Source organism: Longitalea arenae (assembly GCF_016924755.1).
GTDB classification, from domain to species: Bacteria; Bacteroidota; Bacteroidia; order Chitinophagales; family Chitinophagaceae; genus Niastella; species Niastella arenae.
In genome coordinates this window covers 173,015-230,685 of the sequence record NZ_JAFFJX010000008.1, presented here as the reverse complement: position 1 = coordinate 230,685, position 57,671 = coordinate 173,015, and the positions used below count along the sequence as shown (strand labels likewise).

The 57,671-nt window shown below is 46.0% G+C and carries 44 protein-coding genes and 1 tRNA gene (1 of these 45 cut by a window edge); 20 read left to right on the top strand and 25 right to left on the bottom strand.

Features of this window, described 5'->3' with window-relative positions; genetic code table 11:
- The 3 genes from JT717_RS17355 to JT717_RS17345 all read left to right on the top strand — a co-directional run.
- Window positions 1–1,519, top strand: the 3' portion of a protein-coding gene (locus JT717_RS17355; RefSeq protein WP_240348183.1) for a SusC/RagA family TonB-linked outer membrane protein. The gene continues 1,793 nt to the left of window position 1, outside the view; only the last 1,519 of its 3,312 coding nucleotides appear in the window; its start codon lies off the left edge, out of view; its stop codon occupies window positions 1,517–1,519.
- Window positions 1,520–1,531: 12 nt separating this feature from the next.
- Entirely contained in the window at window positions 1,532–3,460 is a 1,929-nt protein-coding gene (locus tag JT717_RS17350; protein WP_205511804.1) for a RagB/SusD family nutrient uptake outer membrane protein, read from the top strand.
- A gap of 286 nt (window positions 3,461–3,746) precedes the next feature.
- Entirely contained in the window at window positions 3,747–6,563 is a 2,817-nt protein-coding gene (locus JT717_RS17345) for a hypothetical protein (RefSeq protein WP_205511802.1), read from the top strand.
- Between the two features lie 63 nt (window positions 6,564–6,626).
- On the opposite strand, the gene JT717_RS17340 is transcribed toward JT717_RS17345, so the two are convergent.
- Together JT717_RS17340 and JT717_RS17335 are read right to left on the bottom strand one after the other, a co-directional pair.
- The gene (locus tag JT717_RS17340) at window positions 6,627–8,924 is read right to left on the bottom strand and encodes a zinc metalloprotease (protein ID WP_205511800.1); all 2,298 of its coding nucleotides are present in this window, start codon (window positions 8,922–8,924) and stop codon (window positions 6,627–6,629) included.
- Between the two features lie 63 nt (window positions 8,925–8,987).
- Entirely contained in the window at window positions 8,988–9,314 is a 327-nt protein-coding gene (locus JT717_RS17335) for a hypothetical protein (RefSeq protein WP_205511799.1), read from the bottom strand.
- A 75-nt stretch (window positions 9,315–9,389) separates the two neighbouring features.
- Here JT717_RS17335 and JT717_RS17330 point away from each other — a divergent pair, with 75 nt between their 5' ends.
- The gene (locus tag JT717_RS17330) at window positions 9,390–10,634 is read left to right on the top strand and encodes an NAD(P)/FAD-dependent oxidoreductase (protein ID WP_205511797.1); all 1,245 of its coding nucleotides are present in this window, start codon (window positions 9,390–9,392) and stop codon (window positions 10,632–10,634) included.
- Between the two features lie 19 nt (window positions 10,635–10,653).
- On the opposite strand, the gene JT717_RS17325 is transcribed toward JT717_RS17330, so the two are convergent.
- Window positions 10,654–10,947 carry a hypothetical protein gene (locus JT717_RS17325; protein ID WP_205511795.1) on the bottom strand — a complete coding sequence of 98 codons (294 nt, stop codon included), beginning with the start codon at window positions 10,945–10,947 and terminating at the stop codon, window positions 10,654–10,656.
- A gap of 245 nt (window positions 10,948–11,192) precedes the next feature.
- Between JT717_RS17325 and JT717_RS17320 the strand changes: the two genes are divergently transcribed.
- On the top strand, window positions 11,193–11,474 hold the full coding sequence (locus JT717_RS17320; RefSeq protein ID WP_205511793.1) for a co-chaperone GroES: 282 nt from the start codon (window positions 11,193–11,195) through the stop codon (window positions 11,472–11,474).
- Window positions 11,475–11,540: 66 nt separating this feature from the next.
- Entirely contained in the window at window positions 11,541–13,169 is a 1,629-nt protein-coding gene (gene groL / locus JT717_RS17315) for a chaperonin GroEL (protein WP_205511791.1), read from the top strand.
- Between the two features lie 129 nt (window positions 13,170–13,298).
- On the opposite strand, the gene JT717_RS17310 is transcribed toward groL, so the two are convergent.
- The 6 genes from JT717_RS17310 to JT717_RS17285 form a co-directional block, all read right to left on the bottom strand.
- Window positions 13,299–14,342 carry an ABC transporter permease gene (locus JT717_RS17310; RefSeq protein ID WP_205511789.1) on the bottom strand — a complete coding sequence of 348 codons (1,044 nt, stop codon included), beginning with the start codon at window positions 14,340–14,342 and terminating at the stop codon, window positions 13,299–13,301.
- Entirely contained in the window at window positions 14,284–15,303 is a 1,020-nt protein-coding gene (locus JT717_RS17305) for an ABC transporter ATP-binding protein (protein ID WP_205511787.1), read from the bottom strand. Before JT717_RS17305 ends, JT717_RS17310 begins: the two co-directional genes overlap by 59 nt.
- A gap of 12 nt (window positions 15,304–15,315) precedes the next feature.
- Window positions 15,316–16,182: a COG1470 family protein gene (locus JT717_RS17300; protein ID WP_205511785.1), complete on the bottom strand. Its 867-nt coding sequence runs from the start codon at window positions 16,180–16,182 to the stop codon at window positions 15,316–15,318.
- Window positions 16,183–16,292: 110 nt separating this feature from the next.
- Entirely contained in the window at window positions 16,293–16,544 is a 252-nt protein-coding gene (locus tag JT717_RS17295; RefSeq protein ID WP_205511784.1) for a hypothetical protein, read from the bottom strand.
- An 8-nt stretch (window positions 16,545–16,552) separates the two neighbouring features.
- A complete protein-coding gene (locus JT717_RS17290; RefSeq protein WP_255553000.1) occupies window positions 16,553–18,169 on the bottom strand; it encodes a sensor histidine kinase in 1,617 nt (538 codons plus the stop codon).
- A 115-nt stretch (window positions 18,170–18,284) separates the two neighbouring features.
- Window positions 18,285–18,734 (bottom strand): response regulator, encoded by a 450-nt coding sequence (locus tag JT717_RS17285; RefSeq protein WP_205511780.1) that lies wholly within the window; start codon window positions 18,732–18,734, stop codon window positions 18,285–18,287.
- 197 nt (window positions 18,735–18,931) lie between these two features.
- Here JT717_RS17285 and JT717_RS17280 point away from each other — a divergent pair, with 197 nt between their 5' ends.
- Complete coding sequence (locus tag JT717_RS17280; protein ID WP_205511778.1) at window positions 18,932–19,360, top strand: response regulator; 429 nt, start codon at window positions 18,932–18,934, stop codon at window positions 19,358–19,360.
- Between the two features lie 412 nt (window positions 19,361–19,772).
- On the opposite strand, the gene JT717_RS17275 is transcribed toward JT717_RS17280, so the two are convergent.
- Genes JT717_RS17275 through JT717_RS17255 form a run of 5 tightly spaced genes read right to left on the bottom strand, consistent with a single transcriptional unit; the run spans window position 19,773 to window position 22,228 of the window.
- Window positions 19,773–20,339, bottom strand: coding sequence for a DUF4256 domain-containing protein (locus tag JT717_RS17275; protein WP_205511776.1), 567 nt, complete (start codon window positions 20,337–20,339; stop codon window positions 19,773–19,775).
- A 47-nt stretch (window positions 20,340–20,386) separates the two neighbouring features.
- Window positions 20,387–20,809 carry a DoxX family protein gene (locus tag JT717_RS17270; protein ID WP_205511774.1) on the bottom strand — a complete coding sequence of 141 codons (423 nt, stop codon included), beginning with the start codon at window positions 20,807–20,809 and terminating at the stop codon, window positions 20,387–20,389.
- 18 nt (window positions 20,810–20,827) lie between these two features.
- Entirely contained in the window at window positions 20,828–21,421 is a 594-nt protein-coding gene (locus tag JT717_RS17265) for a YdeI/OmpD-associated family protein (protein ID WP_205511772.1), read from the bottom strand.
- A gap of 6 nt (window positions 21,422–21,427) precedes the next feature.
- Window positions 21,428–21,904, bottom strand: coding sequence for an SRPBCC domain-containing protein (locus JT717_RS17260; protein ID WP_205511770.1), 477 nt, complete (start codon window positions 21,902–21,904; stop codon window positions 21,428–21,430).
- Window positions 21,905–21,910: 6 nt separating this feature from the next.
- Complete coding sequence (locus JT717_RS17255) at window positions 21,911–22,228, bottom strand: ArsR/SmtB family transcription factor (protein WP_205511768.1); 318 nt, start codon at window positions 22,226–22,228, stop codon at window positions 21,911–21,913.
- Between the two features lie 200 nt (window positions 22,229–22,428).
- Between JT717_RS17255 and JT717_RS17250 the strand changes: the two genes are divergently transcribed.
- Entirely contained in the window at window positions 22,429–22,644 is a 216-nt protein-coding gene (locus tag JT717_RS17250) for a GntR family transcriptional regulator (RefSeq protein ID WP_205511766.1), read from the top strand.
- 57 nt (window positions 22,645–22,701) lie between these two features.
- Here the strand turns inward: JT717_RS17250 and JT717_RS17245 are convergent, their stop codons facing one another.
- The gene (locus JT717_RS17245) at window positions 22,702–23,544 is read right to left on the bottom strand and encodes an MBL fold metallo-hydrolase (protein ID WP_205511764.1); all 843 of its coding nucleotides are present in this window, start codon (window positions 23,542–23,544) and stop codon (window positions 22,702–22,704) included.
- Window positions 23,545–23,914: 370 nt separating this feature from the next.
- Between JT717_RS17245 and cphA the strand changes: the two genes are divergently transcribed.
- A complete protein-coding gene (gene cphA / locus JT717_RS17240; protein WP_205511762.1) occupies window positions 23,915–26,539 on the top strand; it encodes a cyanophycin synthetase in 2,625 nt (874 codons plus the stop codon).
- 83 nt (window positions 26,540–26,622) lie between these two features.
- On the opposite strand, the gene JT717_RS17235 is transcribed toward cphA, so the two are convergent.
- Window positions 26,623–28,473 carry a thiamine pyrophosphate-binding protein gene (locus JT717_RS17235; protein ID WP_205511761.1) on the bottom strand — a complete coding sequence of 617 codons (1,851 nt, stop codon included), beginning with the start codon at window positions 28,471–28,473 and terminating at the stop codon, window positions 26,623–26,625.
- Between the two features lie 277 nt (window positions 28,474–28,750).
- On the opposite strand from JT717_RS17235, the gene JT717_RS17230 reads away from it, so the two are divergent.
- The 7 genes from JT717_RS17230 to purH all read left to right on the top strand — a co-directional run bounded on the left by JT717_RS17230 (window position 28,751) and on the right by purH (window position 41,931).
- Window positions 28,751–29,653 carry a magnesium transporter CorA family protein gene (locus tag JT717_RS17230; protein WP_205511760.1) on the top strand — a complete coding sequence of 301 codons (903 nt, stop codon included), beginning with the start codon at window positions 28,751–28,753 and terminating at the stop codon, window positions 29,651–29,653.
- A 277-nt stretch (window positions 29,654–29,930) separates the two neighbouring features.
- Window positions 29,931–30,000: transfer RNA gene (locus tag JT717_RS17225), tRNA-Cys, on the top strand.
- A 756-nt stretch (window positions 30,001–30,756) separates the two neighbouring features.
- Window positions 30,757–34,971: a two-component regulator propeller domain-containing protein gene (locus JT717_RS17220; protein WP_205511758.1), complete on the top strand. Its 4,215-nt coding sequence runs from the start codon at window positions 30,757–30,759 to the stop codon at window positions 34,969–34,971.
- 396 nt (window positions 34,972–35,367) lie between these two features.
- Window positions 35,368–38,244 carry a SusC/RagA family TonB-linked outer membrane protein gene (locus JT717_RS17215; RefSeq protein ID WP_205511756.1) on the top strand — a complete coding sequence of 959 codons (2,877 nt, stop codon included), beginning with the start codon at window positions 35,368–35,370 and terminating at the stop codon, window positions 38,242–38,244.
- A gap of 116 nt (window positions 38,245–38,360) precedes the next feature.
- Window positions 38,361–40,142 carry a RagB/SusD family nutrient uptake outer membrane protein gene (locus tag JT717_RS17210; RefSeq protein WP_205511754.1) on the top strand — a complete coding sequence of 594 codons (1,782 nt, stop codon included), beginning with the start codon at window positions 38,361–38,363 and terminating at the stop codon, window positions 40,140–40,142.
- Window positions 40,143–40,175: 33 nt separating this feature from the next.
- Window positions 40,176–40,352, top strand: coding sequence for a hypothetical protein (locus JT717_RS17205; protein WP_205511753.1), 177 nt, complete (start codon window positions 40,176–40,178; stop codon window positions 40,350–40,352).
- Window positions 40,353–40,407: 55 nt separating this feature from the next.
- Complete coding sequence (gene purH, locus JT717_RS17200) at window positions 40,408–41,931, top strand: bifunctional phosphoribosylaminoimidazolecarboxamide formyltransferase/IMP cyclohydrolase (protein WP_205511751.1); 1,524 nt, start codon at window positions 40,408–40,410, stop codon at window positions 41,929–41,931.
- Between the two features lie 80 nt (window positions 41,932–42,011).
- Here the strand turns inward: purH and JT717_RS17195 are convergent, their stop codons facing one another.
- The 8 genes from JT717_RS17195 to mutY form a co-directional block, all read right to left on the bottom strand.
- Window positions 42,012–42,719: a hypothetical protein gene (locus JT717_RS17195; protein WP_205511748.1), complete on the bottom strand. Its 708-nt coding sequence runs from the start codon at window positions 42,717–42,719 to the stop codon at window positions 42,012–42,014.
- Window positions 42,720–42,857: 138 nt separating this feature from the next.
- Window positions 42,858–44,186 carry a polysaccharide deacetylase family protein gene (locus tag JT717_RS17190; protein WP_205511746.1) on the bottom strand — a complete coding sequence of 443 codons (1,329 nt, stop codon included), beginning with the start codon at window positions 44,184–44,186 and terminating at the stop codon, window positions 42,858–42,860.
- Between the two features lie 64 nt (window positions 44,187–44,250).
- Complete coding sequence (locus JT717_RS17185) at window positions 44,251–45,627, bottom strand: LutB/LldF family L-lactate oxidation iron-sulfur protein (protein ID WP_205511744.1); 1,377 nt, start codon at window positions 45,625–45,627, stop codon at window positions 44,251–44,253.
- A 191-nt stretch (window positions 45,628–45,818) separates the two neighbouring features.
- Complete coding sequence (locus JT717_RS17180) at window positions 45,819–46,415, bottom strand: DUF3109 family protein (RefSeq protein ID WP_205511742.1); 597 nt, start codon at window positions 46,413–46,415, stop codon at window positions 45,819–45,821.
- 94 nt (window positions 46,416–46,509) lie between these two features.
- A complete protein-coding gene (gldD, locus tag JT717_RS17175; RefSeq protein ID WP_205511740.1) occupies window positions 46,510–47,094 on the bottom strand; it encodes a gliding motility lipoprotein GldD in 585 nt (194 codons plus the stop codon).
- A gap of 102 nt (window positions 47,095–47,196) precedes the next feature.
- Window positions 47,197–48,495 carry a gliding motility-associated protein GldE gene (gene gldE / locus JT717_RS17170; protein ID WP_240348181.1) on the bottom strand — a complete coding sequence of 433 codons (1,299 nt, stop codon included), beginning with the start codon at window positions 48,493–48,495 and terminating at the stop codon, window positions 47,197–47,199.
- 221 nt (window positions 48,496–48,716) lie between these two features.
- Window positions 48,717–49,166, bottom strand: a complete 450-nt coding sequence (locus tag JT717_RS17165) for a single-stranded DNA-binding protein (RefSeq protein ID WP_205511736.1) — start codon at window positions 49,164–49,166, stop codon at window positions 48,717–48,719.
- Window positions 49,167–49,381: 215 nt separating this feature from the next.
- Window positions 49,382–50,452 carry an A/G-specific adenine glycosylase gene (gene mutY, locus JT717_RS17160; protein ID WP_205511734.1) on the bottom strand — a complete coding sequence of 357 codons (1,071 nt, stop codon included), beginning with the start codon at window positions 50,450–50,452 and terminating at the stop codon, window positions 49,382–49,384.
- 339 nt (window positions 50,453–50,791) lie between these two features.
- Here mutY and JT717_RS17155 point away from each other — a divergent pair, with 339 nt between their 5' ends.
- From JT717_RS17155 to JT717_RS17145, 3 genes are all read left to right on the top strand, one after another.
- Window positions 50,792–51,112 (top strand): HU family DNA-binding protein, encoded by a 321-nt coding sequence (locus JT717_RS17155; RefSeq protein WP_081145882.1) that lies wholly within the window; start codon window positions 50,792–50,794, stop codon window positions 51,110–51,112.
- Window positions 51,113–51,136: 24 nt separating this feature from the next.
- Window positions 51,137–51,982 (top strand): tetratricopeptide repeat protein, encoded by an 846-nt coding sequence (locus JT717_RS17150; RefSeq protein ID WP_205511732.1) that lies wholly within the window; start codon window positions 51,137–51,139, stop codon window positions 51,980–51,982.
- A gap of 344 nt (window positions 51,983–52,326) precedes the next feature.
- Entirely contained in the window at window positions 52,327–53,880 is a 1,554-nt protein-coding gene (locus JT717_RS17145) for an Rne/Rng family ribonuclease (RefSeq protein WP_205511730.1), read from the top strand.
- A 1,073-nt stretch (window positions 53,881–54,953) separates the two neighbouring features.
- Here the strand turns inward: JT717_RS17145 and JT717_RS17140 are convergent.
- The gene (locus JT717_RS17140; RefSeq protein WP_205511729.1) at window positions 54,954–55,643 is read right to left on the bottom strand and encodes a zinc metallopeptidase; all 690 of its coding nucleotides are present in this window, start codon (window positions 55,641–55,643) and stop codon (window positions 54,954–54,956) included.
- 608 nt (window positions 55,644–56,251) lie between these two features.
- Between JT717_RS17140 and radA the strand changes: the two genes are divergently transcribed.
- A complete protein-coding gene (radA, locus tag JT717_RS17135) occupies window positions 56,252–57,625 on the top strand; it encodes a DNA repair protein RadA (protein ID WP_205511728.1) in 1,374 nt (457 codons plus the stop codon).
- Window positions 57,626–57,671 lie beyond the last annotated feature (46 nt).

Genomic DNA, 57,671 nt, shown 5'->3' with positions numbered 1-57,671 from the left:
TATTCTGCCCAGCGACGCCCTTGGTTTTCACGAAACGACTTTTGGTGACAAGAACAGGAGCAATTACGACGCAGAAGACGTTAAAGAAACGGCCGATGGGTTACTGGCCCGCATGATCTATTCTTATAACGACCGCTATATGTTCACCGCTTCATTTCGCCGCGACGGTTATTCCGCATTTGGCATCTCCAATCCGCGCGCAAACTTTTTCTCAGCCGCGGTAGCCTGGACCTTCACCAATGAGAACTTCTTTAAATGGGAACCCATGAGCCTGGGTAAATTAAGGATCTCCTGGGGACAGAACGGAAACCGCTCGCTGAATGATCCTTATCTGGCATTGGCCAACCTGGCCGCCGGCTCCGGATCGGCATCGATGGGGTATGTAGATAATAGCGGGAATCTTATTCAGTACCGCTACCTGCGGATAGACCGTCTGGCAAATCCAAACCTGCATTGGGAAAAGACCGAGTCGTTCAATACCGGCATCGATTTCGGCTTCCTGAATAACCGCTTTACAGGTACCCTGGATTATTACATAACCCCAACGGTAGATATGATCATGGAAAGAGGCCTGCCCAACTTTACCGGCTTCACTAACATCACTACCAACCTGGGCAAAGTAGTGAACACCGGTTTTGAGATCACCCTGAGCTCGCAGAATGTCCGCACCAAAAATTTCAGCTGGAGCACCACCTTGAATTTCTCAAAATACAAGAATACCATCAAACATCTTTATTACGTGTACGACGATGTGCTCGACGATCAGGGTAATGTGATCGGTAGCAGGGAACGAGATGATATCACGAACTCCTGGTTCATTGGCCAGCCGGTAAGTACGATCTGGAACTATAATGTAACCGGCATTTGGCAGGCCGATGAAGCGGCAGAAGCAGCCATCTATGGCCAGCGTCCGGGCGATCCCAAAGTGGCCAATAACTATACAGGTGATGATGTGAAGAATGCCAACGGCACTGTTACCCCCAGGTATAACGACAGGGATAAAGAATTCCTGGGCCAGACAAGCGCGCCCATCATGTGGTCGCTGCGCAACGACTTTAGCTGGAAAAATTTTAATTTCTCCTTCAATATGTATTCTTACTGGGGACACAAAAGTGTTATCGGATTGTATTTAAACCAGGATAACAACACATCCCTGATCACCAACCTGGCGAATACCTGGAAGAAAGAATACTGGACACTCGAAAATCCCAATAGCGATTTTGGCCGCCTCGATGCCAAAGGCCCGGCAGGTGTTAATGCACCCGGCAAATTATTCGATAAAACCTTTATTCGCCTCGATAATATAACAGTGGGGTACAATATTCCTCAAAAGTTAAGCTCCAAAGCAGGTATCGAAAGAGTGAAGGTGTTCGCCAGCATTCGTAATGCAGCCTTGTGGACCAAAGACAAGAACTGGGCTTACGGCGATGTTGAAACCTACACAACGGTTAACGACCAGCAATACCGCGCAGGTATCGCTCCCAGGATCTATTCATTCGGATTAAATGTAAATTTCTAAAGGAAGAACGCAATGAAAAAGAATCATAATAAACAGATCACTATAAAGTCACTGGTTCTGCTGGCAGCGTTGATAAGCGCTCTGTCAGCCTGTAAGAAGTCCTACCTCGATACCGATCCGCTGTCTTTGTATGAACCGGGAAAAACATTCACCACCAAAGGCGGCCTGGATGCGGCCCTGGCCATGTGCGATAAACATCTTCGTTCCTACTGGACCTATTTCGAATATGTGGATCTGGGCCTTCCCATAAGCACCGATTACATGTTCACCGATGTTGCCGTTGCCAGTAAAACAGATGATGGAAATATTTTTGTAGACATAGCTACCCGGCTTACCCCCACAGACATGCCTGAACGTACCGGCTATTTTTGGGCGGAAACCTATAATGGTATAAAATATGCCAATTCAATTCTCACCTACATAGATAATGTACCGGGATTATCGGATGCTGTAAAAAATGAATACAAGGGCCGGGCTTTTTTCCACCGCTCCTTCCATTACATGGGCCTTGTTTTCAAATTTAAGGATGTACCATTTGTAACGCGGATCCTGGAGTCGCCCAAGGTGAATTTTCAAAGCACTAAACGCGAAGCTATTTTACAAAAGCTTACAGAAGATATGGAACTGGCTGTGCAGTTCGTGCCCAACCAGGCGCAAATGCCGCTGACCGGGCAAATAAACAAAGGCGCCTGCCGCCAGCTCCTGATAAAATGTTACCTGGCTACCGGCCAGTGGGATAAAGCCATTGCACAGGCCGATACGCTTATTAACCAATCGGGCTACGCTTTGATGACAAACAATTTCGGCACATTTGTTAGTCCGTATGCCAATGTATGGCCGGTAACCCGGAATGTCATATGGGACCTGCACCGGCCGGAGAACAAAGCCATTCCCGCCAATCGCGAGAACATCCTGGTGATGATCAACCGGAATAATACAGATATGGCGGTAAAGATGAACAGCATGCGCAACTGGTTGCCTTTCCACGACAATATAGCGGCCACGGCCCCGGACGGAAAACAGGCCTTGCGTTTTTATGCGCCTACCAATAGCGCCTACCGGGCGCAGTTCGATTATAAAAGCGCCATTGGCCGCGGCATTGCCCATATCAGGCCTACTTTTTTTGCCCAACATGCCATGTGGTACGTAAATGGCGTTAATGACGCCGGCGACCTGCGCCATAACAGCGCTGTTGGTAACTGGGCGCGGATGGATTCCCTTAAATACAATGACCCTACCAGCACGGCATGGTTCGGCAAAAACCTCCGCCTGCGCAGTGCCACCGGCGCATTGTTGTGTTCCGACACGGTTCGTAACTGGTTCGACTGGCCGCATTACAAGTATTATATTGAGGATCCCATAGAAACTCAGAACCGGAGCGAAGCCAACCACCGCGGCGGCGCCGGCGACCTGTATTGTTACCGCCTGGCCGAAACTTACCTGCTGCGGGCGGAGGCCAAATTTTACAAAGGAGATATCGCAGGCGCCACCGCCGATGTAAATACCATCAGGCAGCGCGCGAAATGTACACAATTGTATGCAACTGTAACCATTGGCGATATCATGGATGAACGCGCCCGGGAATTGAATATGGAAGAGTTCCGCTTTGTAGAAATGAGCCGGGTTTCTTATTGTTTAGCGCTTGCCAATAAACCCGATGAATGGGGCAACCAGTACCAGGTAGAAAATCTGCACCAGAACAGTTACTGGTACCAGCGCATTCAGCATTACAACGAATTTTATAACAAAGGAAGGGTGACGGTCAAGAACCGTTCTTACACCATGGCGCCGCATAATATCAACTGGCCGATACCGCAGGGAGCGATCAACGCGAATGGCGGCGCCCGCCTTCGCCAGAACGAAGGGTATAGCGGTTTCGATGGCGGCATACCCATGTGGGAAAAATGGCAGGATGCAGTGGCAGACGAGGAAATGCCATAGATAAATAAAGAATATAGAACAGATAACGACAAAGGCGCCGGTTTCGGGCGCCTTTGTCGTTTCGCACCCGGCCGCCGAAAAAATAATAACAGCTTTTGGTTTTAACAGGTAAACAGATTGTATAATTATGTAAAACAACCTTATCTTTATTTTACTTACGTCCGGCATACAATTAAAAGCTTCACCTGCCCGGATACTCATACCACTGTACGAAGTGCCAACTTTTATGCTGCCAGCCCGGACCTGGAGTTAATTACTATTTATACCTAACGATTAAATTTTACGTATGTACTGTTATGAAAAAAGGGCAGCGAAGCTGCGGCAGGCAGCCGTTTTGCTTCTATGTGTATTGGCCGGAAGCTTTGCCAGGGCACAAAACCCGCAATTCAGGATCGACTGTAACATGAGTGGCCGGCCCCTGGCCGAAGTGCTGGAACCTGGCTACACGCCCTGGACCCTTGCGGCGGGCGTTAAAGACACAGCCTCGCTTTCGCTGAGCGATGGTATTACCATTACCCTCATCCGCAAAGGGCTATACGGCGTACAGGTACGGTCGACCTGGAACAAGGCAAATGTGCAGGCGCCTTACCTGTCGAGGCTAATCAACGATGGCTTTACCGTAGACGCCGCTCAGGCCGGCGCCCAGATCGAAATGCGCATCAGCGGATTGCCCACCGGCCGCCACAGCATTCTCACTTATCACAACCATGTTGATAACCCAGCCACCAACACCTTTGCGCCGATGGATATTTACCTCAACGGCCAAATAAAATATGATAACCTGCCGCAGACCGTTCGCGAAACGGTTCCTTCCAAAGCTACTATCGCTTATGTGTATGCCGATGTTACGGCAGGGCAGGACGTGGTGATGCTGTTTGCCGGTGATACCACGCTTAGCGGTTACAACAATAAAAGTTTTCTCATCAATGCTATTGAGATCAATACAGCCAATCCGCAATACCAGTCGCGCCAGCCTGTGCCTGAAAATACCGATGAACATGTGGATGCAGATGAGGGTACGCTCGCACTGGGCTGGACGAATGCGCCCAATGCTGTGGCCAGTCATATTTATTATGGTACCGATTCTGCATCCGTAGCAGCAGCTGCTATCAGTTCAGAAGCGTATAAAGGCAGGCGCACTACCGCCACCTATACCGTACGTAACCAGGACAGTAAATTAACCTATTGGTGGCGCATCGACCAGGAAGATAGCAGTGGTAATATTACCCGCGGCAATATCTGGTATTACCGTACCCGCCATCTGGCTTTTAGTGATGCGGAAGGGTATGGCCGTTTTGCACGCGGTGGCCGTTTTGGTAAAGTGGTGCATGTGACCAATTTGAACGACGCCGGCCCGGGCAGTTTACGTGAAGCGGTGACCAATGATATAGGACCGCGTACGATCGTATTCGATGTGTCGGGCCTCATTACGTTGAAAAGCCGGCTGACGGTAAGTCAAAATTATATTACGATTGCCGGACAAACCGCGCCAGGCAAAGGGATTTGCATCAAGGGCGCTCCTTTTGGCACTACCGGGAATGATCTTATTGTACGACATATGCGGGTGCGGGTAGGCGGCCCGGTTACCAGCGATGGTACCGGTGTGTTGGGTAACCATAGTATTATGGACAATTGTTCTGTAAGCTGGACCATCGACGAGGCTTTCAGTTCCCGCAACGCCAAAAATATTACCCTGCAGCGCACCATGCTGGCTGAAGCTTTAAATGTGGCCGGACATAAAAACTACCCGCCGGGAACAGCGCATGGGTATGCCGCCACCATCAGCGGCAATCATGGAAGTTTTCACCACAACCTGCTTGCGCATTGTGCCGGCCGTAACTGGAGCCTTGGCGGCGCATTGGACGGCAATGCCTATTATGCCGGTAAACTCGATATCCGTAATAATGTAGTGTATAACTGGGATAACCGCACCACCGATGGCGGGGCGCACCAGGTGAATTTTGTAAATAACTATTATAAACCCGGTGCGGCCAGCCGCATTTTTATTGCTCTTTCGATGGACCATGAAGGTGTTGGCCTGGGCACGCAGCAGGCTTATTTCGCCGGTAATGTAATGCCGGGCAGCTTCGACGAGCAATCGCAAAGCCCCGGCCGCCGCATGACCATCCGGAATGGTGCAATTATAAATTACGAAACCTTTGTTGATACGCCCTTCTTCCCATCCTATGTAAACACGCAAACGGCGTATAATGCGTACAAGAATGTATTGTCGAACGTGGGGGCCAACCAACCGGTGATCGATAGTCATGATATCCGCATTATACAGGAGACGCTAACAGGCACCTACACCTATTCGGGAAGTGTGAGCAAGAAACCGGGGTTACCCGATAAGGAAAGCGATGTAGGCGGTTGGGAAACCTATCCTGAGATTTATCGTGCGCCCGATTGGGATACCGATGGTGATGGTTTGCCCGACTGGTGGGAGGAATTACAACATCTGGACCCTCATTCCGGCGCTGGCGATTTTTCTGACGCCAACAAGGATCGTGATAAGGATGGATTCACGCAGCTGGAAGATTACCTCGAATTCATGGGCGGGGCGCATTATTTCGCACAACCCTTCCAGCCATTGACGATCGATCTAACCGCGCTTACCCGGGGCTACACCCATTCGCCGGTATATACCATCAATAAAGTGGTAAGAGGTTTCGCTATTCAATGGCGTTGTGTAAATGGAAAACTGTTCTATATACCTTTTGGAAAAGGTCTTTCTTCGATCACTTTTACCGTAACGGATGCGGAAGGTCATTCCATGACCCAAACCATTCGCATTGCTAGCCGCCAGGAAAAGATAACAGCCCGCATTGCAGGCAGGACAGTGGAAGAAACGGAAATGTCGTCGCGCGTTATGGTATGGCCTGTGCCATCAAAAGGATCATTCAATATTTCATTGAAAGGCATTCAGCAGCCTGTTCTTATTCGTATTTACAGAATAGACGGTACCATCACAGGCAGGGAAGAGAAGATGCAGCCTGGTTCTGTACGGTCGTTCAATATAAGAACCCGGGGCAATTATATAGTAACTGCAACTGATGCATTAACCGGAGAACCTGTATTTGTAAAGAAGCTCTTGATTGAATAATGTTTAATAAAAGAAGCTGCCACTCAACAGGTGGCAGCCTTCTTTCGTTTCTACATGTCTGACCTACTTAGAAGCCTTGCGTTTTGGTTTGTTCACCGACTTGATATTTTTTCTGCTACCGTTCGTTTTACCATCGTTTCTGCTAATGCCATTACTCTTTGGCGCTGCTATGGCCATCCTCGCTTCCTTCACCTCATCCACCACTTTTTCCAGCGCACCGCGTGCGGCGAGGCCATCGGCCAGCGTGTCGAGCACTTCCGCTGCTTCCTGTTTTTCTCCTTGTTCCTGTAAAGCCTTGCTGAAGCGGGTCAGGTAATAGTTAAGGTCGATATTGCCCAATACTTCCGCTGCCGCTTCGGGGTTTTCCAAAATACTGCCCAAGAGCTTTTGGGCAGCATCGAGGTTGGCGTTGGCAGTACGGATGGCCGTATTTGATTCCGCCAGTGATTGCATTTCTTCTTCACTGCCTGCCGGTATAACAAGGCCTTTGTAATCTTTCATCAGGGCATTGGCCTGGGCTATGCGGCAATGTACAGCCGCATTGGAATCGGGCAGCTGCTCGATCACTTCCTGCACTACATTATTGCCACCATCCAATACCCGGCTTCCGTCGAAGGTGAGTATCCGCCCGACCGCTTCACTGAAAAAGTCCTGCGCCAGTAATTCTTCATTATAATCTTTTGGCGGTTTTACACGGATGGTCAATGGGTTTGAAACAATGTCTTCTTTATGATAGTGCAGCGCCACCTGAACAGTATAGTAACCCGGTTCTGCAATATCCCAGCCACCTTTACCAACTGATGTAAACAGGGAATCATAGATGGCTTCCCCGTGGCTCAGGGCTTTATGTTCCGGCTGCCAGCAATAAGTGGCATAGGGGATCACTTCCTTCGCCGGTTGTCCCCTGCGTTTTACGATCACTGTCAGGTGATGGCTGGGTGATAATAGTTTTACCGGAACCACCAATGGCTGGCCAGAGATATTTGTCAGCTTCAATTCAAGCACCACCGGTTCCAGGAATTCAAAAACAGGCGCCTGTTCTACCCCTTTGATCCCTTTGCGCTGTACCCGCAGGTCGAGCCGGAAACTGGGTTCTGCCAGCAGGTTGGCCTGTTCAAAACCATGGTGATCGAACCAGGCTGCATTGCCCATTTGCACGTACTGCTCAGGCGCATGGCGCATAAACAGCAGCTCATTATTGCTGAATGTGTAACGGAAATTGTTAAAGAAGGCGGTTTGTCCACCGGCAACATTATAGGGATAGTTCATGAAACTGCGTGCTTCAGGTTCATTGCTTAACGGGATCCAGGGCGTGCCCAGTGCCTTTTGCCAGGAGTGCGCCAGGTTAAAAGCATGTCCCATTTCATGACAGGTGCACCAGAATTTCATGCGCTCTACCCAGGCAGCAGGTGCTGGGTCGTTGGCCGGCGCCTGGGTAATGAACGACTGCGTGAAAATGGCTGTTCCCTGCCGGTGATTGCCGCCAATATCGTCGAACATAATACCGCCCAGGCTTTGTCCTTCTTCATGCAAAGCAGCAAAGAACACCCACATCGACCATTGTGGTTTATTCCTGAATCTTGACCAGAATTTTTGCATGGCGTCATGCATTTCCATATCGCTCCATTTCGCATCGTGGCCTGCACCGGTTATTGGTAATGCGCCGCCGCCCATGGTTTCAGTAACGTCGAAGCCGGCCCGCTGAAATACTTTGGCAATGGTGAGTTTTTCTTTAGGCAAATTGGCCGGCCGGTTGGGATGCGCGTGGGTATCCATGGTAAGCGCGGGCGTAACGCCTTTTACAAAATCAAATTCAAATTCCACTTTCCGGAAAAAGGGCGATACATATTCATAAGCTCTTTCGGCATTCGGCGCTCCACCGCCGGAGAAGATGACCTTTGTGCTCTGCGGTAAGAGCGAGCCTGCGCGCCGGATCATGATCTTCACATTGGTATAAGGGAAAGCGCCCAGGTTCCCTTCTTTAAATACCACGGTTCCCAGCCAGGTATTAGGGCCTTCCTGGATCAGTTTGGCGATCCAGTGCACCCTCGAGTTGAGCGCCCTGATGATGGTGCCGCTGGCGATGTTTTGCGGCAGTGTACCATCCACATCTAAGCGCAGTTCTTCCCGCATGCCTATATCGGCTGCGGCCATATCCATTAATTGTACGAGGTCTTCGCCATTACCATTGCTGTGCACACCGGAAACCAGGGACGGGCTGCTTCGCCTGTACATACCGCTTATTGGCTGCAGCGCTGCCGCCACATTGGGTGAGGCAATGCTTTGCAGCTGGGTATCTTCGTCAACGCCGGGTGTCATGGCAAGCTGTTCAATGGAGGTTTGGTTATTGTTTGGAGACATACAGCAGTATTTGATTTAAGTGAATAAATAGTAGGATCTCACAGTGGCAGTGGATGTTCACTATCAGGCGTAGCGGAAGGGTTCATTGGAAAGGGTATGAGTAATATGTCCATCCTGCGTGAGGGAAATACCAACATACAGATCAGTACCGGATACAGTAACGGGAATATTCAAGTGGGTATTACGATTAATTACAGTGATGCGCAAAATATGCGGGCCGGTTTTGCCGGGCAGGTCAAAGGAAGCTGCTTTGCCGGTCTGCATCCTTGTTTTCAGGTGCTCTTTGCGAAATACTTCATCGTCGTCAAACCAAACGATGACAGTATCATTTTCAAAGCCTTCCTGAAAAGCAACATGCATGTTGGGCATGGCGTGGTTGTTAGTGATCATACTAATTTACGTGCTTCAGTAGTCGGAAAAAAGGGTGTTTTTCACGTATCTTAAAATGATTATCTTTCCTCCTCTATGATAGCAACCGATGTGTGCATTATTGGCGCTGGTCCGGCAGGTGCTGCCGCCGCTTTGCAGCTGCAACAACTCCATATTCCCTGTGTGGTGGTAGATAAGGCGGTGTTCCCCCGTGATAAGATCTGTGGCGATGGTTTAAGTGGCAAAGTGTTAACGGCCCTGAACCGCATCGATCCTGAAATGGGTAAGCGCCTCTGTGCCCTGCAGGAAAAGGAGGGAAGCTGGGGCGTAACTTTTACCGCGCCCAGCCGCGACGCACTCGACATCGCTTATCAACCCGGTTATAACAGCCAGGCGAAGGAAGGTATACCGGCCGGTTTTGTTTGCAAACGTATTCACTTCGATAATTTCCTGGTCAGTGAAATGAAACGCTGCCCCGGCATACAATTGTTTGAAGGGCGGTCGATAGATGCATACACTTTGCAGGAAGACGGCTATTTGCTCGCCGATGCAACCGGTGAATTCCTGGTAAAGGCCAAATTGATCATTGTCGCCAATGGCGCGCATTCGCCATTTACCAAAGAACCCGGCGGTATTTATATGGAACCGCAGCATTACTGCGCCGGTATCCGCGCATATTATAAAGGCGTTACCGGTCTCAGCGCAGATGGATTTATTGAACTGCATTTTTTGCGGTCATTATTGCCCGGGTATTTCTGGATCTTTCCCTTGCCGAATGGCGAAGCGAATATTGGCATCAGTATCCTCAGTTCGGTGGTGCGTAAAAGAAAGCTGAACCTGAAAAAGCTCTTGCAGGAAATTATAACCAGCGATCCGGTGCTGAAGCAGCGGTTCACCCATGCGGAAGGGGTAAGTGCAGTGGAGGGTTATGGCCTGCCACTGGGCAGTAAGAAACGAAAGATTTCCGGGGAGAGATATATGCTTGCGGGCGATGCAGGGTATTTAATAGATCCTTTTACAGGGGAAGGCATTGGTAACGCATTATATTCAGGCCGTATTGCCGCCCGCCAGGCTGCTGCCTGTTTGCAGGCAAACGACTTTTCAGCTGCCTGTATGAAAGCGTATGATGATGAGGTGTATAGAGTACTGGGTCCCGAGTTGCGCTTAAGCACCAAACTGCAAAAACTGGCGCGGCGCACCTGGCTTTTTAATTTCCTGATGAAAACAGCCATGCGCAATAAACAGTTAAGAGAATTAATGTCTTGCATGTTCTACGAAATAGATGTTCGTAAAAAGCTGGCGCAACCTTCCTTTTATGTGAAAATGCTGCTGAACAGGTAATGCGTATACAGCACAAGTGTTACAATACACTGCCCAGGTTATACTGGCTAAAAACTTCTTTGGTAATAATACGGCAGTTCTCCGTCAGTTGATCCAGGGTGCAACTCAGTACATTAATATTCACGGGCAGTTCATTTACCGTTTCCATCAGCTCGATACATAACATATTCTGATCATTCACTTCTTTATCGCCTTTTAATTTATCGAAGAGCCGGGCGGCTGCTTCGCGGTCATTACCTATATCAAAGCGGCCAAAAGTTTCCGGTCCGGCCGGTGTCTTAAGATGACAGATAATATAAAAATTAGTTTGCATGGTCCTGGTTTATTGGTCACCGTTCATTGCTGTTTACAATACAAATAGCAGCTGGCTAGCAGGGTGAAATTTTGGCAAATATAAAGTTCGCTGTCTGTCTGATAAACTGAAAAAAATTCCTGCATTTTTTTCAGTTTTCCGCCTCTTATACCGAATGGCACAGGAGTTGGTAAGCAATTTTCACCGGCTTTCTATAAGCGTTATAAAGTTTGACTTTGTTTTTAACCAATTCAAAATCATGAATTATGGCAGGAAATGTAAAAGCCACTCCATTGCACGACAGGGTGATCATTCAACCCGCTCCCTCCACCGAGAAAACTGCCGGTGGAATTATCATTCCCGATACTGCAAAAGAAAAACCACAGATGGGCATTGTACTGGCCGCTGGTCCGGGTAAAAAAGACGAACCATTGACCGTAAAAGAAGGAGACCAGGTATTGTACGGTAAATATGCCGGAACGGAGTTCCAGTACGAAGGACAGCAACTGTTGATCATGCGGGAGTCTGATATCCTTGCCATTTTGTAATGGGATGGAAGTCCTTACCATGTAGTTTGATCCTTTATTTACAACCGCTAAAAAATCAAATGAGCTATGTCAAAGCAATTGTTTTTTGATGTAACAGCCAGGAACCAGATGAAGAAAGGCGTTGATATTTTAGCCAACGCTGTAAAAGTTACCCTTGGTCCAAAAGGACGTAATGTAGTACTTGAAAAGAAATTCGGCGCTCCTGCCATCACCAAGGACGGTGTGAGCGTTGCCAAGGAAATCGAGCTCGAAGATCCGCTTGAGAATATGGGTGCCCAGATGGTAAAGGAAGTGGCTTCCAAAACGGCCGATATAGCAGGTGATGGAACCACTACCGCTACCGTGCTGGCACAGGCTATCATTCATGAAGGGTTAAAAAATGTGGCCGCCGGCGCCAATCCCATGGACCTGAAAAGAGGTATCGACAAAGGCGTGGAGGCCATCGTAAAAAGCCTGCGGGAGCAATCCCAAACCATTGGCACCGATGTGAGCAAGATCCGCCAGGTAGCCACCATCTCTGCCAATAATGATGAGACCATTGGCGACCTGATCGCGCAGGCCTTCACCAAGGTAGGCAATGAAGGGGTGATCACCGTGGAAGAGGCCAAAGGCACAGACACCACCGTGGAAGTGGTGGAAGGTATGCAGTTCGACCGCGGATACATCTCGCCCTATTTCGTTACCAATACCGAGAAAATGCAGGTAGAACTGGAACGCCCGTATATCCTTATCTATGATAAAAAAATATCTGCCATGAAGGATATCCTGGGCATTCTGGAAAAGACCGCCAAAACCGGCCGGCCGATATTGATCATTGCAGAAGACCTGGAAGGGGAAGCCCTGGCTACCCTGGTAGTGAACAAACTGCGTGGTACCCTGAAAGTGGCTGCGGTAAAAGCCCCCGGCTTTGGCGACCGCCGCAAGGAAATGCTGCAGGATATAGCCATTCTTACCAAGGGTACTGTTATCAGTGAAGAACAAGGTCATACACTGGAGAATGCAGACCTCAGCCACCTCGGCACTGCTGAAACCGTGACCATTGATAAAGACAATACCACCATCGTGGGTGGCCAGGGCGAAAAAGACGCTATTACCGCCCGCATCAACCAGATCAAAGCTCAAATGGCCGTTACTACCTCTGAGTATGACAAGGAGAAACTGCAGGAGCGACTGGCCAAATTGACCGGTGGTGTTGCCGTGTTGTATGTAGGCGCCGCTACTGAAGTTGAAATGAAAGAAAAGAAAGACCGTGTAGACGATGCCCTGCATGCTACCCGTGCCGCCGTGGAAGAAGGTATTGTGCCAGGCGGTGGCGTTGCTTACATTCGCGCCAGCCAATCGCTGGAGACCCTGGAAGGCAGGAACGAAGACGAAACAACCGGTATTGCTATCGTTAAACGGGCAGTAGAAGAACCATTGCGCCAGATCGTGCGCAACTGCGGTATGGAAGGAAGCGTTGTAGTGCAAAATATTAAGCAGGGTGCAGGCGATTATGGGTTCAATGCCCGTACCGAGCAATATGAGAACCTGCTGGCAGCCGGCGTAATAGATCCAACTAAAGTATCACGCGTAGCTATAGAACACGCCGCTTCTGTGGCTGGCATGTTACTCACTACCGAATGCGTCATTTCCGACAAGCCGAAAAAAGAAGCCGCTGCAGCACCCGCACCTGCTATGGGCGGTATGGATTATTAAGAGAAACAAATGGGTTACCGTTGAATTGCTGTTAAAAGACAACCCCGGTCCTGTACAGGCGCCGGGGTTTAGTTTATTAGCTGATGTGCTGATCCCGCAAAGCGGGACAGGTTGTGCTAATGAGAACAACTATGATCTGATCTCTCTACGCATAAAAAAGAAATAAGAAAGAGCGAAACAAACCGTAGTAGCAGCAAATAAACCGGATAATTGCGGCCACACGATCAGGATGCTTTCGCGGAATGACAGGGGTGTGGGAATGGCGCCTGCCATCTGCTCTACTGTAAGCGGTCCCAGGCTGCGAACGGCCGGCATCAGCAAAACGGTAGTGGCATCGGTATAAAGCTGGCTGGGGGAAAAGCGCAGCAGGTTCAGGATAACATTGTTATAATACATGATGTCATCGGGCGACAGAAACGCAGGGTCAGGCAGCAATGCCTTCACGATCATATTCACGATGATCTTGTAAAAAATGGTAAAGAATAACCAGATGCCAATGGCCGTCAGGGCAGAAGTGGTTGCCTGTTTGAATTTTACGGAAAGGAGGATGGATAAGCTTAGCCAGAAACCCACATACAATACGGTAAGCAGGATGAAGCTTAGTATCCGCAATATTTCCACTACTTCAATGCGTACCCCGGTTATGATCAGTCCGGCCCCGATCATCAACAGGCCAAGCGAAAGGAATAAGGTAGTGATAACGATGAGCGGACTGATAAATTTCGCCAGGAGCACATTGTCGCGGTACACCGGTTGCGCCAGCAAACGGATCAGGGTGCCATTCTGCTGTTCGGCGTTTATCGCATCGAAACCTAAGCCGATGCCAAGAATGGCGCCCAGAAAGCTCATAAAAATATGAAAGGAGGGGAGTGAACCGTCGGTTGTCGTCAGGATCTTTAAAAACAAGAGAAAGCGTTCCGGCTCTTCACTCACCGCAGCGGGTTTAATATTCGTTAGTGATACATACATGGAACCCAGGAATGTCAATACGATGAGCACTAACAATACAATGAACCGCCAGCTTCTCACATGATCGCCGATCTCCTTTCGGATAATGGCGGCCAGGGGCGAAGCAGCCGGGTTCTTTTGCACTGCGGGCTTTACGACCGCCCGGTTACTGACTTTTAATTTTTTTGAAAAATGATCTTTGAAGTAAACTACCGGACTTTCCATTAGCTTCATTTTCGGTTAGATTATTTTCAAAATAGCGTTGATAGATCTCTTCCAGGCCGTATTCTTTTTGATGAACGCCCAGGATGTCAAAACCCTTGTTTACAAAATAGCGAACAAGGGCTGGTGTGCAATTGCCGGTGCACGTAATGGTAATAGTGTGACCGGCCATAGTCACCGCCTTTACGCCCCCTATTTGTAGCAGTTCCTGCTCATGGCCGGCTGTAACAGGCAGCAGATCTGCCACGGTGATCGTTACAACATTCGACTCTTTTGACGACAGCTGGTCAGACAGGCGAGAGATCTGATCGCTGGCCAGCAATTTGCCGTCTACAAAAATACCCACCCGGTCACAGACCTGCTGCACCTGGTTAAGGTGGTGTGATGATAATAAGACCGTGATATTTTGTTGCCTGCTCAGTTGCCTGATCAGGGTGAGAAATTCTTTTACACCACTGGGGTCTATTCCATTCGTGGGTTCATCCAGGATGATAACATCCGGCTGTTTGATCAGGACTTCGGCAAGCCCCAACCGTTGTTTCATCCCGCGCGAATAGGCGCCGGCCTTTTTATGCATCGATTTTTCCAGCCCTACTGCTTCCATCATTTCCATGGCCCTGGGACGCACGCCCGATTCAGGAATGCCATTCAACCTGGCGATGTACACCAGGTTATCGAGAGCAGTCATGCCATCATAGAAGCCCAGATTATCGGGCATATAGCCTACTTTTCGTTTAATGGCAACCGGATTGCTGGTGGCGTTAACGCCACATACGTTGACTGTTCCGGCACTGGGTTCTGTAAGTCCCAGCATCATAAGAATAGTGGTTGTTTTGCCGGCTCCGTTTGGTCCAAGAAGGCCGTATATTTCTCCCTGGTCGATGGTGAGGTTTAAATTGTCTACCGCCTTTAGTGAACCATACAGTTTAGTCAACCCTTTTAATTCAATGACAGGATTTTCCATACTGTTAGTTGCTTATCTTCTACCATATTTTCTGATCAGGGAATATACCAGCCCCATGGCCAGAAGTATTACGAGTATGCCCACGGAGCCGGCGAGCCAGGAGGTGGTTACCGTTAGCCGGTAAGATGAATTAGCGGTTGCATTATTGTTTCTGACCGTGAAATTGGTCATGTAGTCGCCGGCGATGGTCTTATCAGGCACATTTACAGTAGCCACTACATTGATGGTGCTTCCCGGTTCAAGCCGGTCAATTTTGGCAGGCTCGAAACTGACATTCCATTTGGTAGGCGTTTGCGCAGAGAGTTCCAGGTTGTCGAGCGGTAAACTGCCCTGGTTCTTGAGCGACAGATAAATAGGTTTTTTGCTGCCTTCGGTAACTTCATCGCTCAACAGTCCGGTAGGTGTGGTTAATTCCACGGCATAGGTGCCTTTCACCACGGCTTCGAGGTTCAGTTCGAGCGTGCCCTGGTCGGAGACGGCTTTTACCGGTATTGCATATTTACCGGGTTTTACGGAGGGGGATGGCGTTAGTTCGATGGAAATGTCCTGTGTTTTGTTTGAATCCAGCCTGAAAGAAGTAACGGGCATGCCATCTACCCTGAAACTGCTGCTCCAGCCCGCTGGTACACTGGCCTGCAGATCATAAATGATTGAGCGGTTTAAGCCGTTCGTAAGGGAAGCATTGAAACGGAATGTTTCTTTGGCGGTAGCTTCGAGGTTAATAAGCCTTGCAGTAAAGCTGGAGTTTTTAACCGGCCCTGCATGCGCAGTCGCCGGCAGCGGCGGTAAAAAAACAGTTGGGAAAAAGAAGAGAATAAGCAGATAGGGGATTCGTCCACGGCCTTCAGATCGCCGGGGCTGACGATGTAGCGCTAGCATAAGATTAACAAACAGTTTATTATTTATTAATAGAATAAAAGCGCCTTTTAAAAAGGCATGGCTAATTTAATAAAGACAAATTATTTTCCCCAAATTAAAGATGAAAAAAATTAGCCTACAGTGCCTTTATCGTCCCAATGGTCTTTAATGACCTTGCCATGGGCGTCTTTCAGCAGTCTTCGCGCATAGCGGCGGCCGCGGATATGTCCTGTTGCGTCTTTTGTACCCATAAATAACAAAACAGGATTGCCTTCAGCGTCTGTTTTAAAGGCGAGATCATAGCGCTGAAATCTTTTCTCTACAAAAGCGGAAGCTTCGTATTGTTTGCTGAGTATTTTTAATATTGCCGGGCCGAGCGCCATCGTTTTTTTTATTCAATTGCAGGAAGAAAGAGATGAAATTTCGAACCTTTGCCGGGCACTGATTCAGCCGTGACATAACCATGGTGATTAAGGGCTGCTTTTCTTACAATGGACAATCCGATGCCCGTGCCTGTAAGACCCTCTTTTTGTTTCAGTCTTTTGAATACATCGAAAATTTTTTCTGACTGGTCCTGTTCAAAACCAATTCCATTATCGCTGAATGTAATGCGATGATAGATGCGATCAGTTACAGGAAGTTCTTCCGGCAGATCGATAGCCTGCAGCTGCGTGCTTGATATAGAGATGACCGGCGATAAACCCGGTTTTGCAAATTTGATCGCGTTTGATAAGAGGTTCAGAAAAAGCTGGTGTAATTGAAACCGGATGCCTTTAATGGCAGGAAGATGGCTGGCGCTAATGTTGGCATTGGATTCCTGGATCATCAGCTCCAGGTCGGTTTTAACAGAACTGAGGATCTCGTTCAGGTCAATGGTTTCCTTCACCATATTCTCATTCGAAATGCGCGAATACAGGAGCACCGATTCCATCAATGCCTGCATACGTTCTGCTGATGAAATGATCTTCCGGGCAAAGGCCTGCATATCTTCCGGCGTACTATCCGGTTCCAGCTGCCGGTCGGCGAAGATCCTGATCTTTCTTACCGGCTCTTTCAGGTCATGGCTCACCACATATGCAAAAGATGATAGTTCATCATTCAGGTGTACCAGCTCGTGATTTTTTATTTCCAGTTCAATAGCATTATTGAGCAGCCGGTCTTCATATTTTTTTCGTTCGGTAAGATCCCTGGTGACTTTTGAGAATCCGATAATGCCACCGCGTTCGTTATGCAGGGCAGTGATAACAACACTGGCCCAGAAAGTGCTTCCATCTTTTCTTTTCCGCCAGCCTTCATTGGAGGCTTTTCCAAATTCTGCCGCCGCTTTTAATAATTTGTCGGGCAGGCCATTTTCTATGTCTTCTGATGTATAGAAGGTCTTAAAACTTTTGCCAACGATATCATTCGCCTTATACCCTTTGATGAGCTCGGCGCCCATATTCCAGTTCTGGATATGGCCTGTTTCATCTAACAATAAAATGGCATAATCCTGTACTTCGGCGATCATTTTCTGATATCGTTCTTCGCTTTGCCGCAGTTCTTCCAGTATTTTGTCATAGCGGTCTTCTGCCGCTTTTTTTGCTGTAAGGTCTTTTGTCAGCTTCAGGAAGCCGCTGACAGCTCCCAGTTCGTCATGAATAGCGGTAATAGTAACATTACCCCAGAAGGGTTCGCCGTTCTTTCTGATACGCCAGCCTTCGTGCACTGCCTTACCATTTTTACGGGCTTCTTCCAGCAATTGTTGCGGAAGTTTACGTTCGAGGTCTGCCTGCGGGTAAAAAAGCTGGTGGCTTTTGCCGATTATTTCATCGGCCCGGTATCTTTTGATCTTCTCGGCGCCTTTGTTCCAGGAAAGGATATTCCCTTTCACATCCAGTAAAAAGATGGCATAATCTTCCACCTCTGAGATCATTCTCTCAAATTTAGCTTCCGCCAAGTGGGTATGGTCAGATTCAATCGTACGGTTGCTGGATGAATCTGTCCGAAATTGTTCATTGTTTAGATCCATGATTACTCGTTTGGTCCTACTTATAGATAGCGGAAAAGATGATGATGTTGTGATTAATACTGATTATTAAAAATAAGTGTAACCATCATTACTAAAAAATTCATGCCAGGCAATATTATGCAACCACTATATTATGGCTTTTTGATGCTTCTATTGATTTCAGGGTATCAACCAGCCTGTCTTTAGATGTGTGGGTGATCTTTTCCAGGAAGTCTTTTAATTTAATGAAACTGGGAGGCTTTTCGAAATAGCAGACGGCCCCCGCTTTGATGGCCTTTTTGCCGTCAAGAACTGCTGCAGATGTTGAATACATTACCACGGGGATCGATCGCAAACCCGCATGCTGTTTTAAGGTTCGTAAACTTTCCCATCCGTCCAGCTCTGGCATGTTCACATCTAAAAAAATGATTTCAGGGTTTATCTTACCGGTATGGAGTTTTTCTATAAGCTCTTTGCCATTGGTGGCAGTGTCTAAAACTATATGTTTATCAATCTTTTTCAGCGCCTCTTCAAAGAGGTCGGTATCATCAGGATCATCGTCGGCCAAAAAAAAGTTTCTGATCAAATTAGATTGTTATAGTTTATGTTGCAAGTTAACTAAAATCTGTAAAAGAAGCGGACCTGCCTGTAACCAGGCTTTGGTTAAATACTCATTAAAAACAAATTAGAAATAGCTTAGACCGGCCCCTCAACCATTTTATGTGCCAGAAGGCGGTTTTTATGGCATAAGAATTTATTACAGGTGAAAATAACGGATTAACAATGCAGAATGAAGCCGTATTGATTATCGACCACGATGAGGATGACTGGATAATGATTGATGAAGTTTGGAAGGAATTGAAACTGAACAATGAGCTGGTATTTGTAAGTACCGCGGAGGAAGCTATTGCCCGCATCCAAAAAATGCAATCGGCCCCTTTTATCATCATCTGTGAACTGAACCTGCCCCGGATAAACGGCTTTGAACTGCGGGAAACCATGCTACATACACATTCGAAAAAGCTGCGGAGTGTTCCCTTTATATTCTGGTCAACCACTGCTTCAGAAGAACAAATATTGCATGCCTATAATTTGTCGGTACACGGCTTCTTTATCAAAGACAATAGCATACATGATCTGAAAGAAACATTCAAAGCCATTATCACCTATTGGACAAAAAGCAAGATGCCCGCCAAGAGCAATGTAATTTAAAGCAGGAAGCCGGAAGCCCCAAGTCTGCACCATTTTCACCACTCACTTACCTAATATGGGCCTGGCCGGTAATACACAGGAAAGAATGCGGAAATCTCTATTATTGCGGGTTATAATGAAAGCAGGAAAGTAAAGAATATTCTATCTGAGGATCTGCGGATCAACGGTCAGCTGATCTCTGATGATATGAAAGAAAAGCCGGGCTATTATCGAACGGCCGATCTTGCCAGGATAGCAGTGGGGGAACATGTGGAAGGAATCGTGTTCCGGAGAAGTGGATCGAATTAAAACGGTATGCTTTCCAGGTGATCACCCGTTCACTCCCTGGCTGGGTTGAAATGTGTAACAGGCCAGGAAGACCGAATTCATCCATTCAGCATGCCTGGCCTGTGGGATAAAAATATATACAGCTTTATACTCTTAAAGACCCCCTGAAACCCCTCGCTGCATAATATGATTCCGCACCATTGTGATACAGAAAAACAGTATCATAGCGCCGGTCACAGAACAGGGCGCCACCCAGTTTTCTGATGGCAGGTGGCGTAAGTACCCAGCTGGAGGTTTTCAGGTCGAATTTACCCAGGGTTTGTAATTCGCGGTATTCTTCTTCTGTTAATAATGTAATTCCCATGTCTAAAGCCATATTCATAGCGCTGTCTGCCGGTTTATGTTCTTTCCGGGAAGCCAGCGCCTCTCCATCGTAACAAAGGCTTCTACGGCCTTTCGGGCTTTCTGCCGAACAATCGAAGAAAATGAATTCATCTGTCTTTTTATCATAGCCCACTATATCCGGCTCGCCTTCGGTTTCCTCCATGGCATTCAGTGACCACAATTTGCCGGGATCAGCTTCCAGCTTTGCTGCAACTTTGTCCCAGCTAAGGCCTTTATGGCGATGCATGTTTTTCTCGAAACGGGTCTTCAGCGTGCGCAGTAATGCAGACTGTTGTTCTGCCGATAATTTGCTTTTAGTATTTTTCATGATAGGATGCTGTGCTAGTATATAAATGTAAGAAAATGACGCATTCATTAAGCCACTGCCATGATCTTTCTGTTGGCAGGTCTGAAATACCAGGATACCACGGTGAGCACCAGCAGCAACACAGAAGGAAAGATAACACTGGCAGCATGCCCCAGGGCGAGATGCGTATAAATGGCGCCGGAAGTAAGAAAGAAAAAACCTGCATAAGCCCATTCTTTTAATAAAGTAAATTTGGGTACAAGCAGGGCTATAACACCCAGGATCTTCCAGACACCTATAATGGTTAGGAAATAAACAGGGAAGCCTAACTGCGTAATACCTTCTACGCCGGGCGGTGACACGGCGCCTTCCATTTTCATTTTCAGGAGTTGTTGTGCACCACTGGCAAACATGCCTGATGCCAGCCAAATGGTGGCGATCCAATAAATGATCTTGTGGGTCCTTAGGGAACCGGTTTTTGTTTTTTCCATGTCGAATTGTTTTGGGGGTTAATCATCCAATCCTTTTCCATCAAGGATCTGCGGGAGATATTTTTCTACCCTGGCCGCCCGGGTTTTCGATTGTTTGGCCTGGTTAAAATAGTAGAGGTAAGCTCTTTGCCGTCCGGGTGTCAAAGCTTCAAACGCTTTTTTCAATGCGGGCTTTTTATCCAGCTTTACCTGGAATTCTTCAGGAACAGGGAAGTCTTCTGTTTTTTTCAATTTCACTTTCAGGCCAGCCCTTTCCACTTCAATCGCCTCGTAAATATAGGTCTTCAACACCCGCTCGAGTTTCGTTATTTCTTTTTTATTGGTGAAACGGACCTGGCGTGCCGCCTGTACATTCTCTGTTTGTTGGATCAGAATGCCATTGGGATCATTTAACAGGGCACCCTTGAAGAAGAGCATGGCGCAGTATTCTTTAAAACCATGGATCAGCACTATGTTATTGTTCTCAAACATGTAGCAGGGGTTACCCCATTTCAACTCTTCCGTAAGTCCACAGTCAAGAATGAGCGATCTCAGTTTTTCGAATTCATCATGCCACTGTTCGGCTTTTTCGAAAAAGAAATCTACCTTGGGATTCGTTTCACTTCTTGTCATGGTATGTTATTTTAGTTTGCCAACAATTTCCTGTAAACGGTTATGTCCCATATTCATGCCCTGTGCAAAGGGATTTTTCAGTAATTGGTCGCGGCATTCAACTGACCTGAATACGATCTGCATGTTGAGCCTGCTGGTATCATCGCTGAGTTTTTCAAATTCCAGGAACTCCAGCTGAACTGGTGAGTTCATCATTTCGAAGGTACGGGTGATGCGCTGGTCGGGAACAAAGTCATGGATAACGCCATTGGCGGTGAAAACCACATTACCCTGTTTGTCGATCGTTTCAAACTGCCAGCCGCCATGATTTTTACATTCCATTTTCCGCACTTTCGTGGTACCGTATTCGTGCGACATCCATTGCTCAAAGAGCTCGGCATCTACATGCGCCCGGAATAGTAATTCTACCGGCAGATCAAAATCGCGGGTGATCATTATATTTTGTTTGCCAGCTTCAGCAATCACTTTTGTCTTCATTTCCATAGTCCGTTATTTTTTATATTTCTTCATTATGTTTTCCAGTTTATTAAAACGGTCGTCCCACAACTTGCGGAAAGGTTCAATAAAGTCTGCGATCTCTTTCATTTTTTGAGGATTTAGATGGTAATATATTTCACGGCCGTTTTGTTCCTGTTCCAGCAATTCGCATTCGGTTAGGATGGCCAGGTGTTTGGAAACGGTGGGCCGCGCAGTGTCGAAATTGGCGGCAATGGCGCCGGCGGTCATTGATTGCGTAGCCACCAACAATAAAATAGCCCTCCTCGTGGGGTCTGCAATGGCTTGAAAAACATCACGTCTTAGGTTCATTTGCGTAGCTATTTGACTACAAATATACATGTAGCTATTTAGCTACGCAAGTCATTTCCCGATTTTTTTGTGAACCACCCCACATTCCGGTTGCTGCGGGGTCTACTATTAAAAATATTACAGTGCACCCGAAACGCTTACAGACAGAGACTGGTACGGACAATGATTTAGCGCATTTTTGTGTAAATGTGAAAGGCGGGATGCCGGTTTACTTGCAACTGGCAAAACAATTGAAAGAGGGGATCAGCCAGGGACAGTATGACCCCGGGAAACCATTGCCGTCGCTGTATACATTCAACCGTGTTTTAGGAATATCGAGAAGTACAGTATTCAGGGCGTATAAATATCTTAACAGGAACGGCGATGTGTTATGGATAAAGGGGCAGGGCTTTTTCGTGCGGGAGAGGCATAAGTAATTGTCCGTACACAGCCCGGATGTTCTGTTACAACCCGAAGGCCAGGTAAGCATGAAATTACAGGTCATCCCTGTTTACCCATTTTCCATGGTCAGGCACTGCCACTTCATTCCAATGTGTTATCAGATGGTCTAAGCCTTCCCGGAGATCCTCTCCCTGCATAGCAGTACCATGGCCGGCGATGATCGTATTGGGACCAAGGGCTGCCAATCGTTTAACCGATTCATAAGCGGCATCCCAATCGGTTGTTAAATAAACGGGCGGGCCGCACACTTCTTCTTTTTGCATCAACACCCTGTATAACGAATCCTGCCGCACGGTAATGATGGCGTCGGCCGAAATAAGTATACGGTCTCTTTCCCTGAACAGTGCTATCTGTCCCGGGGTATGGCCAGGAACATGGATCCATTTCCAGTCCGGCAGTGTGGGAAGGGTGCCATCTGCAGGTAAAATGGTTAAGGCTTGTGTGATATCGACCGGTTCATTGGGATACAGGGAAGAGATCTTTGCCAGGATGCCGCCTTGCACGCTGGTATCAGGTTCAGGGTAAGCCCGTTCACCGGTTAAGTATGGGAACTCCATTGGGTGGGCATATACAGGCACATTCCATTTTTCGAGCAAAGCAACGATGCTGCCAACATGGTCAAAATGTCCATGGGTAAGAATGATGGCTGCAGGTGGATTATTGGCGCCAAATCTTTCGGCCAGCATTTTCAGGATCTCATTGCCCGATTTAGGCATGCCGGCATCTATCAACACCCAGCTGTTACCCGGCATTCCGATCATAACGATGTTTACGATCTGATTGGTGTAATAGGCCACATCCGGGGCCACTTCTCTCAGTTTTCCGCTGTCGAAGGAGGTCATCGGGATGAGCCGGTTGTCGCTGCTTTGTTCCATACTCTTTTATAAAAAGTGTTCAAATGCTATGCCACCAGAGGATCAGGAACTGTGCAAACACTGACGTGAACCGGCCTTATCTGCTGCTCTGTACTGCACCCTGGCTAAGCGTTAGCTGCGGTGGCACAGTTTTTACTCCATATATTATACTACTCTTGCCTGTGGCGTGCAGGACCGGCCAATACACTATTTTCATCGAATTTATTAACCGCGCATTTTTTCTGGCAGCAGCCGGCGGATGACTTTTTGAGTCACGACAACCGGATGCTGAATGGTATGTGTTTGTCCCTATGAGATGCCGGTATTCACCTTCATCATTATGTGCAAGCTGGTCATCTTCCTAATATATTTTTAAACGAAATGAGGCGATATGAAGATCCTGGATCTGAAAGTGTTAATGGGACCGAATTTCTGGTCCATAAGAAAAACGAAGCTTATCCAAATGGTGCTCGACCTTCAGGAGCTGGAGCATTGGCCTACCGACAAAATCCCCGGCTTTTATGAAAGGATAAAGCAATTAATACCATCGTTGTATAATCATCATTGCAGTGAAGGCAAACCGGGCGGCTTTTTTGACCGGGTCAGAGATGGTACCTGGATGGGGCATGTGATTGAACATATTGTATTGGAGCTACAAAGCCTGGCCGGAATGAATACCGGTTTTGGAAGAACCAGGGGCACTGGTGTTCCGGGCGTTTACAATGTGGTTTTTGCTTACGGTGAAGCGAAGTCGGGGCTGTACGCGGCACAGGCAGCTGTTAATATTGCCGAAGCGCTCGTACAGGGCCAACCATACGATGTAAACGAGGATATACGTCAGATCCGTGAATTATGGTTCGGTCAAAAGCTGGGACCAACGACGGAGTCGCTCGTTTGTGAAGCCCTGAAACGGGATATACCCATGATCCGGCTCGATGATTCATCCTATGTTCAATTGGGCTATGGCGCAAAACAAAAACGCGTTGAAACGGCTGTCACCAATCACACCGGAATGATCGCTACGGAAATAGCAGGGGACAAGGATGTTACTAAAAAGATCTTGCAGGAAGCATATGCACCGGTACCCGCCGGCGTAATTGTAAACAGGTCGGAAGACCTGCAGGATGCAATTGATGAAGTGGGTTTTCCGCTGGTTGTAAAACCACTGAACAGTAACCACGGAAAGGGAGCGACCACAGATATCAATAGCTGGCAGGAGGTTACTGCGGCTTTCCTGAAAGCAAAAGAATATTCCAATGAAGTGGTAATCGAAAAGTATATCCGTGGCTGTGATTACCGCGCACTTGTGATCAATTATAAGTTTGTGGCTGCGGCACTTCGTACGCCCGCAGCGGTGATGGGCGATGGTATTCATACTATAGAGGAGCTTGTGAATATTGTAAATAAGGATCCCAGAAGGGGTAACGGCCATGAAAAAGTGTTGACCAAGATACAGATCGACGAAGCGACGATAAAGCTATTGGCAAAAATGAACTATACGCCAAAAACGATCCTGGCCAAGGGGGTGGTCGTTCACCTGAAGGATACTGCCAACCTAAGTACGGGCGGAACTTCCACGGATGTGACCGATCTTGTCCATCCATCCAATATCAGGCTTTTTGAAAGGGTGGCGCGGATCATCGGGCTCGATATCTGTGGAATTGATATTGTTGCTACCAGCCTTAGCACACCCGTCAAAAAAAATGGGGGAGCGATCATCGAAATAAATGCAGCACCCGGATTGCGAATGCACCTGTGCCCCTCTTATGGCAACCCGAGGAATGTGGCTGCACCCATCATTGACATGTTATTCCCTACTAATGACGCAAGGATCCCCATTGTAGCGGTAACAGGCACCAATGGCAAAACCACCACTACGAGGCTGATCGCACATATCGCCAGGGAGGCAGGTTTTGTTACCGGTTTCACGACCACCGATGGTATCTACATCGACGAAGAACAGATCAATGAAGGGGATGCTGCCGGACCATTTTCTGCACGGGTGTTATTGAAAGATAACAGTGTGGAATTTGCGGTACTCGAGTGTGCACGGGGCGGCATACTCAGATCGGGGCTGGCATTTGACAAATGTGATGTGGCGGTGGTCACGAATATAGCGTCGGACCATTTAGGGCTTGGCGGCATTCAAACCCTCGATCAGCTTGCCAAAGTGAAATCGGTAGTGCCCGAAACCGTAAAAGAAAGCGGTTATGCCGTGCTGAACGCCGACGATGATAAAGTATATGCCATGAAAGACCGCCTGAGCTGTAAGATCGCGCTGTTTTCGCTGCAGCCCGATAATCCGCTAATTGAGGAACATTGTGCCCGCGGTGGCCTGGCAGCCATTATAGACAACAGCTATGTATGTATCAGGCGCGGCCGGGAAACCATCCGCATCGGGGACATCACAGGTATACCAGTTACGTTTAACGGAAGCGCCATCTTTAATATTGCCAATGTGCTCGCCGCTTCCCTCGCCGCATATTGCAGCAAGATCAATGTGAACGTGATCAGCCAGTCGCTAAGAAGTTTTATCCCGTCGTATGATACCATGCCGGGAAGGATGAACCTGGTGCAATTCGAAGATTTTGCGGTGCTGCTCGATTATGCACATAATCCCCATGCTTTAAGATCGCTGGGGCAGATGATCGGGGCGTATCCTGCAACACAAAAAACAGGGATCATTGCCGGCATCGGCGACAGGCGCAGTGAGGATATTGTTGAGTTTGGCCAGCTGGCTGGAACGATCTTCGATCAGATCATCATTCGGGAAGATAAGGATCTCAGGGGCAGGCGGGCCAATGAAATTCCTGCCCTGCTTAAACAAGGCATCGGTAAAAGCAATGGTCATATGCCGGTGATGATCATTCCCGATGAATGCGAAGCGTTGGATCACGCCATCAGCAATGCCATTTCCGGCTCACTGATCGTGATCCTTTCAGACAATATCGAAGATGTAAATAAGCGGTTGAACTATTATCTGCTGTTAGACAAGGAAAAAAACAAAGTAACCTGACAGCGCATTAATTGAATATATCATTTTTAACGCTTTAAGAAACATTTTCGGCCCACTGGTTCAACCAGCGGGCCTTAACAGCTTCACCGATCCCTGAGTTTGCCGATCAGCTTTTCTGTTTCTTCGTTGATGGAATCGGGTAACAGCTCTTTCTGATGCTGCAGACTTTTATGTAATTCCCTGGCTATAGCTTCCTTGTTTTCCGTCACTTTGTCCAGCGCTTTTTCATAGTTTGCAGCATGTTCTGCTGGTAAAGGCGTTTCCATAGCCGGCTCATGCGGATCCACAACACATTCTATCAACACCGGCCCTGGCAACGATAAGGCCGCTTGCAGCTGCGACCGGCATTCGGCGGGATCTTCTATCCGGATGCCTTTCATCCCACAGGCTTCGGCGACCTTTAAAAAATCAGCAGGCGCCAGGTCGTTACCAAATTCAGGATAACCCATGAATGACATTTGTTCCCATTTTTCCAACGCCAGGGTATTGTTTTTAAACACCAGCAACTTCACGGGAAGTTTATATTGCGTCAATGTGAGCAGGTCACCCATGGCCATTGAAACGGCGCCATCCCCGGCCAGCACCACTACCTGCCGGTTCGGGTAGGCCACCTGGGCGCCGATCCCATAACTTAAACCGGAAGCCATTGTACAACTGGTACCACTGATCGAGAACAGTTGTCCTTTTCTGAATTTCATATTCTTGCTGATCCAGTAGGCGACGGTTCCCGCATCGCCCAGGATAATGGCATCATCGTTGAGTAAGGAAGAAAGATGGTGCGCAGGCACCTGCGGTTTCATGGGTTTATCTGGTTTTGTTCCCTGCTCTTCCATCAGTTTCCACCATTGACGCATGCCTTCCTGCGCCGATCGCAAAAATGAGCGGTCTTCTTTCTTTTTCAACAGCGGCAATAACTCCTGCAAGGTGGCCCGCGCATCACCAGCCAACCCTACCGTTACGGGAAAACGCAAGCCTATACGTTCGGGCATATCATCAATTTGCACGCATACGGCCTGCTGCGGCGCCGGATACCACTTTAAAAAAGGCATGGTGCTGCCGACGATCAATAAAGCATCACATTCACTCATGGCTTTTTGTGAGGGTACCGTGCTTGTATGACCGGTGCCTCCTGTGGTAAAGGGACTGTCATCGGGAATGACGTCTTTACCGAGGAGCGATTTTATGACCGGCGCGCCAAGTATGTCCGCTACCTGCTCAATTTCTGCACCAGCACCGCGGGCGCCTACGCCTATCAGCAGGGCTATTTTATTTTTGCCGTTCAACACTTGTGCTGCCTGTTCTATGGTCTCGCGTGCGGGGATACGAATGGGCGGCTGAAAGACAGGTGCATGGTGATGCAATACATTTTCTTTGGAAGGGGGGATGCTATCCGCCGGCATCGACTGGAAATTGGCCGGGATGGAAATATGAACCGGCTTTCGTTTACTCAGCGCCGTTCGGCAGGCCCTGTCAACGGTTCCTTCCACGTGGGAAGGGCCCATGATCCGTTCATTGAAAGCACTGAATGGCTCCATCATTTTGTTGGAATCAGCTCCCTGCAAAGTTTCTGAACCAATAAGATCGTGGTGGGTCAACCCTGTTATCGCAAGCAGGGGCACATTGTCTGATTGCGCATCCAGCATCCCATTCAGCAAATGCACAGCGCCGGGACCGGTGGTGCCAAAACAAACGCCGATCTTTCCCGTAAGTTTTGCATAGGCAACCGCTGCCAGCGCACCGATCTCTTCATGCCGAACATGGATGAACCGGATCTGTTTTTGTTTTTTTCTGAGTGCTTCCACGAAGCCATTCACGCCATCACCGGTCATTCCAAAAATAGTGTCAACGCCCCAGGCCAGTAAACGATCTAACAGGATGTCGGAAATGGTCGTTACTCCGCCGGTATGTTCTGCATTTACAAATTGCTGTTCCATTATTATATTATGAAATTATTAATGAGAAAATGCAATTGCAACGTGAAGCCGCTGCCAACTGATCATTAATGTACATAATTATTGTACCAGCACTGGGTGGGGGAGAGACTCATATTGTTTAACGCTCCATAACTGCCGTGTGGCCGCTTGGTGCAGATCGCTGGTTTTAGTAAGTGGAAATAATTGTAATTTACATGCCAGCCCGTGGCATGTTTTTTTCCACCCATCTGTCGTGCTGCCAATGCGTTTGCCACCTGAGAATTAATGGAGCTCAATTATGATACGGAACTTTGTCAATAAAAGCCCACATACTTATCATTGGATCGATATTTACAATCCTGACAAAAACGAGTTGCAGGAAATTGCCAACAAATATGGGCTCCTGGAACAATCTGTACAGGATTCATTACAGCCCGATCACCTGCCTAAATATGAACGGCTTAAATACTATACTTTTTCAATCTTGCGCATCTATTCATCGGATAATGACATTGAAGCCGATACTGTACAGGAGCTGACCGATAAAATTGCGATTTTTATCGGTGATCAATTTATCATCACCATCCATCGGAACAAAGCTGAATTGCTCGATAGGATCTACCAGGAAAATCTAAACAACGGTGATTGTAAGACGCCATTGCATGTGTATATCGAGATCGTTCGTGCGGCCTTATTGACCTATGATGAACCCATAAAAAAGCTGACCCATTCCATCGAATATTATGAAGAGCTCATTTTTTTAAAGGACCAGAGGAAACCTATTTTAAAAGGTTTATACTTCCTGAAAAGGAAGGTGGATGTGATCAGGCGGGTGCTGATGGTTTCCTATGATATCGTAGACCAGATAGACCCGGAAGAAAACTCAAATGCGTATACCCGCGACGTTCGCGATCTTTATGTAAAACAGCAAAGCATGTTCGATTCGCTTTCTGAAAATACCAATCACCTGCTGAATATTTATTTTAACATTGCTGCGCAAAAGACAAATGAGACCATCCGGGTGCTTACGATCTTTTCTGTTTTCTTTCTGCCATTGACCTTTATTGTAGGGATATATGGAATGAATTTCGAATTCATGCCTGAACTTAAATGGAAGCTCGGCTACCCCGCCGTTTATATCGTTATGGCGGTGGTCACGGTTTCCATTTATATCTGGTTCAAGAGAAAGAAATGGTTATGAGGAAGGGAGGTGATGGGAGCGCATAAAGTAACGTAACTGAATGATCCACAGCCAGTGGAGCAAGGAATAATAATTGCATTATACGCAAAGTTCACTTTATTAAATCCGGTGTTTTTCACGTTTTTTATGATTAATACCTTTTGTAACATTGCTGCGTCTTCAGGATCTTTCCCTGGCTTTAGCAGCTACCTGATCGGGTTCTCCTTTAAAATACAGTAACGTTCAATACTATTGACGGTCTTTTTATGGATCCGTATTAGTGTTGCATATACATAATGGTTCCGTGGCCGAGAGGCAGGCAGAGGTCTGCAAAACCTTTTACAGTAGTTCGAATCTACTCGGAACCTCTGAATCAAGGATCGCGACTACGCGATCCTTTTTTAGTTGTATACATATTTACAGTTACCGCGTTCTTTTTCAGGCTTTTACAACAAGGGTCATCAGTAGTGACTTAGTCCTGGTTTTCATGAATAACGAGGAAACTAACTATTGCTATAAATTTGTTGTATAGATTGCCGGCAGCAACATACCCATAAAACACCTTTAGACGATCACAATGATTGCTTCGAAGAATCCTGTTCTTAATCTGGATACTTTAACTGCAGCAACCCTTACTGTTTTGCTCCGGATACTTCAGAAGAAAGTAAGTTGGACAGAATAAGCGCAATCGCCTGATGAAACAATTCAGCATGTATTTACTCTTTTGATGCTGGAGATTATTTCCACATATAAGAGAAGTATGGCAGATAATTCTTGTCGACCCTGACCGCAGATGAAAATGAAAAAACTAAAATCATAGCTTGAAGTGGAATAAATGTAGATGCAACTCAAGGGATGTACAAGCCGGCGGGCCCGGTAAGATTGGCCGCTGCTGATCGTTAAAGGATAAAAAAAGCCGGATTTGTATAAAAAAAAGTCGGTTTAGTACAACCGGAGAAAAAGGCTAAATGATAGATTTGACGAAACGACTTATGCTCCGCGATGCCGTCTCGGTTAGAGGGATCGTAAGTTAACCAAAATGATTGTTTTGTTCTGTATTCTCGATAATCAGGAACTATTTCCTGGTTCAGAAAATGATTGCAAACGGTTGCCAACTGCTTTATATGAAAAGGGCTTTTCGTAAGCATATCTGCTTTGTGGCGTTGTTTCACTTTGTTGCCTGCTACAGCTCCTTTGCCGGTTACCCGGTGAATGCCTGTCTTGGCATTGATCAGGGCTTATCGAACAACTTTGTAAGATGCATTTACCAGGATAAAAATGGTTTTATGTGGTTTGGTACCTATGATGGATTAAACCGCTATGATGGATATGAATTCAAGATCTTCAGAAATAATTTCAAAAACAACCGGTCGCTGATCAACAACTGGATCAATGCCATCAGCGAAGATGCAAAAGGGAATTTATGGATAGGTACAAGGCAGGGGGCATGTGTTTACGAAAGTCTGACCAATAATTTTTCTTTTCTTTATTATTATACTTCTGAAAAAAAACCGGAACAGCTGAATTCGGTCGTCGGCGATATTGAAGCCGACCGGCAGGGCAATATGTTTGTTGCTACAGCTGACAAAGGCTTGCTTTTCTTCCAAAAAGGCGAACGCGTTGCTTACAGAATACCTTTAGAGAACGATGCCAATGCAGTTTATAATGTTACTTCAGTGAAAGCAGGCAATGATAAAAATCTCTGGCTCTTTGTAGCCAATAAAGGCTTGTATGTTTATGAGTATAAAACCAATAAAGCAAAATTGGTAAACGCAAGCCTCAGGTCAGCCAATTGTATTGAAGCGGCAAATGGCTTTTTGTGGATAGGAGCAAATGATGGTTTGTTCCGGTACAACATTGCTTCCAATTCCTTCGACAGAGTTTATAATGAAGCGAATAAAAAATTAACCTACAATACGGTTGCAGGAATCACTGCAACGAAAAACAATGAATTGTGGATTGCAACAAATGGTGGTGGCGTTGTTATTTTAAATACAGTAACCGACGAAGCACAATTTTTATCGAATACAAGAGAGCCTAATTCTTTATCAAGCAATGCTGTTTATGCTATCTGGATTGACAGGCAATCAAGAAAATGGATTGGTACTTTAAGAGGCGGCATCAATGTCATTGATCCCAATAAAGAGCGTTTTCAAAATATTGTTGCCAACCCTGCCACCACCAACACGCTTGTCAGCAATTATATTTTATCGTTTTACGAAGCGCCCAACCGTGATCTGTGGATTGGCACCGATGGTGGCGGCCTGAGTATCTGGAACAGAAAATTGAACTCGTTTACCAATTATCGCCATGATAGTGGGGATCCATATTCATTAAGCGACAATTTTGTTACCGACATTCAATCAGATTTTCAAAACGAGATCTGGATCACCACTTATCGGGGAGGAGTTAATCGTTTTAACAACGGGAAGTTTGAACACTATGATTGTATTGACCCTAATAATACTTTCCTCACATTACGCCCTATTGGGCCGAATCTTCTTGAGGATGCGGAAAAAAATTGCTGGTTAAGCACCTTGCAATACGGCCTGTTCAAATTGAACAGGCATAAGAAAGTTTTTGAATTGTTCGATGACAGGCTTAAGGATTTATATGTTTTGAGAGAAGACAGAAACAATGTTTTTTGGGGAGGTGGCATGACCCACCTAGTTAAAATTGATAAAGCCGGCAAAGAACATATTTCTTATTTTATTGGTAAACCGGTTAATGTTTTAATGGAAGACCGCTCCCGTAATTTTTGGGTTGGCACGGAAGGAGGTGGATTGATCCTGTTTGACAGAAAGCGGGGACAGATTATTGCCCGTTATACCACAGATGAAGGTCTTTGCAGCAATTCTATATTCAAGATTCTTGAAGACGCTGAAGGTAATTTGTGGATGAGCACTTTTAATGGCATTGCCAAGTTTGATCCTGAGAATAAAACATTCAAGAACTATTATCAGGGTGATGGATTGCAAAGCAACCAGTTTAATTATCATGCAGCATTGAATTTACGATCCGGTGAATTTGCTTTTGGCGGCATTAAGGGGTTTACTTTGTTCCGGCCCGAAAACATCACCGCAGCCAACGGCAATCCGAGAATTTTTTTAACAGATGTGAAAATTGCCAACACTGCAGTTGAAAGAGATCCTTCGCTTGAGATCCGGGCGAATTCCAATCGTATTGAACTCATCAGGATACCTTATAATAAAGCCATTCTTTCATTTGAATTTGCCGCGCTGGAATATTCTGCGCCTGATAAAATCCAATATGCTTATTACATGCAGGGTTCCGATAAAGACTGGATCTATTGCGGCAAAACAAGAAAAGTAGTTTATAGTCATCTTTCCGAAGGCAGTTATACCTTCAGGGTAAAGAACACCAATGCCGAGGGGCAATGGAGTAAAGAAGAGGTGCAGATCAACATTGTTGTGCTGCCTCCCTGGTACAGAACCTGGTGGGCATATTCGATTTATACATTGCTTATTGGCGCAGCCGTTTATTTTTATCTGCAATACCGTGCAAAACAAACCAGGCTGCAATACGAAGTAAAGATAGCAAAGCTTAATGCTGAAAATGAACGCTCAGAAAAAGAAAGAAGCCTCGCCGAATTAGCGGTAGAGAAAGCGGAGTTGGAAAAAGAGAGAGCCGAAAGAGAAAGAGAACATGCCGAACGGGAAAAGGAAAGGATCCTGAATGAAAAAGAAAGAGAGATCAATGAAAAGAAAATTTCTTTCTTCACCAACATCTCTCATGAGTTCAGAACACCACTAACATTAATTATTAATCCTGTAAAGGAGCTGCTGGAGAAAAATTCCGGTGTACAAAAAGAAACGGGCGAGTTGAACATTGTTTACCGCAATGCAAGGCGAATGCTCAGTCTTGTTGATCAATTGCTTTTATTCAGGAAGGCGGAGAGTGGTTTGGACAAAATTAAACCTTCCAAACTCAATCTTCACGATCTTGCGTACGAAGTGTATTTATGTTTTATTCAGCAGGCAAAAACCCGGCGCATTAATTATGTTTTTGATTGTGCAAAAAAGGATTTAGAGATCTATGCAGGCCGGGAAAAGCTGGAGATCATTTTATATAACCTTCTTTCCAATGCATTAAAATATACATCTGCTGAAGGCAGCATCAGGCTTTCAATTGAAGAAGGAACAGAAGATGTGTCGATCAGCGTGGAAGACAATGGGGCAGGTATACCTTCCGAAACAGGAGAAAAACTGTTTGATAAATTTTATAAAGCTGAAAGAACGAAAACCAGTTCTAGGGCAGGTTTTGGCATCGGGCTCTTCCTGGTGAAACATTTTACGGAGCAACACCAGGGAACCATTTCCTACAAAAGCGAAGAAGGACGCGGCACTACTTTTACATTAAAGCTTCTAAAAGGTGCCACTCATTTTGGTGCGGATGTTATTATTTCAGAAACAGAGGCTGCGCCTCAATTGCTCGAAGTGCTGAAAGAAGACGCTGCAATGGGGGCAGATAATGGAACAGGCGAACCCCTCACGGAACTGGTTTCGGAAAAGCAGTCCATTCTGATCGTAGATGATGATGAATCAATCAGGCAATACCTTGTCCGCCTGTTTAAAGACACATATATAATCTATCATGCAGAAAACGGCGAAGCCGGGTTGGCTATCGCCCAGAAATATTTGCCAGAACTCATTATCTCCGACATACACATGAAGGAGATGGATGGGATCGGGTTTTGCAGGGCGGTTAAGGAAAATGGGCAGTTAAGCCATATCCCGGTAATCCTACTTACCGGTGCTACGTCCGATGAGCTCAGGCTCCAGGGAGTAGAAGGAGGTGCAGATGATTATATTGTAAAGCCTTTTGACAGTAAACTACTGGTTGCACGGGTTACCACGCTGCTAAAGAATCGAAATACCGTACAAAAATATTTTTACAACGAGATAACCCTCAATAAAAACGATTTCAAAGTTTCTCCCGAACACAAGGAATTTTTGGACAAATGCATTTTGATTGTTGAAAGCCACTTGAAGGATAAAAACTTTACCGTTCAAACATTAGTGAACGAAATGAACATGAGCCATTCCAACCTGTTGCGCAAAGTAAAATCAGTTTCCGGCCAGCCGGTAAATATTTTTATCCGGTCCATCCGTCTCAGGAAAGCCGCCGGGCTTTTTATCAATACCGACTACAGTATTAAGGAAACAGCGTATACCGTAGGCATAAGGGATATTAAATACTTCCGCGAACAATTCAACAAGCTTTTCGGCATGAACCCTTCTGATTATGTAAAGAAGTACCGCCAGGTGCATAGAAAGCAATTCACGGTTGACAAGGAGTCACTCGATCCCCGAGATTGATTTGAGAATTTGATAATTCGATAATTTGATAATGGAATACAGGCATTATGGAATGCTTTCGCGTGAGCTTTCCATCTTTAAGGACTGCCAGGCCTTGAAGCATTATCACATTATCACATTTTCACATTAGTATTTGGCGTTTCCACCCCCCTTTTTGGGAGTTTACCCCCCTCCCGAATCTCCAGAAAAATTGGTTTTACACGCCTAGCTTTATGTTATCGAATTATTAAGACCAGTTTTTTTACCGGGTTTGAAACGATTGTATATGAATAAGAGCTTTATTGTCAGGTTAGGGCCACCGTTTAAGTCATCAAAACCAAAGCTTCAATAATAACTAATAGGGCGGAAAGCCGTTTTGCCCTAACAGGGATCTTATTGCTTTTAAAAATTGCCATTATGAAAAATAGACTAACTGCGGGAACTTTGACACCCCCTGGTGTTGAGAGGCAGGTGTATGCCAGGGCCAACCTGATCTTCCTCACTGCTATGCTGCTGGTATTTTCTTCTGCCAGGGCTCAGGTTGCCGACACTGCAAAGGCCGACCAAATTTCGGATCCGGTTATTGAGATCTCAAAAACGGCTGCTACTGTTCCAATTCTTTATGGGGAGCAGGCAAAAAGCAGGTTAGTTCAGTCGGTTGCAGCAGTTTATACCAACCAGTTGACCACTACGTCAAGCCCTCAATTTTTGCAGGCTTTGCCGGGCCGTATCCCTGGTTTGAATATTACGTTCAACAGTGGGGGACCTGGCCTTGACGGGAACGGGATGAGCTACAATATCCGTGGGGCAAGAGCACAGATCATATTGATCGATGGGGTGGAAAGGGGTTATCAGTCCATCGATCCGGAACAGATAGAATCTATAAGCGTATTAAAAGATGCGCTTTCGACGGTGATGTTCGGCCACCGTTCCTCGTATGGAATCATTTCCATCAGAACAAAAAAAGGAAATGTGGGTAAGCCCCGCATTTCATTTACTGCCCAATCAGGTTTTGAAACACCTACAGCGCTTCCTAAGCCTTTATCTGCCTGGCAATATGCAACACTGTATAATGAGGCCAAACAGAACGATGCCGGAACAACCCCCGTTATTCCTCAATATACACAGGAACAAATTGAGGCATACCAGCATCAGACAGATCCATATACTTACCCTGATGTCGATTGGTATAATACCGTTTTAAATAACAGGGCCGGAGTACGGCGTTATAATTTTAATATACAGGGTAGCGGCAAAGGGTTCAGGTATTTCGTTGACCTGGACAATATGAGAGAAAAAGGGATCATAAATACCAGTGATGACAATAAATACAACACAAACACTCAATTAGACCGGTATGCTTTGCGGTCTAATGTCGGCGTTGATGTAACACCGGTAACTTTTGTACAGCTTAATATCTTCGGCCGTTTTCAACGTTACAATCAACCCGGTGGAGGGGTTTCCGGAATCTTTTCATCCTTATTAAATACGCCGCAATTGGCTTATCCTGTCTTCAATCCTGATGGCACATTTGGCGGTACCGACAAATACCAGGGCAATGCCAATATCTGGGGGCAGGCCGTTGCCCGGGGATACCAGTTTCAGGATGTAAGAGATATTGCGGTTGACCTGGAGGTTACTCAGAAACTGGATGTGCTTACAAAAGGTCTTTGGCTAAAAGCTAAAGCATCGAACAACAATACTGCTTTTTACACCACCCGGCGGGTCAAAGATTTTGAAGTGTATCAGTATCTGAATAACGGGTACACGAAGTATGGGGCCACGACCGAGCAAAAATTGGACGGCGGCGCAAATGAGCGTTATCGAATTGTGTATCTGGAAGGATCGCTTGGTTATGACAGAACCTTTAAAAAGCATGCCATTTCTGTGCTTACGGTTGCAAACCAACAAAACAGGCTGGCATTCAATCTGGCGAATCTCCCGGAAAAGTATACAGCCTGGTCGGGTAAACTGAACTATTGCTTTAATGAAAAATACCTGGCTGAAGGTGCTGTTAGCTATGGTGGATACAACTGGTTTGCACCATCAAAACGTTGGGCAACTTACTGGGCTGCAGGACTTGGCTGGAACCTGCATAATGAAGTGTTCATCAGCCGTAACCTTCCTTTCGTCAGCGATCTGAAGCTGAGAGCAAACTATGGATTGACCGGACAGGCAAATGCCGGGTACTTTTCGTATATACAAAGCTACTTTTCGGGCAATGGCTATTGGTTTGGCTCCGGCTCTTCACTTGACAGAGCGTCGGGAGAAAATGCCATTGCCAATGCTGGCCTCTACCCTGAAAAGGCAAAAAAGCTCAATGCAGGAATTGACCTTGGCCTTTGGCACAATAAGCTGAAAATAACTGCTGACTATTTCTTCAATAAGTTCTATGATCTTGTTGCCGCACCTGCCATAACAACTACCGTCTTTGGCGCAGGCTATCCGCTTTTAAACTATCAGCGATTAAACTATTCGGGAACAGATATTTCAGTGACCTGGCAACAAAGTATAAAGAAGTTTACCTGGTTTGTTACAGGTAATTTCTCGCTGGTTCGCACAGAAACTATGGACAATGAACAACTGGCCGGCATTTACGACTTCCGAACCATAACTGCAAAGCTTGCCGGGCTGCAATATGGTTATACGGCAATTGGCCTGTTTAAATCGTACGATGAAATTAACGATGCTTCTGCCGCAGTACTTCCTTCATCTCCCAGGTCTTCTCTAAGGCCCGGCGACATCCGTTATCTTGACCGTGATGGTGATGGCCAGATTACCGTTGACGACCAGGATTTCCTTGGCAATAAAAATGATATCTATTATGGTCTCCATACCGGTTTCAGTTTTAAAGGGGTTGATCTGTCAGTACTCATTCAGGGCACGTTTGGCCGGCAGAGTTATATAGACGGTGATTTCATGTACGGCTTTGGCAACAGTGGGCAAAACAATGCCTATGCGTACAATCTGGGCCGGTTTACAGCCGAAACGGCTGAATCAGCACAACAACCGAGATTGTGGTTGGGTAACAATACAAATAATACACAGACCTCCTCCTTTTGGTTGAAAGAAAATGATTTTGTGCGCCTCAGGAACGTAGAGCTGGGCTATACCTTCCCTGAAAAATTATCCCGCAAGATTGGCTTTCCCTCAGTACGCTTCTTTGCCAACGGATTGAACCTGCTCACCTGGGCGGAAATTCATGACCTGAGAAAAGATCTGGATCCAGAGGCCTGGGGCGCTGCTTATCCTATTATGAAGATTGTCAATTTCGGTATCAATATTAAATTTTAACAGCTAAGGATTGTTGTATGAAACGGCCATGACAAAATTTTCATTACAGCACACACGGCAATGAAAAATTTGTTATGGTAAGTTCCATCTGGCTAGTAAACAATAAACATTTTCAGATGAAAAAGCATTATGGCTGGCTCAGTCTTATTTTAACTGCAATCATCTTTACAATACCCTCCTGTAAAAAAACCTTTGAAGACAAACCGCTGCAGCTGCTTACTGAAGACTTTATCTTCGATGAGAATGACCCTACAGGAACCCAGGCATATTGGTGGGTGGGAAACATATATCTTAAAATTCCTTCCGGTTATAACCGGATGCTGGGCGGAAGTAGTTGGGGGCTCAATGGTACACCGAGAGGTACTAAAATTTCCCTGGTACCTTTGGAATGTTTTTCAGATGATGCCGTTCCAAGCGCCGAAGGAAATGAGGGATGGAGTATCATTCGCGGCGGATACAATCCTCTTTTTACATTTGATGATAACTGGGGTAATTGTTATAGTGCTATTCGGGCAGCGAATATTTTTTTAAATAATTATCAGCGCATACCCTGGGCCGATTCAACCCGCAAAGTATGGCTTGCCAACGAGGCGCGTGCGCTCAGGGCTTATTTCTATTACGAATTGATCAGGAGGTATGGTGGTGTTCCGATGGTGGGTGATACGGTTTTCGATTACCATGATCCTGAATTATTGAATGTAAAACGCAACAGCTTTGAAGAATGCGTCAATTACATTGTATCCGAATTGGATATAGTTAAAGACAGCCTGCGTGCCGACGTGCCGCTCGGCGGCAGAACAACCGATCCGAATTTCGGAAGAATGAACAAAAGTATTGTGCTGGCTATTAAAGCCAAGGTATTGCTGCTGGCCGCAAGTCCTTTGTTCAATCCTTCATCGAACCCGGATAAACCCTATACAGGTTACCCGGTTTATAGTGCAGAAAGATGGAAAGCGGCCGCCGACGCTGCAAAAGCAGTAATGGACCTGGGCAATTATGACCTGGAGCCTAATCGTTACACCCTGGTATTACAGCGGGCTAACAGGGAGCACATTTTTTTCAGGATGAGCGATCCGCGTACCGATAATTCCTACGCTTATTATATGTCTCCGCCCGGATTCAAGCCGGCAAATCGCAATAGTGAAGGCCGGGTAAGCCCAACACAGGAATTTGTTGACGCCTTTCCCATGAAGAACGGGAAAGCAATTACTGATCCTTCTTCCGGTTATAATCCATCGAACCCTTATGCCGGCCGCGATCCCCGTTTGGAACAAACGGTGTTTTATAACGGCGCTAAATGGCTGCAAAGACCGGTAGAGACTTTTGAAGGCGGGAAAGACAAACCGAATAATGCTACCCTTGCTCCCGTGCAAACACAAACAGGCTATTACGCCAAAAAGTTTTGCGCGAACGATAGCAGCAGTGCAAATTATACAAACACCTTTTACCGCGACGGCGGCTTTATTCCACCCTGGTGCATCATCAGGTATGCAGATATTCTTTTAATGTATGCCGAGGCAAAGAATGAATATTCAGGACCCGACGCCTCTGTATATGCGGCTGTTGAGAGAATTCGCCAGCGGGCAGGCCTTTCACCTTATGCGCTGCCTGCAGGATTGTCGCAAGATCAGATGCGTGATGTCGTCAGGAACGAACGCCGCATTGAATTAGCATTCGAAGAACAAAGATTTTGGGACATCCGCCGCTGGAAAATTGCGAAATCGGTTTATGGAACTACACTTCACGGAGTAACCATAACCAAAAATGCAAATGGCATGTTCAACTATTCCCCGAAGGATGTCACCACGCCCTATTTCACAGACGCCATGTATTTGTTTCCGGTGGCAATAAAAGAAACGCAGGTAAATCCGGGGATCGAACAGAATCCAGGGTACTGAGGGCAATAGGCAATGGGCAATAGGCAATGAGCAATGGGCAATAGGCAATGGGCAATGGGCAATGGGCAATGGGCAATGGGCAATGGGCAATGGGCAATGGGCAATGGGCAATGGGCAATGGGCAATGGGCAATGGGCAATGGGCAATGGGCAATGGGCAATGGGCAATGGCAATGGCAATGGGCAATGGGCAATGAGCAATGAGCAATGAGCAATTGATACGGCAATTCAAAATTGCCACACTCCACTTTCGATAATATACGCATATGACCAAAAAGATACAGTCTGCATTAATTTCCGTTTTTTATAAAGATGGACTTGAGCCCCTTGTAAAGGTGTTGCACGAACAAGGCATAACTATTTACTCTACCGGTGGTACTCAATCATTTATAGAGAAACTGGGCATTCCGGTTGTGCCGGTTGAACAGCTGACCACCTATCCATCCATTCTGGGTGGCCGCGTTAAGACCCTGCATCCTTCCGTTTTTGGCGGAATCCTGGGTCGCCGCGAACTGGAAACAGATGTTCAGGAAATGAAACAATACAATATTCCTGAAATTGACCTGGTAATTGTAGACCTGTATCCCTTTGAAGAAACGGTAGCCAGCACATCGGAAGAAAAACTGATCATTGAAAAGATTGATATTGGCGGCCCTTCCATGATCCGGGGCGCAGCCAAAAACTTCAGCAATGTGGTGGTACTGGCCGCAAAATCTGATTACCAGGTGCTGGCCGATATGCTTTCAGCCCAGAATGGCGCCACTACCCTGGAACAACGCCGTGCCTTTGCCGCCAAAGCATTCCAAATTGTAGCCCATTACGATGTGGCTATTGCAAAATATTTCGATCCAGCAGGCGATCTGTATTTCCTGGAATCCGTTCCCAGTCCCAAAACCATGCGGTATGGCGAAAATCCTCACCAGACCGGTGTGTTTTATGGCGACCTCAACCAATTGTTCAATCAGCTGAACGGAAAAGAGCTCTCCTATAATAATCTCGTAGATGTAGATGCGGCTGTTCAACTGATCACCGATTTTGCCGGTAATGAAACAGGCGCTGTATTTGGCATTATTAAACATACCAACGTTTGCGGTATTGCTTCCAGAAATACAGTGAAAGCTGCCTGGGATGCAGCCCTGGCCGGTGACCCGGAAAGCGCTTTTGGCGGCGTACTGGTTTGCAACGGGACTGTTGATAAAGCAACTGCGGATGCTATCAATGAAATATTCTTCGAGGTTTTGATCGCGCCGTCCTTTGACGAAGATGCGCTGGCGGTATTAAAGTCAAAAAAGAACCGTATTCTCTTACAGCAGAAAGCAGCTGCCAGCCGTACGAACCAATATAAATCTGTATTGAATGGCGTACTGGCGCAGGGCGAAGACAAAGGTAATTACCAGGTATGGAAAGAGGTTGGCGGCCGCGAAAGCAATGCAACGGAAAAAAGCGACCTGGTATTCGCCAACATTGTATGCAAACACCTGAAATCAAACGCCATTGCACTGGTTAAGAATAAACAGCTGATCGGCAAAGGTTGCGGCCAAACCAGCCGGGTAGATGCGTTGCGTCATGCACTGGAGAAAGCCCGCCAGTTTGAATTTGATCTTAATGGAGCCGTATTGGCAAGCGATGCCTTCTTCCCCTTTAATGACTGTGTGCAGCTGGGGCATGCTGCCGGTATTACTGCCTTTATTCAACCGGGCGGTTCGGTTCGCGACAAGGATTCAATCGATTACTGCCAGCAGCATCAGCTCGCCATGGTAATGACCGGTATGCGTCACTTTAAACACTAGAGTTTTTTTAGCATAATGCAAGGCCCTCTATTTCCGGATGCCCCGGCGATAGAGGGCCTTTGCCGTACGATAACTGGTTATCACAATTGCGTGATCAAACTATCCACCGCTTTTTTGCTCATGGCAGTTATATTTTCGTTGTATTGATCAATATATTCCCAGGTCTTTCTCTTTACTGAGTTGAATATTTTAACATGTATAGCTTTATCCAGATCAGGAATGGTGATCACTCCCTGTTTTAGCTCTGTATTATCCTGGAAGATCTTGTATGAAACAACCATCTCGCTTTTCGCCGGCACTACAGAGATGATGTCCCAGCCAAACGCATAGAGACCAACAAATACGAGGTGGCTTTCATCATCGATTGAAAACACATTGGGAATTTGTGTTAATACCAACTCAACCCGGCGCCCATTCAATTTACTTTTCAGCCCTTTTGAGCTTGCATAGGTCAGGGCAGTATTGGTAAAGTTATTGAAAGGTAATTTGGGGTTCAGGGTGCATGTATTGGCAGTTTGCCATTCCCAGTAAACCAACAAAGGCAAAAACCTGCCGCTTGTTTTTTTAGTGCTGGAGTTGATCTGTTCGGCAACAGGCAAAGTTGTTGAGACCGTAATATATTCGGTATTTTTTCTCGTGGGCGCCGTCAACGCATCGCCATACTTTTTATCTACCCACCTGTCGACCTTTCGGGCAGTTATACAGGAAGGGACCAGAAATGTTAGGAAAATAACGGGAGTGGCAAAACTAAAAACTGTTCTGACAAACGCGAGCCAATTAGCCTTCATAAGGAATGGTGGTTTATAATACTACAAAGCATGAAAGATAATAAACACGATTAAACTGCAGGTAATAAATTGATATTCGTGCTGTTTTGGCAATAAGCGTGTCAATTTGCGGAATAATCGTGAAACCTGATGATCACACTACAACGCATCATTATACGCATCCCAGTACACAGTCTCTTTCATAAACAGCTCAAACATTTTCCGCCAGCCTTCATATGCCGGATCAGTGCCTAAAATGAAGTTGTGCCAGATGGGAATAAATACGCCTTTAACGCCTTTCACCCGTTCATAATACTGGATGAGCTCATTATACGTTTGTTGTGGACTTTGCTTTTGCTCGAACAGCGAATTGGCATCCATAAAACAGAATGGATAGAGCAAGAGCGAGGTAGCTTCTTCTTTCTTCAGGTCGTACCAGTAAAAAGGGGAGCACACCGAGGCCCTGAAACCGTTAATAGTGGCATAGCCCATGGAAAAATCTTTTTCTATCCCTGCTTCCAGTAAGCGCCGGAAGGTCAAAGGCATGGAAAACCGTATATAATGTTGCCGGCTGCACAGGATCTTTTTATCACCCACTACTTCCAGCCACTCCAGCTCTTCCCGCAACAAGGCGGCATCATCACCGCTTTGCCACGACGGATGTGCGCCTAAATGATAGGTATCGGCATAATAGCTTATCAGGTCGCGAAATGGTTTTTTGTCGCAGGAGATGTTCTTATCGTACCGCGACCTTTTTTTGGCGGCCAGAAAAAAGAAATAAGGCTTCAGCCGGCAGTATAAATGCCAGGCATCGAGCCATTCAAAACAATCAAACGGGTCTTTTCTTTTGCCGCGTAATACCAGCCATCTGTCTTTAACCCTTGCCCATTCGCCCTTACGTATGGAGTTATAAAAACCGCCCAGGTTCCTCCACCAGCCTTTGTGCAGGTATGACCAGGCCATATCAATATCATACGTTAACAAACATTTGAACTGGCTTTGCCTGAACACCAATCCAGGGAATTTGAATTGTAATGCTTTTTTAAACGATTGCAACCAGTAATTGATCAGGGGTTGTTGTAAGAAATGTTCCCGGTATGCGAGGGAGTTGATGTGGGCATAACGGCCATATTCATCCTTTGCATGGGGCAGGTACTCTTCATAGCGGCTTAACAGGTAAAAAGAAGCGGCGAATATATCGAAGGGAAAATCACCGGATGTTTGGAAAAACGCTTTGTAAAAATTGACTTCAAAACATTCTACCTGCTGCGGATGAATGCCGGTCTCAAACAGCAAAGGGGTTTGCCGCAGATAAAATTCCCGGTGAGAAAATTCCTGTGACGAATAGTTCAGCCCCGGTTGCTCTGACGCCTTAAAATAAGCTTCATCGTTAGTGATGGTTATCTCCCCATCAAATAATTCCTTACCAATAAAATCAACAATGTATTGCAGGCGGGCTGTTGTGGTATGTGTATAAAGAAGTAGCATCAGTACCTGCAAAATAAAAAAGTCAACCGTAAAAGTTGACTTTTTTACACTATCTTTTAAGTAACTATTTCCCTTTCTTTTCCCGCCACATTTGGTTAAAGGTTTTACCGGCGAAGTTCAGATCGGCGCGGTTGGTGGTCCAGCCTTTAAATACTTTATTCACCATCCAGTTCTTGAGTTTCTGATTGCCCATATTATACATGTTCCGGTGCAGGGTGGCCTGCTTCCACAGTTTCCAGGCAACTTTTTCGCCCCAGCTGAAATCACCTTTTTCTACAGCGTTGTGCCGGTTTTCAAGCAATATTTCGTGCAGGTTGATCTTTACAGCGCAAACCTCGGTACAATTACCGCATAAAGATGAGGCATAGCTCAAATGTTTCCATTCGCCCATGTCTTTCAACTGCGGAGTAATAACGGCGCCGATGGGTCCGCTATACGTGGTTTCATACGCATGACCGCCAATGTTCTTATAAACAGGGCAGGCATTTAAACAAGCGCCGCAACGAATGCAGTAGAGGCTTTCGCGGGTTCTTTCGTTCGCCAGGATGTTCGTACGTCCGTTATCGAGCAATATCACATACATCTCATCGGGACCATCGGGTTCACCGGGCTGCCGGGGACCAGAAATAATGGTATTGTATGAAGTGATCTGCTGGCCGGTGCCATAGGTTGCCAGCAATGGCCAGAACAGCGCCAGGTCATTCATGGATGGAATAACCTTTTCGAGCCCGGTTATAACTATGTGGGTTTTAGGAAATGCGTTGCTTAAACGGGCGTTTCCTTCATTCTCACTCACAGCCACGCCGCCAATATCGGCCAGAATAAAATTGGCGCCTGTGATACCTACTTCAGCTTGTACATACTTATGCCGCAATTTATCCCGCGCCACAAGGGTAAGTTGTTCTGCTGATAAATTAGGAGCTGCATGCAATTTCTCGGTGAAGAGCCGGGCAATATCTTCGCGGCTTTTATGCATCGCGGGGGTCACAATGTGATAAGGCGGCTCACCATCGAGCTGTTGAATATATTCACCCAGGTCGGTCTCTACGCTTTCAATGCCATGCTCTTCCAAATGATCGTTCAGGTGAATTTCTTCGGTCACCATGCTCTTGCTCTTCACGATCGTTTTGCAATTCTTTGCCTTACAGATCCTGAGCACTTCTTCTACCGCCTGTTTTCCATCTTCTGCCCAAATCACTTTACCGCCCCGTTTGATAAGCATTGCTTCAAACTGCTCCAGGTGTTTATCGAGCTGTTCAATGGCCCGCCATTTAATATTTTTAGCTCTTTCGCGCGCCAGGTGAACATCTGTAAACTGCGCCTTACCCAGGGGAACTGCCGCATTGTACTTTCCTATGTTGAAATTCACTTTACGCCTGTGTTCCAGATCCGCAGCCTTAATGGTGCTTTTCGCCATGAAAGAGGAAGAGTGCTCGCTCATTCTTAATGCTTGTTTTTAGTTCTTATTAGCCGGCTTACGGTTTTGTTACAAGTCACCGGCATTCCGTCTTTATTCCTGCCCGTTGCCAATCGCTTTTATGGGCATTCTAAGTTCTTTGTTCCTTCGTACTTCACAATCCTGAGCCATCCCGCTGATTACAGTAACCAGCGGCAAGCCCGCCATCTCTTTGCCTACCTGCTTTTTGCGCCCATATAGTCTGTGGCCACTTTTTCAAGCGCATTGTAGAAGTCTTCGCCGTATTTGCGAACGATAGGTTCTTTCAAAAATTTGTACACCGGTACCTTTAATTTTTTGCCCAGAGAGCAGGCCGGACTGCACAATGTTGGCCGGGGCTCGTAGTTCATGCGATCGTAATCGCCTTTCCGGCCGTTTTTTTGAATAATCGGGAAGAAGTGGCAGCTGATGGGCTTTTTCCAGCCGATAACGCCATCGTTATATGCCTGTTCAAAGGCGCATTTGATAATGCCTTTCTCATCCCTGGAACCATATACACAGATCTCATTATCACCACCCAAGGTAGGGGTTACCCAGCCGAACTCCCGATGGTATACATATTTCCCTTTCCGCTCAATTTCAGCCAAAGCAGCCGGGGTGAGATAGGGCTTTACTTTTTCAAATACGTCGATCATGATATCCAGCTCGGCATCTTCAAGTGGAGCGCCGGCATCTCCTTCTTCACAGCAGCCTCCCTTGCATTTATTCAGGTCGCACACAAACTGTGCTTCGGCTATTTCATCACTGATCAACACATTGTCTACTACTATCACGTAATTATGTTTTAAAGCGCAAAATTAATCATTAAGAAGCAAGCAAGGGCTGGCAAAATGCTACCGTATATTGGCAAATACCGCCTTACACCTACTATCTCCACCTGAATGTATTGATCAGGTGTTTCATATCTTCCTGCAAAAAGTTGTTTACCACGCTCAGCGAATCTTCGTTCGGGCTGGCGTCAAAGTATAAGGCGCCCCGTAAAAAATGCCTGGTTGAATCGGTCACGAAGAATTGTTTATTGGTAGCCGCATTTCCCCCAACCGTAAAAAATACGCCGCTTACCCCGGTGGCGGTGCGCATCGTTGAATCAACGATCTCGGTGGCCCGGGTGGAATGTTTGTAAGTCATATTGTAGGCATCGTTCACCAGTTTATTGAGCTCGTTCTTGCCGATTTCCTTGTAACTGATATAAATTTTTCCGTTGAACCGGGGAAAGTCGATATTGATCCAGTAAGGGTTTTCCGGTTTATCTTCAAAGAAGGTAGTATCCTTTATAACATTTGCATACACCGGATATTCAAAGGTATAAGGGTATCCGGGCTGATCGAACAGCCTGTACTCATGTTTGGGAAAATCAATTTTAAAATATCCTTTCCGTTTCGGGGTGTATGTACTGTTGCAGGCAATTAATAAAACGATAAGGCCAATGTAAAATATGAAGAGAGTTTTCATTTAATTATACTATGGATTTTAATTCATGGGTGGCAGGTTCCATGTTACAGGTTTCAGGTGCAGGAAGGTGAGACCTTGTAACCTGTAACTTCAAGTCCTCAGTTAACTCACCTGCCTGTCCTGTTTTATATTGATGGTGACCTTTATTTTCCGGATGCGGTTGCGGTCAACTTCGAGGGCTTCAAAATCAAAGTCACCTACCGTGGCCGTGTCATTCACCTTGGGTATTTCTCCCACCAGTTCCAGCATGAGGCCGGCCATGGAATCGCTGTCGCCTTTTACCTGGTCGAAGGTATCTTCCTGCAGGTTCATGATCTTGCAGGCGTCGTGTATCATGGTACGGCCTTCAAAAATGTATGTATACTCGTCTATTTTTTTGATGCCGGTCTCTTCTTCGTCAAATTCATCCCTGATATCGCCAATGATCTCTTCGAGAATATCTTCCAGGGTAACAATTCCGCTGGTTCCGCCAAATTCATCAACCACCACGGCAAAGTGTATATGCCGGGTTTGAAATTCTTTCAGCAGGTCTTCAATATGTTTTTGTTCATGCACAAAGAACGGGGGCCGAACCACCACATGCCAGTCAAAATTGTCAGGTTCATTCAGGTATAACAACAGGTCTTTGGTATGAACGATCCCAACAATATCGTCGAGGCTTTTGCGGTATACCGGCAGGCGGGAATAATGCAGCTCTTCCACTTTTCTTTTTAATGCCTGAAAATTGGCTTCGTATTCGATGCCGTTCACATCGAGACGGGTGCGCATGATCTGCTTTACGGTAATGTTGGGGAATTTGTAGATGCCGGCCAGGATGCGCTGCTCTTCTTCTTCGTGTATGGTGCTTTTGATGGCCTGCTCCAGCTGCTGGTGGGTATAAGCCCGGGAGGCTTTACCACCGAACAACGATTCAACCCCATCCGATACCCTGAGCAACCAAACCGAGATCCGTTTGAACATATAAAAGATCACTTCCACCAGGAAGGAAGCTTCGTATGCCGAACGAAGGTTATTTTGGGAGGCACGTACCTTGGGTAATATTTCGCCAAATAAAATGATCAGGGAGGAAATGATGACCAGTTTGATGAGGTACACGACCCAGATCTGCACATTCCCGGGTTGTATGATCAGTACCTGGTCTATAAAAAAATTGGTGAGGATGATCACGGCAATGTTCACCAGGGTATTGGCGATCATCAACGATGCCTGTAAAGCCCTGGGTTCTTCCAGCAGGGTGGCGATCCGCTTCCAGCCCGTATCCTGCTTGGTCTTAAGCATATTGATGTCCCGGTAGGTGAGCGAGAAGAAAGCCATTTCAGCACCGGAGATAAAAAAAGAAAGCAGTAATAAAACAAGCACTGCAGCACCTACCAGAGTGGCACCCTGATAGTTGGTCGCCATCCACAGCAACTTAAGCACATACTCAGATCCAAAAATCAACAAAGGCTTGTCCAAAGCATGGGGTTTTCATGAATAAATTTGATCATCGATTCGAATTATAGCCTGTCATTAGTTCTATAATCAACAAAGTTAATCAGAAAGGGGCCGGTTAAAAGCAATTTCAAACCTTTTAATCGGCCCCCTGCTGAAATTATTTCGACATGCAAAAATAATAGTATGGGCTAGAATGGCAAATCCTGGGAAGGGGAATCACTTATGGGTGGGATATCGGCACTATTAAAGCCTTCTATATTTTCACCATGCGGAGTTGTAGTGCCATGGGAGCCATGGGATGCATCGGCCCTTTTATCCAGCATTATCAGGTTATCGCCAACGACCTCAGTCGCAAATTTTTTATTGCCTTCCTTGTCTTCCCAGCTGCGTGTACGAAGCCTGCCTTCAATATATACCAGGCTACCTTTGTGTAGGTACTTCTGCGCCAGCTCTGCCAATCCTCTCCAGAGTACCACGGTATGCCATTCTGTTTGAGAAATGAGCTTGCCCGATCTGTCTTTAAATGTTTCGGTGGTTGCCAAAGGGAATTTTGCTACGGCAATATGTCCCTCCAGGTGCTGTGTATCCGGGTCCTTTCCTAAATTACCAATTAGCATTACCCTGTTTACTCCTCTCATAGATGGTAAATTTGATGTTAATAATCGTCTGCGCCTTTTTATTCCTTTTTAAAGTTAAATTTTTTAATAGAAAAAAATAGAAATTTTTAGGCCGATTATGACACGAATACCCATCTGTAGCCACTTTCACAAATCGTATAGTTTACCATGTGTGGCCATGCCGGCAAAACCCGGGGCCCGCATCATATGAACGATAATAAAGATTCCTAACGGCTTTAGAACAGTTCGGCCGGGGTGGCCGGCTCACCCAAAAAGGCAGTTATAAACCGGGGGAAGGCATATTTTGAAAGTTGCTTTTTATCTATCAACAGGAAATTACTCAGCGTGGGTAAAGCTTCCTGTACCTGCAGTTTAATGAAACGGCCATGAATCGTTTGATGGGTAAGCTGCTGCCGGTATGTACGGCTGATGCTTTCAATATGGCATTGCTGCCCGTTCACCAGCTTCCTGAGAAATGGCAATTTTAACGTTATGTTCTCCACAACAGCCGGCGATTCAAACAAAACAAACTCAAATAAATTTTCCCATATGTCCTTACCCGTTCTTTGCTTAATATACCATTTGCCTTTGTGTTCAACGATGAAGTAATAGAACCAACGCTCTTTACGAATGATGGCCTTTTGTTTTACCGGTAGCTGTGTAACCAGGTTCTGCCGGTATGCTTCACATTCTTTTTGCTGAACACAGTCCTGGCACAATGGGTTCTGTGGTTTGCAGATGACGGCGCCGAAATCCATGATGGCCTGATTATAAATGCCAGGCGTATCCTGATGCAATAATGACTGGGCAAGCGTTTGATACAATTTCCTGCCCTCTGTAGTATCAACAGGTGTGGTAATGCCGAAGTAGCGGGCAAGAATGCGTTGCACATTACCATCGAGTACGGCATGCGGTGCATTGAACGCAAAGGATGAGATCGCTGAGGCTGTATATGGACCTACACCAGGCAGGGCGATGATCTCGTCATAGGTAGCCGGAAATTTTCCTTTGTAATCGCTGGCGATCTTGCGTGCTGCAGCAATGAGGTTTTTACAACGGCTGTAATAACCGAGCCCTTCCCACATCTTAAAAACTTTTTCTTCATTGGCCCTGGCCAAATGAATTATAGTTGGAAATGCTGCAATGAATTTTTCATAATAGCTCCATCCCTGTTCAACTCTTGTTTGTTGCAGTATGATCTCACTCAGCCATATTTTATATGGATCTTTCTCTCCCTTCCATGGCATAACACGTTTGTTACTGCTCTTATTCCACTGTAATAACTTACGCGTAAAATCAGGTTTCATTAAAAAATAACTGGTTTTTTACGGTTTCCGGCCGGTTAAGAGGCCATTTTTAAGCCCTCAACGGCTGAAAAGCTCCGTGTTTTTCCTGAACTGAAAAAAAATGCTAATACTTGTTGTGCAGACATTTCGTCCTATAACAGAATGAAAATGAATTGTTTGCTTCTTATTTCAGGCATGAAAATTGTTTAAAATTCATTTTCAATTGTTTATACTTTTCTTGCAAATGTGAAAATTTACCGTTAATTTCATTAAAGAATTGATTTAGTGTAGATTGCCTTTGACATTCCTATGAAAATTTTTTAAAATTAAAATTTGTAAACCCGTAAAAATTCATGCGACATGAGAAAGGCAGACCTCGTTAACCAAATATCGGAAAAAACAGGTATACCGAAGGTTGATGTGCTGGTTACGCTGGAGACCATGTTCAAGGAAGTGAAAGACACCTTGTCCCAGGGCGAGAACATCTACATTCGTGGATTCGGCAGCTTCATAACAAAGAAGAGAGCTGCTAAAATTGGCCGTAATATCAAAAAGAATATTGCGGTGCATATACCCGAACATTTCATTCCTGCATTCAAGCCAGCCAAAGAATTCGTTGCAGAAGTTAAAAAACTGCAATCTGTGAAAGAAGATCAGCCAAACCCGGATGATGAGATGTAAATTTGCTGCTTAAATGTTTGATTTTTGAAAAAGCAACAATTGATCCTGGTAGGCAGTGGAGTTGTGCTCCTGTGTCTGATTTACTTTTTTGGCCGAACCATTCCCCCTAAAAAGAACCCTGGTGCTGTTGCAGCAGCAGCCGGTACTAAAGAAATAACTTTTAAGACCATTCTGGAAGCATCCAAGCAGCAACTGAGTCCTGCCCTGCAGGCCCAGGTTGCCCAGCTGGAAACGGCTGTTGTACGCGGCGACGTGAAGGAGCAGCAGATAAAGGTGTACAAGCAGCTGGCCGCCTTCTGGAAAGATTCGGCGCATTTACTGCTCCCCTACGGTTATTATTCTGCACAGGCTGCTAAATTGGAAAATTCTCAAAAAAGTCTCACCTTTGCTGCCCAATTCTTTTTAGAGGGCATCCGGCGGCAGGAAAATCCTGATTTACAGCGTTGGATGGCAATAGAGGCTAAAGAGTTATTTGAGAAGGCATTGCAGATCGCGCCGAACAATGATTCGCTGAAAGTTGGATTGGGAAGCTGCTATCTCCTGGGTAATATCAGTGATAATCCCATGCAGGGAATTATGATGATCAGGGAGGTTGCAGAAAGAGATCCGGAGAATATGTATGCACAGTTCCAGTTGGGCCTGGGCAGTTTGATCTCGGGACAGCTGGATAAAGCAATTGACCGCATGTTGAAAGTAGTGCAACACCAGCCGGAAAATATTGAAGCAATATTGATCCTGGCAGAAGCTTACGAACAGCATAACGACAAGGCGAATGCAGTGAAATGGTACAACGAGAGCAAGAAGCATATTCACAATGCCGATGTGGTCAGGGAGATCGACGAACGTATTAAATTACTTGGTAATAAATAATTAAACCTATCCGGTAAAAGACATTTAAACATTATTATTTAATCTTAAACTCATTGGTGTTATATGCCTTGTGGTAGAAAAAGAAAGCGTCATAAAATAGCCACGCACAAGCGTAAAAAAAGACTTAGAAAAAACCGGCATAAGAAGAAGAACCGCTAGTTTTATCTTCTTGAAAAGGTCGCGCCTTTCCGGCGAGACCTTTTCCTTCTTTCGCTGAATCTAGTTACGTTGTCATTTATTACAGGTTACTTACAATGCTGATACTGATACCTGACAACTAATTCCTCTTCAGCACATTTCCTTGTAGTGATGAGATGATTTAGACGGTATAAAGACAGTTACGCTTGAATAAGGAACTAATTATAAATGCAGCACCCCAGGGGGTTGAAATCGCCCTTTTGGAGGATAAAAAGCTCGTGGAATTGCATCATGAAAAAGCGGATGCAAGTTTCGCGGTGGGCGACCTATATCTTGGAAAAGTTAAAAAACTCATCCCGGGCCTCAATGCTGCCTTTGTTGATGTAGGATTTGAGAAAGATGCTTTCCTCCACTATACAGACCTCAGCCCATACGCGCGCTCTTTATTGAAATTCACCCAACAGGCTATTAGCGATAACAGTCCGCAGGGTTTTAATTTCGCCACCTTCCAGGTTGAACCGGAAATTATAAAAACCGGAAAGATCAATGAAGTACTGAGCGGCAAGCCGAATATTCTTGTACAGATCTTAAAGGAACCCATCGCCGCCAAAGGCCCCCGCCTGAGTTGCGAGATCTCATTGCCCGGCCGTTTTGTTGTTATCACTCCATTTAATGATATCGTGGCCGTTTCCCGCAAGATCCACTCTGCTGAAGAAAGAAAAAGATTACAGAAAATAGTGGAAGCTATTAAACCAAAGAATTTTGGCGTAATAGTTCGTACTGCTGCTGAAGGTAAGAATACCGCCGAATTACACGAAGACCTGGCCGCCCTGGTTGAAACCTGGGAAACCATCCAGGGAAATCTCAAAGGTGCGGTAGCCCCCGCCAAGATCCTGAGTGAGCAAACTAAAACCACCAGTATCTTACGCGATCTGCTGAATGAAGATTTTAACCGCGTTGTGGTAAATGACCGCAATATTTATAACGACACCCGCAATTATATTCAGCGCATTGCGCCCGAAAAAGCCGACATCGTTTCTTACTATCATAATGGATTGCCCATCTTCGACCAGTACGGTATTACCAAGCAGGTAAAAGCTGCCTTCGGTAAAACTGTTAACCTGCCCAGCGGCGCCTATCTTATTATTGAACACACAGAAGCTTTGCACGTAATTGATGTGAACAGCGGCTACAAAAGCGTTGGCAATAACCAGGAGCAAAATGCCCTGGAAACCAACCTTGAAGCTGCCGCCGAAATTTCCCGCCAGTTACGGTTACGCGACCTTGGTGGTATTATCGTGGTGGACTTTATCGATATGAAGCTGCCCGATAACAAACGCAAGCTGCTGGAAGCCATGGAAGAATGTATGCGCCCCGACCGGGCGAAACATGCCGTGCTGCCCATTTCGAAGTTCGGGCTCATGCAAATCACCCGGCAAAGGATGAAACCCGAGGTAAATATCAATACCCAGGAGGTTTGTCCAAGCTGCGCCGGAACCGGTAAAATATCTTCTACCCTGCTGCTGGAGGATGAAATTGAAAAGAACCTCAGCTACCTCATTACGCACCAGCATAAAGACCTTACCCTGGTCGTACATCCCATTATGCACGCCTACCTTACAAAAGGTTCCTGGCTGAAATCAAAACAATGGAAATGGCGGTGGAAATATGGCCAGAAGGTTAAGATCAGGGAAAATACCAATTATCATCTTACAGAATTCCACTTCTTCGACAAACACGACGACGAGATCAAACTGTGAAGGCGGTCAATGGCCAATGGTGAATGGTCAGTGGTCGATCAGACCGGCTATTCTGCCATGTAATCATTCATTTAACTAAGTGCAAGGCTCTGCATGGGCCTGCCATTGGTGAATGGTCAATGGTCAATTGTCAATGGTCAATGGTCAGTGGTCAGTGGTGAATCAGACCGGCTAATTCAGCTATTTAGTATCATTTTGCTAAGTGCAAGGCCGGCCTTTGGGGGCCTGCAGTTCTTCATTTTCGCATACAGCAATGCCGCCTGATCCGCCACTGCCGCAGAACCTTATCGCCTATGCCTTTTCCTCCTGTTTTGCCCAAGGGAACATATCGCATTAATTATCAAGGGTTTAAGCACATCTTATTTCCTCCTCATAATTAATTGATTAATATAGCATTACAACAACTTCTTCGGGACTTCTTCGGGTCTTCTCTAGGAGAACTATGTGTTTTCATTGGGAAATCCCGAAGAAATCAGGCTGAATATAGCCTCATGTCCCATGCTCATCAGATCGGATTATGCTTGGCGACAGGTAATACATTTCAGTAAACCGAAGGGGATTATAAAAAAGAGGATCGGGCAAGAAATTGCCCGATCGTAATATAAAACCAGAAAGGCGTAGGGAAAAAAGTGAATCAGACGAGTCAAAATTATTTTTAAAACACATACGGCCAAGTGAAAATTGGTAAGTGCGCAGTTTTGCCAATAACCGTGTAAATATCGCCGATAAGTGTGCAGCGAAAAACGCCAAGTTACCTTGAGGGACCCTCATTCCACCCCGGTTTAATGGTTGTAAACCGTTGGACTTTGCTGCATAACCGATTAATGTTCTTACAGTAATGTAACCCCAGAAAAAAACCCCGTTCACCAGCTGGCAAACGGGGGTCCATCATACCTACATAATCAAAAATTATAATACTGCGAAAGAAGGAAACAGGTAAATACCAGATCTGTCCCTGTTAGGTCTAGAACCTTTTTAACTTTTGCCTATTGAACGGCTTTGGTCTGTCGCGTTCACTGCAAGCTGTTGGTCTTAAATATATCTTGCGCCCCTCATAAATTAATGACTATTACTTACTCCCGATTCCTTCCACCCAGGAATATAAATATATACTGTACCAGGGTGGCGATGGAAGCCAGGGCAGCCACTACATACGTTAAGGCAGCCCATTTCAGTGCGTCTTTTGCCTGCGGGTACTCCCTGCCATTCGTAATATTCGTGCGGTTTAACCAGGCTAATGCCCTCCTGCTGGCATCCAGCTCAACCGGCAGCGTAATTACTGAGAATAAAGTAGTTAAGCCGAACAAAATAATACCAATTAACAGCAAGGCCGGGAAGGCGTTCACCATAATCACCCCGAACAGCAGTATCCATTGTACAATGCCCGAGCTGAACATAACCACCGGCACCAGCTTGCTGCGCAGCGTTAACCACTGATAAGCATTGGCATGTTGTATGGCGTGGCCGCATTCATGGGCGGCTACAGCTGCAGAAGCCACTGATATTCCGTTATATACGTCTTCGCTCAAATTAACTGTTCTCGAAGTAGGATCGTAGTGGTCGCTCAGGAAACCGTTGGTTGATGCTACCTTAACATCATATATACCATTCTCCTGTAACATTTTCAGGGCCACTTCTCTACCTGTTAAACCGGCTGACAACGGCACCCGGCTGTACTTTGCAAACTTGCCTTTAAGCACACCGGACACCAGCAAACTGATCACTAAAAACAGGATCGAAATAATTAAAATAGATGGTGTCATTTTTCGTACTCTTTTTTTATTAATAACAATATTCTATCAAATCAGTTACCAATTAATTTGAGTAATTTTTACGCCATTTTTCGGCAGAAATCAGGGGCCTTTTTGTCATTCGATTAGCGTTTAATCGCGGTGGGCTGACATTTTATCACAGGTCTTTTAGCGAATCTCTTAAAATTATATTAAAATTTGATTATCAACGATTTACGGCAATAATTTGCTAAACCGGCTAATCCCTTAATAAGGCTTTAAATTTATTCACAACCCTAAAAAATAATTTTGTTATGTGGCGCTTATTTGTAATTTAGTGCAAGAATTTAATGGGTTAGTAAGTAAAGGGTCAACAGCAATGTTGGCCTTTTTACTTTGTAAAAAAAGCGCCCCTTTTTATCTCATTTTACCGGCTTTTTTTGGCAAATACTAACTCTTCAAAAACTATTTGCTGCACTGCTGCCATCATCAACTATCAGCCACCGTAAACGCAGTTCTTACATCACCTGTTTTGGACATCAGATTGCGAGAGGTCATGGTCATAACAATTCAAACAGGACCTACAAGTGTTTTGATTGCACTGTTTTAATAACCGCTTCACTTTTTATTAACTTTATCGCATGGCTAAAGTTAAAACAGCATTCTTTTGTTCGAATTGCGGATATGAAAGCGCGAAATGGCTTGGAAAATGTCCTTCATGTAATACCTGGAATACGTTTGTTGAAGAAGTAATTTCAAAACCTTCCTTAAAAAAAGAAAACGGGTGGGACGATTATCACGAAGAATCGAGATCCATCCGCACCATTGCATTACATACCATCAGCAGCAGTGAGCAGGTGCGCATCACTACATCAGATGCAGAACTAAACAGAGTGTTAGGCGGCGGTATTGTGCCGGGCAGCATAGTATTGATCGCCGGCGAACCTGGTATTGGAAAGTCGACCCTTTTTTTACAGAACGGATTACAACTACAGGATAAAACTGTATTATATATCAGCGGAGAAGAAAGCGAGCAGCAAATAAAAATGCGCGCCGACCGTTTGAATATCCGCAACGACAATTTTTACCTGCTTACAGAAACATTGACGCAGACTATTTTCCAGGAGATCAAAAAATTAAAGCCGCATCTGGTCATCGTTGATTCTATTCAAACCATTCAATCGCCATATATTGATTCGTCACCGGGAAGCATATCCCAGATCAGGGAATCGGCTGCCGAATTCCAGCGTTTTGCGAAAGAAACCAATACACCGGTATTCCTGATCGGTCATATTACAAAAGACGGCAGCATTGCCGGTCCGAAAATACTGGAGCATATGGTTGATACCGTATTACAGTTTGAAGGCGACCGTCATTATGCCTATCGCATTTTACGAACCATCAAGAACCGGTTCGGCAGCACTTCTGAGCTTGGCATTTATGAAATGACCGGCGCTGGCATGCGCGGTGTGAACAACCCCAGCGAGATCCTGATGACACAAAAGGAAGACCGGTTAAGCGGCATTGCAATTGCAGCTACCATTGAAGGCATGCGTCCGCTCCTCATAGAAGTACAGGCGCTGGTCACTCAATCGGTATATGGCACGCCGCAACGCACGGTATCAGGGTTCGATCTGCGGCGATTGCAATTACTGCTGGCCGTATTGGAAAAGAAAGGAGGCTTTCATTTCGGCGTAAAAGATGTTTTTTTGAACATTGCCGGCGGATTGAAGGTGGAGGACCCCTCGATCGATCTGGCCGTTTTATGCGCTCTCCTGAGTTCCTACGAGGATCTTCCTTTGCCGCCTCATATTTGTTTTGCCGGCGAAGTTGGTCTCAGCGGCGAAGTAAGGGCCGTTCACCGGGTTGAACAACGGATAGCAGAAGCCGAAAAGCTGGGTTTTGAAAAGATCATTATATCGCGGTATGGACAAAAGTCAATTGCCAAATCGAAGACTAACATTGAGGTAATACCGATGGGCCGGGTGGAAGAAGTTTACCAGTATCTTTTCTAATACCCGATTGGTATTGAAAGCGCTCTGGGCAGTAGCAGAAAAACAA

Excerpts from the sequence above, each read along its gene's own strand:
- JT717_RS17350 (WP_205511804.1), top strand. The coding sequence starts at position 1,532 with ATGAAAAAGAATCATAATAAACAGATCACTATAAAGTCACTGGTTCTG.
- JT717_RS17345 (WP_205511802.1), top strand. The coding sequence starts at position 3,747 with ATGTACTGTTATGAAAAAAGGGCAGCGAAGCTGCGGCAGGCAGCCGTT.
- JT717_RS17340 (WP_205511800.1), bottom strand. The coding sequence starts at position 8,924 with ATGTCTCCAAACAATAACCAAACCTCCATTGAACAGCTTGCCATGACA.
- JT717_RS17335 (WP_205511799.1), bottom strand. The coding sequence starts at position 9,314 with ATGATCACTAACAACCACGCCATGCCCAACATGCATGTTGCTTTTCAG.
- JT717_RS17330 (WP_205511797.1), top strand. The coding sequence starts at position 9,390 with ATGATAGCAACCGATGTGTGCATTATTGGCGCTGGTCCGGCAGGTGCT.
- JT717_RS17325 (WP_205511795.1), bottom strand. The coding sequence starts at position 10,947 with ATGCAAACTAATTTTTATATTATCTGTCATCTTAAGACACCGGCCGGA.
- JT717_RS17320 (WP_205511793.1), top strand. The coding sequence starts at position 11,193 with ATGGCAGGAAATGTAAAAGCCACTCCATTGCACGACAGGGTGATCATT.
- groL (WP_205511791.1), top strand. The coding sequence starts at position 11,541 with ATGTCAAAGCAATTGTTTTTTGATGTAACAGCCAGGAACCAGATGAAG.
- JT717_RS17310 (WP_205511789.1), bottom strand. The coding sequence starts at position 14,342 with ATGGAAAGTCCGGTAGTTTACTTCAAAGATCATTTTTCAAAAAAATTA.
- JT717_RS17305 (WP_205511787.1), bottom strand. The coding sequence starts at position 15,303 with ATGGAAAATCCTGTCATTGAATTAAAAGGGTTGACTAAACTGTATGGT.
- JT717_RS17300 (WP_205511785.1), bottom strand. The coding sequence starts at position 16,182 with ATGCTAGCGCTACATCGTCAGCCCCGGCGATCTGAAGGCCGTGGACGA.
- JT717_RS17295 (WP_205511784.1), bottom strand. The coding sequence starts at position 16,544 with ATGGCGCTCGGCCCGGCAATATTAAAAATACTCAGCAAACAATACGAA.
- JT717_RS17290 (WP_255553000.1), bottom strand. The coding sequence starts at position 18,169 with ATGGATCTAAACAATGAACAATTTCGGACAGATTCATCCAGCAACCGT.
- JT717_RS17280 (WP_205511778.1), top strand. The coding sequence starts at position 18,932 with ATGCAGAATGAAGCCGTATTGATTATCGACCACGATGAGGATGACTGG.
- JT717_RS17275 (WP_205511776.1), bottom strand. The coding sequence starts at position 20,339 with ATGAAAAATACTAAAAGCAAATTATCGGCAGAACAACAGTCTGCATTA.
- JT717_RS17270 (WP_205511774.1), bottom strand. The coding sequence starts at position 20,809 with ATGGAAAAAACAAAAACCGGTTCCCTAAGGACCCACAAGATCATTTAT.
- JT717_RS17265 (WP_205511772.1), bottom strand. The coding sequence starts at position 21,421 with ATGACAAGAAGTGAAACGAATCCCAAGGTAGATTTCTTTTTCGAAAAA.
- JT717_RS17260 (WP_205511770.1), bottom strand. The coding sequence starts at position 21,904 with ATGGAAATGAAGACAAAAGTGATTGCTGAAGCTGGCAAACAAAATATA.
- JT717_RS17255 (WP_205511768.1), bottom strand. The coding sequence starts at position 22,228 with ATGAACCTAAGACGTGATGTTTTTCAAGCCATTGCAGACCCCACGAGG.
- JT717_RS17250 (WP_205511766.1), top strand. The coding sequence starts at position 22,429 with ATGCCGGTTTACTTGCAACTGGCAAAACAATTGAAAGAGGGGATCAGC.
- JT717_RS17245 (WP_205511764.1), bottom strand. The coding sequence starts at position 23,544 with ATGGAACAAAGCAGCGACAACCGGCTCATCCCGATGACCTCCTTCGAC.
- cphA (WP_205511762.1), top strand. The coding sequence starts at position 23,915 with ATGAAGATCCTGGATCTGAAAGTGTTAATGGGACCGAATTTCTGGTCC.
- JT717_RS17235 (WP_205511761.1), bottom strand. The coding sequence starts at position 28,473 with ATGGAACAGCAATTTGTAAATGCAGAACATACCGGCGGAGTAACGACC.
- JT717_RS17230 (WP_205511760.1), top strand. The coding sequence starts at position 28,751 with ATGATACGGAACTTTGTCAATAAAAGCCCACATACTTATCATTGGATC.
- JT717_RS17220 (WP_205511758.1), top strand. The coding sequence starts at position 30,757 with ATGAAAAGGGCTTTTCGTAAGCATATCTGCTTTGTGGCGTTGTTTCAC.
- JT717_RS17215 (WP_205511756.1), top strand. The coding sequence starts at position 35,368 with ATGAAAAATAGACTAACTGCGGGAACTTTGACACCCCCTGGTGTTGAG.
- JT717_RS17210 (WP_205511754.1), top strand. The coding sequence starts at position 38,361 with ATGAAAAAGCATTATGGCTGGCTCAGTCTTATTTTAACTGCAATCATC.
- JT717_RS17205 (WP_205511753.1), top strand. The coding sequence starts at position 40,176 with ATGGGCAATAGGCAATGGGCAATGGGCAATGGGCAATGGGCAATGGGC.
- purH (WP_205511751.1), top strand. The coding sequence starts at position 40,408 with ATGACCAAAAAGATACAGTCTGCATTAATTTCCGTTTTTTATAAAGAT.
- JT717_RS17195 (WP_205511748.1), bottom strand. The coding sequence starts at position 42,719 with ATGAAGGCTAATTGGCTCGCGTTTGTCAGAACAGTTTTTAGTTTTGCC.
- JT717_RS17190 (WP_205511746.1), bottom strand. The coding sequence starts at position 44,186 with ATGCTACTTCTTTATACACATACCACAACAGCCCGCCTGCAATACATT.
- JT717_RS17185 (WP_205511744.1), bottom strand. The coding sequence starts at position 45,627 with ATGAGCGAGCACTCTTCCTCTTTCATGGCGAAAAGCACCATTAAGGCT.
- gldD (WP_205511740.1), bottom strand. The coding sequence starts at position 47,094 with ATGAAAACTCTCTTCATATTTTACATTGGCCTTATCGTTTTATTAATT.
- gldE (WP_240348181.1), bottom strand. The coding sequence starts at position 48,495 with ATGGCGACCAACTATCAGGGTGCCACTCTGGTAGGTGCTGCAGTGCTT.
- JT717_RS17165 (WP_205511736.1), bottom strand. The coding sequence starts at position 49,166 with ATGAGAGGAGTAAACAGGGTAATGCTAATTGGTAATTTAGGAAAGGAC.
- mutY (WP_205511734.1), bottom strand. The coding sequence starts at position 50,452 with ATGAAACCTGATTTTACGCGTAAGTTATTACAGTGGAATAAGAGCAGT.
- JT717_RS17155 (WP_081145882.1), top strand. The coding sequence starts at position 50,792 with ATGAGAAAGGCAGACCTCGTTAACCAAATATCGGAAAAAACAGGTATA.
- JT717_RS17140 (WP_205511729.1), bottom strand. The coding sequence starts at position 55,643 with ATGACACCATCTATTTTAATTATTTCGATCCTGTTTTTAGTGATCAGT.
- radA (WP_205511728.1), top strand. The coding sequence starts at position 56,252 with ATGGCTAAAGTTAAAACAGCATTCTTTTGTTCGAATTGCGGATATGAA.